Here is a 57,063-nt window from a genome sequence, read left to right on the forward strand (position 1 = left end):
AATCTACAGGATCACCTAGACCTTTTTACGATTTCGGAATGCACGGGCGACCATACCTATGACAAATATGCCAAGCCGCATTGGTCGGTGGTCGCGGGCCTGCAATACATCTTCTCCAAAAGCGGGCCCGTCGCCTCAAGCTTGTTTGAAACCGGTGGCTTTTGGTACGCGGAGGAGGGAGCGCGTTCGCCCGATATTCAATTTCACCTCGGTCTTGGGTCGGGGATTGAGGCCGGTGTTAGCAAAATGCGCAATCCGGGTGTGACGCTAAATTCGGCCTATTTGCGGCCCCGTTCGCGCGGAACCGTGCGCCTTGCGACTGCGGATCACGCAGATGCGCCGTTGATTGATCCAAACTACTGGGCCGATCCGCATGATCGTGAAATGTCCATTCGCGGGTTGAAACTTGCCCAAGAAATTATGCGGCAGGATGCCCTTAAGCCCTTCGTGCAGTCGGAAATCCTCCCGGGAAAGGATGTGCGCACGGACGAGGATTATTTCAACTTTGCCTGCCAAAACGCCAAAACCGATCATCACCCTGCTGGCACATGCCGGATGGGTGCGGACGCGGGGGCGGTTGTTGATCCACAGCTTAAATTCAACGGGATCGCTGGATTGCGGGTCGTGGATGCGTCGATCATGCCACGCCTTATTTCTTCGAATACAAATGCGCCAACGATCATGATTGCGGAAAAAGCAGCCGACATGATCTGCGCTGAACATGGACTTTGACAGATGCGCTTACCTACATATGAAAATACGCTCAAAACCTACACATTGATTGGCGATCCATTGGTGCCACAAGTGCCGTCGGTTCCTTTTACCCGCACCGCGTTTGCCGCTGCGCATGTGGTGTCTGATCCGTTGGCGGAACGCGCGCCATGGGTTGGACGCCCCGCAGTGGATTGGGAAAATACACTTAAGTTTCGCCACACGCTTTGGGATCAGGGCCTTGGGTTGGCGGAAGCGATGGACACAGCCCAACGCGGGATGGGGGTTGATTGGCTCACGGCCAAAGAATTGATTGAACGCACGATGATCGAAGCCAAAGCGCATCCGTTAAAGCCGCGCGTCGCCTGTGGTGCGGGCACCGATCAATACGACATCAGCGCGTTGACCTCCGAAGACATGCTCATTCGCGCCTATTCCGAACAAATGGAGGCGATTGAGGCGGCAGGTAGCCAAGTCATCATCATGGCAAGCCGCGCTATGGTTGCTGCGGGAACGGGTCCAGATTTCTATGCCCGTGTTTACGGTCGCTTGATTGAGCAGGCCAAGGAGCCAATCATCCTGCATTGGCTTGGCGATATGTTTGACGCGCAACTCAAAGGCTATTGGGGGGCGGATGATCTGGACGCCGCTGCGGACTCCGTTTTGGACATCATCACGGCACATGAAGATAAGATCGACGGCATTAAAATATCGCTGCTGGAACAAAGCCGCGAGGAGGCCTTTCGGGCGCGTCTTCCAGAGTCTGTACGCCTTTATACCGGCGATGATTTTAACTATGCTGCCTTGATCGAAGGGGACGGAACACGGTTTTCACACGCTTTGCTCGGGATATTTGCCGCCATCGCTCCCGCCGCCTCGCAAGCGCTTACGGCCTTGGCCAAAGGCGATTCCGCAACCTTCCATGCGCTTCTTGGCCCCACGGTTCCGCTCAGTCGGGAGATATTCAAAGCTCCGACGCAGTTCTATAAAGCAGGCATCGCTTTCCTCGCATGGCTCAATGGCGCCCAGAGCCATTTCATTATGCCGGCAGGGTTCCAATCCTCGCGTGAAATCGCGCATTACGCCGAGGTGTTTCGTTTGGCTGATCAGGCCCGCCTCCTGAGCCAGCCGGATTTGGCCGTCCACCGAATGAAGCAACTTTTATCTCTGCATGGAATCGAATAAAGGTCATTGAATGAACAAAAAGCCAACAATAATCGACGTCGCCGCCCATGCGGGCGTGTCAAAGTCGACCGTTTCGTTGGTGGTTCAAAACAGCCCATTGGTCAAAGAGGACACGCGCAAATTGGTGCAGGAGTCGATGAAAGCGCTCAATTATGTCCGCAACCGCGCCGCTGCAACCTTGCGCGGATCGGGCACGGGGCTTGTTGGGCTTGTGATCAATGACCTGCGCAACCCGTTTTTCACCGAATTTGCAGCAAGCGCACAGATGGCGTTTTCCGATCATGGGCTGGCCACGGTGATTGCAAATTCAAATGAAGACCCGAAAATTCAGCACCAAGTGATCCAATCCATGCTTGAACATGAGGTTTCCGCGCTTTTGATTTCTCCGTGTTATGGCGACACAAAAGGGACCTTTGATGCAATCGCGCAGTCGGGCATTCCAACCCTTCAGGTGTTGCGACAAGCGGATATGCGCGCGGATATTTTTCCGTTCTACTCGCTTGATTATGGTGCGGGCAGTCAGTTGGCGGTTGAGCACTTGATCGGTCAAGGCATTCGCGAGATTGCCTTTGTCGGCGGCGAAAAGGGCGTGGCCATTACTAGCGAACGAATGTCGGCCTATCAAACTGGAATAATTGATAAGGGCTTGCAGGGGCATGTTTTTCACGGGCGGGCCACGCGGGTCTTTGGTCGGGAAGTCGCTTTTAAACTGCTCAGGGAGCATCCGACAGTCAAAGCGGCAATCTGTTTCAATGATCTCGTTGCCTTGGGGATGATGTCCGCATTTGCACAGTCGAGGGTCGTTGTTGGCAAGGATTTCTTTCTGATTGGGTTCGATGACATCGAAGAATGCAGCCACGTCTATCCGCAGCTTAGCTCGGTTCATTGCGATATCGCAGAATTTGGGCGGCAAAGTTCGAGGATCGTTCTGGATTGGCTTGAAACGGGGATTCAGCCGATGTGCCCCGACCGTGCTCCGGTGCATCTGGAAATCAGACAGTCGAGCGTCGTGCCCTCATCTTTGCAATCACCAGAATAAGGAATTTCCCATGTTGAAGCACTGTGTTTTCGTCGATTTTCAACCGCAATACACCCAAGAAGAGCGCGACGCCGTTTTGGCGGGGTTCGCCGAGGTGGCCGCGGACGTGCCCGGAATGCTGGACTATTGCTTTGGCCCTAACCTCGATTTTGAGAATAAATCCCCAGCGTACCGCGATGGGTTTGTCGTGACGTTTGAAAATCGTGACGCTCTTTTGGCCTATGCAAACCACCCGCATCACGTGGCCTTGGGCGCACGAATGGTCGCGATGTGCAACGGCGGATACGATGGAATTATTGTATTTGATTTAAGTGTTTGAGTTTTAAACGGACTTATCTTCCCCCTAGTTTCGGGGGCGTTAAAGATGAAATTGGAGAAAGAAATGGCCAAATATGCCTTTGAGATGCCTTTGGCTGCTGCGCTGCCTATTGTAGGTACTGATGCGCTCTTCCCCGTAAGGCGAGTATATTGCATTGGTCGCAACTACGCCGCACATGCGCTTGAAATGGGCCACGACCCAGATCGGGAACCACCCTTTTTCTTTCAGAAAAACCCGAACAACCTTGATGCTTCGGGCGTATTTCCCTATCCGTCTCAATCCAGTGATGTGCATCACGAAATTGAAATGGCCGTGATGTTGAAGTCTGGCGGCAGTAATATTCCTGTGGCCGAGGCGATGGCCCATGTGTTTGGCTATGGCGTGGCCCTCGACATGACGTGCCGTGATTTGCAGGCGCGCATGAAGAAAATGGGTCGCCCGTGGGAAATCGGCAAAGCTTTTGAGCATTCCGCGCCGATCACTCAAGTTTACCCTGCTTCAATGGTTGGCCATCCTGACCAAGGGCGCGTTGAATTGAAGGTGAATGGCGATATTCGTCAAGAGGGCAACCTGAACCAAATGATCTGGAAGGTGCCGGAAATGATTTCCTATTTGTCGGAGTACTTCGAACTTGCACCGGGCGATGTTATTCTCACGGGAACGCCTGCTGGGGTTGGACCCGTTGAGGTCGGGGATGTTATGGAGGCCACAATCGAGGGCATGGGAAAGCTGGTCGTAACGGTCGTTTGACACGCTACTTGTGTGCGCAATCACATTTACATAGGGTTGCCAATCAGACTTTGGCGCGGACTCATCACTTTTTCGATAGTTGACGCTCGCAAGTGTGACGGTAAAACTGTTTCCAACTAAAAAGTCAAAAAATTCCACGGGAGATACTCAATGAAATCGACAAGTTTTATGCTGAGCACGGCCTTAACGGGACTGTTTGCTTTGACCGCGACACAAGGTTCCGCAGAAACATTTCGTTGGGCCTCAACGACGGATGCGCAAACGATGGACCCACATGCCGTTAATTCGACGCCGGTTCTCTCGTTTTTGAATAATATCTATGAAGGACTTGTGCGTCGTGGCCGAGACATGGCGATTGAGCCCTCGCTGGCCGTCTCTTGGGAACCACTATTTGGAGAAAATGGCTGGCGTTTCAACCTGCGCGAAGGTGTGACCTTTCAAGATGGCTCCGCGTTTAATGCGCAAGACGTTTTGTTTTCGTACCAACGCGCTTCCGATGAGGCGGCGGACACTCGGTCTTGGTTTGCACCGGTTTCTGAAGTGCGGATTGTGGATGACTACACCATTGATTTTGTTACCTCGGCGCCAAATCCATTGTTCCCAGACAGCATCGCGAATTTCATGATTTTGGATCAGGATTGGGCCGAGAGCAATGACGCAGCGCTCCCCGCCCGCGACGCCGAGAATTTCGCCACGATGAACGCCAACGGAACAGGGGCTTTTGCCTTGGCCAGTCGCGACCCAGGTGTTGAAACACGTCTGACGCCAAATGCCACATGGTGGGGCGACGTCGAGCACAATGTGACGGAGGCGATCTTTACGCCCATCGGCAATTCGTCTACCGGATTGGCGGCTTTGCTTTCAGGAGAAATTGACTTCATCCAACCCATTCCATTGCAGGATGCGGAACAAGTTGAAGGCCGCGATGGCTTTAAGGTTTTGGAAGGCGAAGAAACCCGCGTGATCATGTTTGGCTTTGGACATGAGCACGACGCGTTGCTGTATTCTTCTGATGTCACTGATGCCAACCCCTTTCAGGACTCCAAAGTCCGGCTTGCTGCGGCCCATGCGATTGACATGGATGCCATTGATCGCGTCATCTTTCGCGGGAAAATTGAGGCAGCAAATCAGTTGGTACCTGAAGGCATTTCCGGCTACTCAAACGCCCACACCAACCGGCCGGAATACAATCCCGAACGCGCAAAAGAATTGCTGGCCGAGGCAGGCTATCCCGACGGGTTTTCCTTCGGTCTGAAATGTACAAACGACCGTTACATCAACGACGAAGCCCTCTGTCGCGCTGCCGCATCCATGTTTGCCGCTGTGGGCCTGAATGCCGAGTTGAGCACAGGACCCGTGCGCGATTACTGGACACAACTTCGCGAAGACGATTTCGATATGTTCCTGTTGGGTTGGTCCCCCGGCACGTTCGACGCCGAGCACCCGATCCGCTTTTTGTTGAACTCGCAAGACGATGAGAAAAAGCTCGGATCGTGGAACTTTGGCAACTATTCCAATGCGCGTGTTGATGAATTGCTGCCACTGATCCAAGAGGAAATTGACCCAACTACACGTCAGACTATGATAGACGAAATCGTTGAAATCACCCAAAACGAGGTGGCCTATATTCCATTGTATACACAGCCGTTGATCTGGGCATCCAAAGACAATATCGACCTTACCCAACGTGCGGATAACTTCTTTATCTTGCGCTGGGTGACAGTGAACTAAGAAAAAAATCGAGATATCAAGGCGATGGCATTGTTTATATTCAAGCGGTTGATCCAATCCGTATTTGTGATGATCGCCGTCGCCTTTTTGGCTTTCTCGCTATTTCGCTTCGTTGGCGATCCGGTGAGCCAAATGACGGGGGTCGAGACTTCGGTCGCCGACCAAGACAGACTGCGCGAGGAATTGGGGCTGAATGATCCAATTGTTGCGCAGTTTTATCGCTTCACCAGTGATCTGCTGCATGGAGAGTTCGGCTATTCCTACCGAACGCGTCAGCCCGTGGCCTCCATGATTGCCACACGTATTCCTGCGACGCTCGAGCTTGGGGTTGTTGCCCTGCTGATTTCGCTGCTCGTTGGTATTCCGGCGGGCGTCTTTACCGCCCTACGGCCAAAGGGTCTCACAAGCCAAACGATCCTTCTAACGACCCTTGTTGGGGTGTCCATTCCGACCTTTGTTATTGGCATTCTCTTGATCTTTCTGTTCGGGGTTCAGCTGGGTTGGTTGCCGACATTCGGACGGGGAGGGACCGTTCAAATTGGCGGCTGGACCACGTCGCTCTTTACATTGGATGGCTGGCGGTCGCTCCTTTTGCCTGCGCTGACGTTGGGCATTTACCAACTCACATTAACAATGCGACTGGTGCGCGCCGAGATGATGGAAGTGATGCAATCGGATTATATCCGCTTTGCCACCGCGCGCGGCATTCCGTATCGTTCACTGTATTTCCGCCATGCTTTGGCCAATACGATGATCCCCGTTATCACGATCATTGGCTTGCAATTTGGCGGCGTGATCGCCTTTTCCATCGTCACCGAAAGCGTGTTCCAATGGCCGGGGATGGGGCTGTTGTTCCTTGAATCCATTCGGTTTGTCGATATTCCGGTGATGGGTGTCTATTTGGTTGTCATCGCGTTTTTCTTTGTACTCGTGAACTTGCTGGTCGATTTATTATACTTCGCCATTGATCCACGGTTGCGCGTGAAGGAAGACGTCTGATGTTGGGACGTATTTGGCACAGCGACGGGATGTGGCTTTTCTGGCGCAGTCCTGCGGCGGTTTTGGCGGCGATTGTTGCCATTGTGATTATCGGTGGCGCGCTTCTCTCGCCTTGGATTGTTGCGACCAGCCCCTATGATCTCGCGTCGTTTTCGCTGATGGATGGCCTCCTGCCTCCGCTTTGGCAGGGGGGCGATCCGCGCTTTCCGTTGGGGACGGACGATCAGGGGCGGGATATGATCTCGGCGATACTATTTGGAGCACGGCTGTCGCTCACCATCGGGTTGATGGCGATGGCGATTGCCTCAGTGCTCGGCATTGGGCTTGGCCTTGCCGCGGGGTATTTCGGCGGCCGGTTTGATGCCATTGTAATGCGTATTGCCGATGTACAACTGGCGCTTCCCGCGATCCTGACGGCACTTTTGATTGATGGAATTTCGCGCGGATTATTGCCGCCGGATGTTCAACAGAGCTTTCGCGTGGCGGTTTTGACACTGGCCATTGCGCTATCCCTTTGGGTGAATTTTGCCCGCACGGCACGGGCATCGGTTTTTGTGGAACGCAACAAAGATTACGTTCAAGCGGCGATCATGATGGGGCAGCACCCCTTGCGGGTGATGACGTATCATATCCTGCCAAATATCCTCGGCCCCTTGTTGGTCATCATGACAGTCGACCTTGCTTCGGCGATTTTGCTCGAAGCGACGTTATCTTTTCTCGGCATCGGCCTCCCCGCCGACAGCCCGTCTCTCGGCACGTTGATCCGGATTGGTATGCAGTTTTTACTGTCGGGTGAGTGGTGGATTCTCTGGGTGCCCACGCTGTTTTTGGTGGCGCTTGTGGTGTCGATCAACATCCTCGGTGATTTTCTGCGCGACGTTTTTAATCCGAAGGTGCGATGATGCTGGAAGTTTCAGGTCTTACTGTCGAATTTCCGGGGCGTCATGGGGTTTTTACCGCCATCGAGGACGTGTCCCTGACGATTGCTCCGGGGGAAATCCATGGGCTTGTCGGTGAAAGCGGGGCGGGGAAATCGACCATCGGCGCGGCCATAATCGGCTTGCTACAGCCTCCCGGTCGGATTGCTGCGGGCACATTAACGTTGGATCAAACCGACCTGCGCGGCCTCTCGCCAAATGAGGCGCATAGCGTGCGTGGCAAGCGTATTTCGATGATCTTTCAAGATCCGCAAACCAGCCTCAATCCGTTGATGACAATTGAAGATCAATTGATCGAGACCATCCTCGCGCATGAACGGATCGACGCCAGCGAGGCCCGACAACGGGCGATCGACCTGCTCGAAGAAATTGGCATTGAAAATGCAGCGCAGCGCATCCGCGCCTATCCGCACCAGTTTTCGGGCGGGATGCGGCAACGGGTTGTGATCGCTTTGGCGCTTTGTACGAACCCTGAATTGATCATTGCGGACGAACCCACAACCGCATTGGACGTTGCCGTTCAAAGCCAAGTTTTGGAACTAATACGCAGAACAGCAGACACCCGTGGCATTGGTTTTCTACTCATCACACACGACATTGGCGTCATCGCCCAAATTACCGATCAGGTGACCGTGCTGCGCGGGGGAAAGGTTGTTGAAACGGGGCCAACCGAGCAAGTTTTGGGCGCGCCGCAACATGAATATACCCAAGCCTTGATGACGGCGGTTCCTCCGCTAGATCATAAAATGCAACGCTTCCTTGTACCAGAGAGTACTCTGGCATCAACGGGGCAGGCAAGCGAGGACGCCAGCGAATGGCTGCGGCAAGGCGCGCAAACACTGGGCGAGGGGCTGGATGTTACGGATATTACGGTGCGTTTTTTCGGAACCCGCACGAGCCTTTTTAAGAAGCCGCCGCCCTTCGTCGCGTTGGATAAGGTGTCATTTTTGGTCAAGCCGGGAAGCGTTACGGGACTGGTCGGCGAAAGTGGGTCAGGGAAATCGACGCTTGCACGGGTGATCTCTGGGATGATCCAACCCGCAACAGGGCACATGCGCCTTGGCGATGAAGCGTTACCACTCGCACGAGATCGTGGCCGAAAAGATCCCTCTCGCAGGTTGATACAGATGGTCTTTCAAGACCCCTATTCTAGCTTGAACGGTCGACACCGGATTGGCGCGATCCTGTCAGAGCCGTTGTCCCTGTACGGGCTTGAGCCGGACGCGGAACGGCGGCGGGCGCTTTGTGCCGCGATGATCTCATTGGTCGGCTTGCCTGCGGACACAATCGACCGCTATCCGCATCAGTTTTCCGGCGGCCAACGTCAACGGATCGCCGTTGCGCGGTCGCTCTTAGCGCGCCCACGAGTGCTGATTTGTGACGAGCCAACTTCGGCGTTGGATGTGTCCATTCAGGCGCAAATCCTTAATCTGCTCAAAGATTTGCAGGATCGCTTTGGGCTAACTATTTTGTTCATTAGTCACAACCTCGCCGTGGTGCGGCAGATGGCCGATGATGTTGTTGTTTTGAAGGGCGGGCAAGTGATTGAGGCGAGCCCCTCAGAGCAGTTCTTTGAAAATCCTCAAAGCGACTATTCCAAAAGCCTCTTGTCCCTCACGCCGTCAATGTCGTTGCGAAAATCCTCGCATTCGGTCGGGTAATTCACGTATATTTTTGCTGTTAGAAAGCTTGCGAATGCGAATTATTAGTCGCATTATGTTGATACTTTCTCTTTAATTTATCTGCGAGTTGCCATGACCATGCCCCAAAATAATCGCCGTATTGTTTCATCCCGTCACTTGGCGGAGGGCGATGGCTGGGAAGCGTCGGAGTTTGAATACGGGCTGATCATTGCTCATAACGCCTTTAACCGGTGGATGCAGCGCTGCATGACGGCGGCGGGTATGCCCGAATTGTCACCGCTCGAAATTCTGGTGCTGCACAATACCAATCATCGGGATCGTGAAAAGCGCCTTACCGATATTGCGTTTTTACTGAATATTGAGGATTCCCATACGGTAACCTACGCCCTGCGAAAACTGTTAAAGCTTGGGCTGCTGACTTCGGAAAAGCGTGGTAAAGAGGTGTTTTACAAGGCGTCGGACACGGGCCAAGAGTTGTGCCAACGCTACCGCGATGTGCGGGCGCAATGCCTACTTGAATCCTTGCCCCATTCGGGATTGGCGGGCGAAGAGTTGCGAGAGATTGCTGCCGCGCTTCGGGCTATGTCAGGCCTTTTTGATCAAGCCAGTCGCGCGGCAGCCTCGCTTTAATTGTTCATTGCGTCGGGCAGGAAGGTGACGATTTGCGGGAAAATCGTGATTAATAAGGTGCCAAACAGCAGCAGGAAAAAGAACGGCAATGCCGCACGCGCAACCCGCAGGATGTTGATGCCCGTTAGCCCTTGGATGACAAAGAGGTTGAAGCCAACAGGCGGCGTGATTTGGCTCATCTCGACGACTAGAACGAGGTAGATCCCGAACCAAAGCGGATCAATGCCCACGGCTTCGACCATGGGTAGGATGATCGAGGTGGTCAGGACGACAACCGAAATACCATCCAGAAAACACCCCAAAACGATAAAGAAAACCGTCAGCACGGCAAGCAGAGCATAGGGCGACAGGTTGAACGTCGCGATCCATTCCGCCAGATGGCGCGGAATACCAGTGAAGCCCATGGAAATGGCCAAAAAGGCCGCGCCCAGAAGGATAAAGGCGATCATACAGGAGGTCCGCGTGGCGGACATCAGCGCTTCCTTGAATTGCTCCCAGCCAAAACCGCCAGAACTGAGCGCAAGGATAGTTGCGAGCACGACGCCAACGGCAGCCGCGTCGGTGGGTGAGGCAACGCCCGTGTAAATCGTGCCAATCACCCCGCCAATCAGGAGTAAAACGGGGATCAGACGGCGGGACGCTCTGAGTTTGGCGCGAAAGGGGAGCGTAATTTCTTCGGCCGGAAAGTCGGAGGGATTGCGCCATGCGCTAAACATCACATAGCCCGCGAACAGTGAAACCAGCATAATGCCGGGGAGGATTCCCGCAACAAAAAGGCGGGCGATGGATTGCTCGGTGGCTACGCCATAAACGATCAAGATGATCGAAGGCGGGATCAGGAGGCCTAAAGTAGCGGAGCCTGCGAGGGTGCCGAGGATCAGATGCTCGGGGTAGCCGCGTTTGGTTAATTCAGGCACGGACATTCGGCCAATCGTGGCTGCTGTGGCCGCTGAGGAGCCAGACACCGCTGCAAAGATCGCGCAACCAAGCACGTTGACGTGCAGCAATCGGCCCGGAACGCGGCCCAGCCATGGCGCGAGGCCAGAAAACATGTCTTGGCTCAAACGCGACCGAAGCAGGATTTCACCCATCAGAATAAAGAGGGGCAGGGCGGCGAGCGGCCAACTGTGGCTGTGGCCCCAAAGGGTTGTCGCCAAAACGAGGCCTTGTGGCGCGTTGGAGAAGAAAACGAGCGCGGCCAATGCCATGATCGTTAGGGAAATCGCAACCCAGACTCCCATAGCAAGAAGGGAGAGCAAAAGCCCAAGCAGGAGGAGGAAAATTGCGGGGTCGGACATGGGCTACTCCGATCCGGTGTCAGTGAGGATGGGGGATTTGGCGCGCAGGCTTTCGAGAAGCGTGTCGACAAAAGCGAGGGTCAAAAGCGCAAGGCCCACGACCATGGTGAGCTGCGGTATCCAGAGGGAAATGGCGATAATGCCAGTGGATTTATCCCCGTAATGCCAGCTCTCCTGTACCAAAGCGACGGTGAAATACGTGGCATAACTCGAGACCGCCGCACCAATAACCAGTGTTGCGACTTCCAAAAGCCATCTGGAGTGCTCCGGTAGGCGCTGAACCATCAGGTTGACGCGAATATGGGTGCCAGACCGCAACGTATATGCCATGGCCATGAAACTGGCGGTGGCAAGGAAATATCCAGCAAAATCCGCATAGGACGGGATGGTGTAAGACCAATCCGGCCCGCCGATCCGCGCGAGGATATTCAAGCTGACCTGTGCTGTTACCAGTAGGCAAATCGCCACAATGGCAAGTGCGGCGATGGCGGCGGCAAAGGTATAGAGTCGATCAAGACTGGTGCGTAACATGGTGTGCCCCTCCCAAAGCAAAAGCGCCCCGCTGTGAGCTGCGGAGCGCTTGGGGTAATGTGGGTTACTCTTGGTAGGCGTTCAGGATCGCCAAGGCGTCGGGGCTTGCGCTTGCTTTCCAATTGTCGAGCATTGTTGCGCCGATGGTTTGCAAGCCGCTGACCAAAGCTTCGGAAGGTTCAACGATGATCATGCCGTTATCGGCCATGATTTGGGTCTTGTCGGCGGCTTCTGCTTTGGACATTTCCCAACCGCGAACTTCGGCGGCTGCGGCAGCTTCTAGCACGGCAGCTTGAACTTCGGGCGCAAGCCCGTCGAAGCTGCGTTTGTTGACGACAACGATGTTTTTAGGAACCCAAGCGTCGATCGCGGTGTAATGGGACACAAAATCCCAAGCCGTGGAATTGGCACCAGTCGAGGGAGAGGTGATCATTGCTTCCACTTGGCCAGTGGCAAAGGCTTGCGCGATATCGGAGGCTTCGACTTGTACGGGGGCGGCCTTAGCGAGGGCTGCGAATTCTTCTAGGGCAGCATTATACGCGCGGAAACGCAGGCCAGACAGCCCGTCGATATCAGCGATTTCACCTTTGGTATAAAGGCCTTGGGCGGGCCATGGCACCGAGAAAAGCGGCATCAAGTCTTGTTCCGCGAGGAGGGCGGTGATGACGGGTTTTTGAGCGTCCCAAAGCTTGGCTGCATCCGCGTAACTGGTGGCCACAAAAGGTTGGCTGTCGATGCCAAAGGCCAGATCTTCGTTGGACAGGGTAGACAAGAAAAACTCGCCGATGGGGACCTGACGAGAGCGCACAGCGGTTTTGATTTCGCCGTGGGGAAACAAAGAACCCGCCGAATGGACGGTGATTTCAAGGGCGCCATCGGTGGCTTTTGCGACATCGTCGGCAAACTGTAGGATGTTGACCGTGTGGAAGGTGCTGTCGCCATATGGTGTTGGCATGTCCCAAGTTTCCGCGAATGCTGGGGCGGCTAGTCCAAGGCCCATGGCGAGCGTGGCTGCATATTTTAACATTTGTGATCTCCCGTTGATGGCGTTTTTATGATTGAAGCCATTTAATGATATAACGTTGACAAATTGTCATTGTTTTGCGATTCTGGTCAAGCAGAATCTTTTTTGAACCCAGAAAAGGCATGAAATGACCAATTCCAACGGAGATATTTCGCCTGAAGTTCTGCCTATGGGGCAAGACGGGCTGATTGTGCGCTTTGCTTTGACGAGTTCTGCGCAGGCCACAAGTGCCGTGCAGCGGTTTTTCGGCATTGCAGATGCGGCAAAGCTTAGCGGCGTGCACGAGATCGCGGCGGCTTTGACCTCGGTCCTCTTCAAATTTGACCCATTGCGCACAACGCGCGCTGAATTGGCGAAAGAGCTTGAAGTCTTGCTTGCACGGTTTGATTTGCAAGCGACTGAAATGCCCGATGCGATACGTCTTTGGCATATTCCAGTTCAGTTCGGCGGCACGGTTGGACCACAATTGCAGGAGGCCGCCGCGATGGCCGGACGTTCTGAGGCGCAGGCAATAAGCGATGTGACGGACACAGACCTACGGGTTTTGACCATCGGATTTGCACCGGGCCAACCTTATATTGGCCTGCTCCCGCCACAGTGGGATTTGCCGCGGCAAACAGAATTGACGCCTAAAGTTCCAGCGGGGGCTTTGGTTGTGGCCGTGCGCCAATTGGTACTGTTTGCCAACCCAAGTGTGACGGGCTGGCGGCAAATTGGGCTTTGCGCGTTTCGGCCGTTTTTACCCACACGCAGCGAACCTATTGCCTTGAAACAGGGGGATGCGCTGCGCTTTTCTGCGGTCTCCGAAGATGAAATGGCCCGCATTTTAGCGGATAATCCGGACGGGCTTGGCGGCGCACGTTGCGAGGTGCTCCGATGAGCGGCACCCTGACGATTGAGCGGGCAGGTCCCAGCATGAGCGTGCAAGATTTGGGGCGGCCAAACCATATCGCGCAGGGGCTTTCGGCGGGGGGCGCTGCGGACCGTCTTGCCTTGTTCGAGGCGACCGCGTTGTTAGGTTTAGCTGATGTGATCCCCGCGATCGAAATGGCGGGTATAGGTGGCGTGTTTTGCTGTGATGTGCCGATGCGCTTTGCCCTGACGGGTGCGCCAATGCGCGCGAGTATTGATGAGCGACCCGTTAGCTGGAATATGACGCATCTCCTATTGCCCGATCAACGCCTGACAATTGGCGGCGCATTGCACGGCACTTATGGGTATCTGACGCCAGCTGCGGGGTTGGTTGCGCCCGAGTGGATGGGCAGTATTTCGACCCACCTTGTGGCAGGGGTTGGCGAGGCTTTGGCGGCAGGGGATATGCTTGCGCTGAATCAGGATTCAAACATCGCCGCACCCGCGCAAAAACTTACACCTGACGCGCGCTTTTCTGGTGGAGTCATTCGGATGATTGCGGGGCCACAGACGGAATTCTTTAGCGCCGAGACATTGGACCGCTTTCAAGCGACGACATTTCTCCGAAGCGCACAGGCCAACCGCCAAGGCCTGCGATTGGAGACCTCGGAGCCGCCGTTTGCCAATATTGCACCCAAAGGCTTGGCGTCCGAATTTATCATGCCGGGGGATATCCAAATGACGGGGGATGGCGTGCCCTTTGTTTTATTGTGTGAGTGCCAAACGGTTGGGGGCTATCCGCGTATTGGCACGGTCGTTGCACAGGACTTACCCCTTGTGGCACAGGCCACAGCGGGAGACGTTTTGCGGTTCGAAATGGTCGCGTTGGAGGTTGCTGATGAAAGTGCCCCCAATGAGGCCGAGCAGTTGCGGGTGCTTCGGAACAAGGTGCAGCCAGCCCTGCGCGATCCCCATGATATCGCGGATTTGCTCGCATACCAATTGATCAGTGGCGTGACCGCTGGCGACGATCTGGAAAGGACGTAAAATGGCCAAAACAATTGATCTAAACGCGGACATGGGCGAGAGTTTTGGCCCTTGGAAAATGGGCAACGACGCGGCCCTATTGGATGTTGTTAGCTCCGCCAATATTGCTTGCGGTTTTCACGCGGGTGATGCCGATACAATGGCGCAAACGATGCAAATAGCCCTTGAGAAGGGCGTCGGTATTGGCGCGCATCCAGGCTTTGCGGATTTGCAAGGGTTCGGGCGCCGCCGCATTGCTCTGTCGGACGCCGAACTTGCCCATATGGTCACTTATCAGTTGGGCGCGGCGGCAGCGATGGCGCGCAGCGTTGGCGGGGAGGTTCGGCATTTGAAACTGCATGGCGCTCTGGCGAATATGGCTTCGGAATCTGAGGCTATGGCGCGGGTTTGTTATGAGGCCGCTTTGAAGGTTCAGCCAGATATCATTCTGATGGTCTTGAGCGCGACAGCGATGGAGGCCGTGGCAAAGGATTTGGGCTGTGCGTGGGCGGGCGAAATCTTTGCGGATCGGGCCTATAACGACGACGCGACGTTGGTCACACGTGGCACTCCGGGAGCGGTTATTACAGATCCAGAAGTGGCGGCGGTGCGGATTGTTGCGATGCTTGAAGCAGGCGGAATTATCGCCCAAAGCGGTAAAGTTATCCCATGTCAGATTGATACCATCTGCTTGCATGGTGACGGCGAAAGTGCGGTTCCTATGGCGCGTGGATTGCGCGCGAAACTGGAATTGTCTGGTTACGACATCCGCGCATTTTAGCTCTGTGAACGATAGATGAAGATATGCCGTCGAGTTGGGGATTTCGCCTTTCTTGCATTTGAGAAAGCGATGCTTAGAACTGAAGATTTTCTAGGCCCGAGAGGTTGAATTTATCAAAGTGAACTACCAAGTTTAGTTTGTAATGACGCACTTAAGATTGGCACAAATAGCGATGTTGGCATTGCGGTCGCTTTGAGCGGCGCAGATAACGATGAATAGTTCGGCCCACGTCGCGATTGAACACACAAAAGGACAAGAACAAATGACACAATCAACAACCGAAAATCGCCGTCTGGTACTTGCCGAAAGACCAAAAGGCGAGCCAGATGCCAACACTTTGCGGCTTGAAACGGTTGCCATACCCGTGCCCGAGAAAGGGCGAATGTTGCTGCGAAACAAGTATTTGTCCTTAGACCCCTACATGCGTGGCCGCATGAGCGACGCGCCGTCCTATGCGGCTCCCGTCGAATTGGATGCACCGATGGGCGGCGGTACCGTTTCACAGGTCGTTTCGTCCCAGTTGGACGGGTTTGCCGAGGGCGACTGGGTTGTCGCGTTTGGCGGATGGCAGGACTACGCGCTGTCGGACGGAACCGGCATCATTAATATGGGCAAAAATCCGGAAAACCCGTCGTGGGCGCTTGGTGTTCTAGGCATGCCCGGCCTTACGGCTTGGGCCGCGCTAAAGCATATCGGACAGCCTAAAGCGGGTGAAACGCTGGTGGTTGCGGGGGCAAGTGGGCCTGTGGGCGCCACAGTTGGTCAGATTGGTAAGATTTTGGGTCTGCGGGTCGTTGGCATCGCAGGCGGCGCTGAAAAATGTCAGCATGTTGTAGAAAATCTTGGGTTTGATGCCTGTATTGACTACAAAGCCGACGGTTTTGCCGAGACGTTGAAATCGGCTGTTCCAGAAGGCATCGACATTTATTTTGAGAACGTCGGCGGCGCTGTTTTCGATGCGGTTCTGCCACTGCTGAACTCTTTGGCGCGTATTCCGCTCTGCGGATTGATATCGCAATATAACGCCACATCCCTGCCTGATGGGCCGGATCGGATGAACTATCTGATGGGGCAAATTTTGCGCAAACGTCTTACAATGCGTGGCTTTATCGTCTTTGATGATTTTGGCCAGTATTATCCCGAATTCGCCAGTGAAATGGGCGCTTGGGTGCGCGAAGGGAAAATCAAGTATCGCGAAGAGATGATTGAAGGTTTGGAGCAAGCACCAGAGGCCTTTATCGGTCTTCTGAGGGGCGAAGCTTTCGGAAAACGGGTTATTCACCTCGGTAACTAAAACAAACGAAACAGGCCGCATTCATTATAAGAAGTGCGGCCTGTTTTACCTGAAATTCTATGCGGGTTTAGGCGACGCCCAACTATAAAAGTGGTCCAACAATCGAGAGCGCATTGTTCCAGAGACGTTGCCACCATTTCCAGTTCTGGACCTCCTCGACTGTGACCAAGCGACACTCTTTTAGGTAGTCCTCTTGGCGTGCGCGCATTGCTTTGGTCATGTCGTGGTCTTGAAGAAGGATGTTATTCTCATAGTTGAGGTCAAAGCTGCGGCGATCCATATTCGCTGATCCAATGAAGGTTATTTCATCGTCAACGGTCATTGATTTTGTGTGCAGAAGTCCCGCTTCATATTCGTAAATCGTAACACCAGCCGCCAACAGGTCTGCGTAATAGCTGCGACTCGATGCTCCAACGGCGAAATCATCGTTTCGGGCAGGAAAAATGATGGTCGTGTTGACGCCACGGTTGCCCGCGGCACAAATCGCAGCCTGTAACGCGTCGACGGGCACGTAATAGGGCGTGGTGATGAAAAGTTCGCGCGTGGCCGAATAGATCAGGGTCACAAACATTTCCGGCATCGCGGAGGCTCGCGACGTGGGGCCCGAAGTAACCACTTGAGCGGGGAAACCTTCAGCATAGTCGGGATACGGGTGGCTCAAAACGCTTGTGATATCCTCTTGGTTGCTTTCCATCCAATCGCCGACAAACACGCGTTGGTTTTGGCGGACAATCGGCCCTTCAAAGCGCATAACGGCATCCATCCACGGCGCAAATTTTGCCTTCTGAACAAATTCAGGGTCGGCGCAATTTTGGCTGCCGCAATAGGTGATTTTATTGTCGATAACGAGGATTTTCCGGTGATTTCGCAAGTCAATGCGACCGTCAAAAATACGCGCGATTGGGTTGCCCACTTTAAGGGCGACGGCGGTATTTACGCCTGCTGCGGCCATCTCTTTCCAGAGGTCGGATTTCACCATGCTGCGCGATCCGATGTCGTCGACCATTGCGCGACAGGTCACGCCTCGGGCGGCGGCGCGTTTGAGGGCCTCTGCCATTTTTGTACCGTTGCGATCGGGCACCCAGATGTAGAAAATGAGATGGACGTGGTCCTTGGCGGCGTCCACATCGGCAACCATCGCGTCGATCGCCGCATTGGAGTTGTTCATAAGGCGCGCGGAGTTTCCACCAACGGGCGAAAACCCACTGATCGATGTCCCGACATTAAAGAGCGGCAGATGCACGTCCTTAATTTTGGGTTGGGACATGGCAAGGCTGCCGCCCTCAGGGTCGGGGGCGCTTTCCAAGGTCGCTTTTACGTCCTTCATGCGCTTGAGGCGTTTGCGCCCGATGCTGGTTTCGCCCAGCATAATATAGGCCACCACGCCGACAAACGGTATCGCAAGGACAGTCGCAATCCACGCAGCCCGCGCCGCAGGATCGCGGTTTGGGCGCAGAAGAATTCGAACGACACATAGCGCGACAATGAGGAAACCAGAGAGAGCAATGAGCAAAAGGGCCACCTGTTGAGCTGGAAAAGGAAATATATAAAAGAGGTCTTTGGATTAACATAGGGCAGGAACAGGCGAAGAAGAAAGGGCATTTTGGCGTTGATCCCAAATGAGAATATGCGCGAGGGGTGTCGCCGCTACACAGCAAGATTACCAGGCCCCTCAAGGCGGAGATCTAGAGCATAGAACCAAAGTTGGCAGCAGTGAACCTCTGGGGCGTGAAGTCTCCGACGGTGTTGAACCTTGACAAGGTCACTGTCGATAGACGAGCAATGAGCACAAATTGTACATTTCACGCCGCGGGAGGAGACGGAGTGTTTTTAGACTATTCACATAACTATCTGTTTGTCTTTGCCGCCGTCGCTGTGTCCCTTATGGCGAGTTTTACGGGGTTGGCGTTGACGCGTGGCGTCTCTCTTTTGCCTGAAAATCAGCGTAAACAGCGGATCGCGATGGCCTCGGTGGCCTTGGGCGGCGGTATTTGGGCCATGCATTTTGTGGCCATGCTTGGGCTGCAATTGCCGATCCTGTTTTACTACGATGCCCTGACAACCTTGATTTCAGCCCTCACGGCGATTCTTGTGGTCGGTATCGCTTTGTTAGTTATGCATTTTCGCAAACGAACACGTTTGAGCATTATCTTGGCGGGAACGATTGCCGGATTGGGGATTTCGGCGATGCATTACATCGGCATGTCGGGAATGCAGCTGTGTACGGCGGTTTATACCCCATTTGGTATCTTGGTCGCGGTCGCGTCGTCGGTTGTACTCGGCATTGGAACCTTTGCAATCGCTTACGGCGAACGAACGCACCGCAGTATCATTTTGGGAACGCTCACCTTTGGGACCGCCGTTTGCGCGGTGCATTTTTTGGCGATGGCTGGAACGAACTACTTGGAGGTGGATGATGTGGGGCCGTTGGCGGCCCTCATCGACAACGAAACGCTGGCCTTGATCGTCACGCTTATTGCGTTTTTTATCTGCGGTGGTTTTTTGTTGCTCGGGGTGACCTTTATTCCCGCTCCTGCGGCGACGGAGCCGTTGGTTGAGCAAGGAAAACCGGCCTCTCCCACAACCTCAGTGCCCTATCAAAAAGATGGGCATGTTCAATTCATTCGTCCCTCTGAAATCGCGGCCCTGCGCGCGGAGGGCCATTATAGTATTATCTATACAGGGAGCGACAAACTGTTCTGCCCATGGTCGATCACCGAAGCGGAGAGCCGACTGCTTGAGGGAAGCTTTATTCGTTGCCATCGCAGCTACCTGATTAACCCTGAACACGTCACGAGTTTCGAGCGTAAAAAGGACTCAGGCGTTTGTTTGTTCGCGGGCTGCCCCGCCTTGGGGGCCGTCCCCGTGAGCCGCTCGCGGATGGCCGAAGTCCGAACGGCGTTTGGCCTCATCTAGATCGCAACTCGCGCAGCTTATTCGCATTTCGTGAGTTTTTCGACCCAAGCGGTGCGTCAAATGCGTGGACCGCGCCGCTTTAGGTACAGACTTTCCCCAATCAATTTAGACAATTAGGGAGGTCGACAATGATACCATCAGCATTTGAGTATCACCGCCCCGCCGATGTAAAATCAGCGGTCGGAATTTTACACGAACAAGGGGATGAGGCGCGGGTTCTTGCAGGGGGGCACAGTTTGATCCCGATGATGAAGCTGCGGATGGCGGCCGTGACTCACCTTGTTGACCTGCAAGATATCGCCGAATTGAAGGCGATCAACATTGACGGCGGCAAAATTTCCATTGGGGCAATGGTCACGCAGCACTCCCTAATCGCCGACGCCGCGCTAGCTAAAGCTGCGCCCATTTTGCGCGAGGCTGCGCTGCAAATCGCCGACCCACAAGTGCGCTATTGCGGCACGATTGGCGGTAATGTGGCCAACGGCGATCCAGCGAATGACATGCCGGGCATCATGCAATGCTTGGACGCGACATTTACGTTGGCGGGGCCAGACGGGACGCGCGAGGTGAAGGCCCGTGATTTTTACGAGGCCGCCTATGTGACAGCCTGCGAAGACGACGAAATCCTTGTTTTGGTCAGCTTTGATCCAACAAGCGGCGGGTATGCCTACGAAAAGCAAAAGCGCAAAATCGGCGATTATGCGACGGCGGCCTGTGCGGTGCTTGTTTCAATGGATGGCGGAACCTGTACTGCGGCATCAATTGCGATGACCAATCTTTCCGACACTCCGATCTGGTCCGAGGCGGCGAGTGCCTCACTTGTTGGCACCAAATGCAGCACGGACGATATCAAAAACGCTGTCGCCAATGCGCTGGCCGATATTGACCCCACCGAAGATAATCGTGGCCCAGTTGCGTTTAAAATGCACGTGGCCTCCATCGTCATCACGCGCGCGATCACCCGCGCCATCGCGGCTGCGTAGGAGAAAAACATGAGCAAAATGCACTTAAAACTCACAGTCAACGGCAAGGCAGAAGAGCTGCTGGTTGAGCCACGCGAACTCCTCATCCATGTGTTGCGGGAAAAACTGAACGTCACTGGCCCCCATATCGGATGCGAAACTTCGCATTGCGGGGCCTGTACCGTTGAAATGGATGGTAAATCCGTCAAGTCCTGCACGGTTTTTGCGGCCCAAGCCAATGGTGCCGAGGTTACAACAATCGAGGGCCTTTCGCCGCTTGGTGAAATGAACGTGCTGCAAAATGCATTTCGGGAGCACCACGGGCTTCAGTGCGGCTTTTGCACTCCTGGTATGATTACTCGAGCGCACCGCCTGCTTCAGGAAAACCCGACGCCGACCGAAGAGGACGTACGTTTCGGAATGGCGGGCAACCTGTGCCGCTGTACCGGATATCAAAATATCGTCAAATCAATCATGGCCGCAGCCTCAGAAATGAACGCAGCCAAGGAGGCGGCAGAATGAATGATCAAACCCCCACAAGCGTAGAGCGCGCCACGAAACTCAAAGGTCTTGGCCATTCCCGCAAACGCGTCGAAGACGTGCGATTTACCCAAGGCAAAGGCAATTATGTCGACGACATCAAGATGCCCGGAATGCTGTTTGGCGATTTTGTGCGCTCGCCCTATGCGCATGCGAAGATCAAGTCGATCAACATCGAAGCCGCAATGGCGCTTCCAGGTGTGATTGCTGTTTTGACGGCCAAAGATTTGGAGCCGTTAGGTTTACATTGGATGCCGACACTGGCCGGTGACAAGCAGATGGTTCTGGCCGATGGCAAGGTTCTGTTTCAGGGGCAAGAAGTTGCTTTTGTGGTCGCAGAAGACCGCTACATCAACGCCGACGCCATCGATTTGGTTGAGGTCGAGTATGAAGAGCTGCCTGTTGTCACGGACCCATTTAAGGCGCTCTTGCCTGATGCGCCTGTGCTGCGCGAAGATCTTGCCGGCCAGACAAGTGGGGCGCATGGTGCGCGTAAACACCACAACCATATCTTCCTGTGGGAAGTTGGTGACGAGGCGGCGACAGACGAGGTTATGGCCGATGCTGACGTCGTCGCCGAAGAAACCGTGTATTATCATCGCACGCATCCCTGCCCATTGGAAACATGCGGTTGTGTCGCGTCGATGGACAAGGTTAACGGCAAACTCACCCTGTGGGGCACCTTCCAAGCGCCTCATGTGGTGCGGACGGTAGCGTCGCTTCTGTCTGGGATCGAAGAGCACAACATCCGCGTAGTTTCCCCCGATATTGGCGGTGGTTTTGGCAATAAAGTTGGGGTTTACCCTGGGTATATTTGCTCCATCGTGGCCTCGATTGTTACAGGGCGACCTGTGAAATGGATCGAAGACCGGATGGACAATCTGATGGCCACCGCCTTCGCGCGTGACTATTGGATGAAAGGCAAAATTAGCGCCACCAAAGACGGCAAAATCACAGGCCTTCATTGCCAAGTAACCGCCGATCACGGTGCTTTTGACGCCTGCGCCGATCCGACCAAATTCCCAGCGGGCTTCATGAGTATTTGCACGGGATCCTATGATATTCCTGTGGCTTACCTCGGCGTTGATGGTGTTTATACCAACAAAGCACCGGGCGGCGTTTCGTATCGTTGTTCCTTCCGCGTTACGGAGGCGGCCTATTTTATTGAGAGGATGATCGAAGTCCTCGCGATTAAGTTGGGCATGGATGCCGCCGAATTGCGTGCCAAGAATTTCATCAAGAAAGATCAGTTCCCGTATCAATCCGCCCTTGGGTGGGAATACGACTCGGGCGACTATCACACGGCTTGGGAAAAGGCGCTCAAAGCTGTCGATTATGACGCTTTGCGCGTTGAGCAAGCCGAGCGTGTCGAAGCGTTTAAGCGCGGCGAAACGCGGAAACTTCTGGGCATTGGCCTGAGCCACTTTACCGAGATTGTGGGAGCGGGACCGGTGAAAAACTGTGACATCCTTGGAATGGGTATGTTTGACAGTTGCGAAATTCGCATTCACCCAACAGGGTCCGCAATTGCGCGTTTGGGAACGATTTCCCAAGGGCAGGGCCATGCCACAACCTTCGCTCAAATTCTAGCGAGCGAGATTGGCATTTCTGCCGACAGCATCACGATTGAGGAAGGCGATACAGATACGGCTCCTTACGGACTTGGAACCTATGGATCGCGTTCAACTCCTGTTGCGGGCGCTGCGGCGGCCATGGCGGGTCGCAAAATTCGAGCCAAAGCACAGATGATCGCGGCTTATCTGTTGGAGGTTCACGACGGCGATTTGGAATGGGACGTTGATCGTTTCATCGTCAAAGGCGCTCCTGAGCAGTTCAAAACCATGACGGAAATCGCCTATGCTTCTTATAATCAGGCGATCCCAGGGCTTGAGCCAGGATTGGAGGCGGTCAGCTATTATGACCCGCCCAACATGACCTATCCGTTTGGGGCGTATATCTGTGTTATGGAAATCGACGTCGACACGGGCACGCATGAAGTGCGCAGATTCTATGCGTTGGATGATTGCGGAACCCGTATCAACCCGATGATTATCGAAGGCCAAGTGCATGGCGGAGCAACCGAAGCCTATGCCATCGCGATGGGCCAAGAGCTTGCTTATGACGAAATCGGCAATGTCAAAACTGGCACGCTGATGGACTTCTTCTTGCCGACCTCATGGGAAACACCAACCTATGAAACCGACTTCACCGAAACCCCAAGCCCGCATCACCCGATCGGTGCAAAAGGTGTAGGAGAAAGCCCCAATGTGGGTGGCGTTCCAGCGTTTTCAAACGCAGTACACGATGCCTTCCGGCCCTTTGGCTTGAAACAGTCGCACATGCCGCACGATCAATGGCGTATTTGGAAAATCGCCAATGATCTTGGCTTGCACAGCTAGAAAAGGAGTTGTCGGGCGGCCGAGTGTCGCCCGACAGACCCATTATGACTGATTGGACAACACTCAAATCGCAGCTTGCAGAGCAGGGGTACATTGCGTCCTCTGATCTCGCTATGGCGTTGCATATATCGCTAAAACTTGGCCGCCCTTTGTTGCTTGAAGGCGCTGCGGGCGTTGGGAAAACCGAAGTCGCGCGCACATTGGCTGCGGCCTTGGACACAAAGCTAATTCGGTTGCAATGTTATGAGGGGCTGGATGCGGGCCACGCAATTTATGAATGGAATTACCAGCGGCAATTGCTCGCAATCCGTGCGGCAGCCGAGGACGGAAAAACAGGAGCGATCGTCGAAGAGAGGATCTTCTCGGAGGAATTCCTTCTGGAGCGTCCATTGTTGCAAGCCATTCGTCAGGAAACGTCGCCCGTTTTACTGATCGACGAAATCGACCGTGCCGACCAAGAATTCGAAGCGTATTTGATGGAAGTTCTGTCTGATTTTCAAATAACTGTGCCGGAGCTTGGCACGCTGACCGCTAAATCGCGGCCTCACGTAATCCTGACATCCAATGGCACACGCGATCTGTCTGATGCGCTGCGGCGGCGCTGTATTTACGCCTATGTTGAGTATCCAGATCGCGCAACCGAACTGGCAATTCTGGCGGCGAGGTGCCCCGATATTGATGGTAAGCTTGCGGCGCAAATTGTTGGATTTGTGCAAGCTTTACGAAAAGAAGAGCTGGAAAAGACCCCCGGCGTCGCGGAAATGTTGGATTTTGCTGCTGCACTGACCGGATTGGGGATCAATGATCTCAATGAGAATCCGCAGATTTTACGTGCGACATTGGTGACATTGCTCAAAACGCAAAGTGACCGCGCGAATATTCCCATCGAAGTGGCCCAACGTCTCGCGGGGAAAGCGGCATGACCAAAGTCACGCGTTTTTCAGGCCGCGATCCAGGTGCAACCGCCCGCGTTCTCGGGTTTGTAGCCCATTTGCGAGAACATGGATTTGCCTTGGGCGTTTCGGAAACGCAAACGGCCATCGAGGCGCTTACGCATATCAAAGCGGTTGATATGACGGAGGTGTTTCTGGCGCTCAAATCGGTCTGCGCGGCTTGCGAAGATGACGCAAAACGCTTTCAGATGCTGTTTGACGCCTACTGGCGCAACGAAGGGCGAATCCGCAGCAAAGTGGTGAAAAGTCCGAATGAAAATGTCGCCAAACACACGCGGACCAATCAGGAAGATACTGGCCAACAAAGCGCCGGAGCGGGCCAAATCGACAGTCCAGACACGGGGCAGGGCGAGGGCGATGCCGCATCCGATGGCGAAGGCCGCCTTGTTGCGAGTGGCGTTCAGAACATGATGAAAAAAGACATGCGCGAGTTGGTTTCGCCCCAAGATATACAGGACGCGGCATTAGTGGCCCGGCGGATGGCGGACGCGATGCGCGACCGCCGGTCTCGGCGTCGCGTGGCCGCGTGCAAAGGCGCTCAGCTCGACTTTCGCAAAGTGGTCCGGCAAAGCCTGTCAACTGGTGGCGAGCCTATCCGCTTGCCGCGCCGCCGCCGCCCCGAACGCCCCGTTCAAATCACTGCTCTTTGTGATGTTTCGGGTTCAATGACGGTTTATTCTCGTGTTTTCCTGTCCTTTTTGGCCGGCTTGATCCGCACCGATGCGACGGCTGATGCCTATCTGTTTCACACGCGTCTTGCGCGGATCACGGGGGCATTGCGCGACGATGATCCGTTGCGCGCGCTTAACCGATTGACGCTGCTGGCCGATGGGTTTGGCGGCGGGTCCAAGATTGGGACGAACCTTGATTTGTTCGCGCGCACCTATGCGCGGCGGTTCGTTTCGGGCCGCAGCGTGGTGATCATTCTTTCGGATGGATACGACACCGACCCGCCCGCCGCCCTTGCGCAGGCCCTGAAGGATATCAAGAAACGCGGATGCAAGATTATTTGGCTTAACCCCCTGAAGGGGTGGAAAGATTACGCGCCTGTTGCCGCAGGAATGGCGGCCGCCTTACCGTATTTGGATATGTTTGCGGCGGCCAACACGCTTGAGAGTTTGGCGAAATTAGAGGGGGAACTGGCATGGGTATAAGCAGTCATTCATTTGAAAACCGCGCGTCAGATTTGCGCGCGCAGGGGCAGCCTTTTGCCATTGCCACGGTCGTGCGCACCGTCAACGCAACATCGGCCAAACCCGGATCCAAGGCGATTATCTTGGCTGACGGCACCATCACCGATGGCTGGGTTGGCGGCGGCTGTATTCGTTCCGCAGTAAGGAATGCAGCGAAGGCCGCGTTGTCGAAGGGCTGCACGCAGTTTATCTCGTTGCGACCAGAAGAAATCCTTGCGGCAGAAGGTTTGAGCGCGGGCGAAACGCGCGAAGGCGTTCAATTTGCCCGCAATGGCTGCCCGTCCAAAGGGTCGATGGACATTTTTGTGGAACCCGTTTTGCCGCAACCCGAGTTGATTGTTTTTGGTGAAGGTCCGGTGGCAAAAGAGCTCGTTGCCCTTGCGGAGCGGTTCGATTTTTCGGTGTCGCATTCTGTGGACGGAAAACATGATTTTGCCGCGCCCACTTCGGGGCTGCTATATGTTGTCATCGCAACTCAGGGCAATGGTGACGAGGCCGCGCTGCGTGCCACAATCAAAGCTGCGCCAAAATTTGCGGCCTTTGTTGGGAGCCGCCGCAAATTTGAAACCCTTGTTACCCGCCTTATCGCGTCGGGCGTGTCACAGCTGGCTTTGGATCAAATTAAGTCGCCTGCGGGTCTCAATATTGGAGCGATCACGCCTGATGAAATCGCCCTTTCGATCCTGTCTGAAGTTGTGCTCAAACGCCGCGAATTGCAGCGTGCAAAAGGGGACCCCGATGACGTCAATTGTTAAACCACTGATTTTGGAAATAGAGCCCAAAATCGTCGAAACGCGCCTCGTTACACCGCTCTTTAGGCGCATTTTTCCCAAACTAACACCCTCACAGACCGAGCTTCTTGCCGGTATCAAATTTCCCTGCTGCTAAAGGAATACTCCCTTGGAATTAAACGACGAAATCCTTATCAACGCTCCTGTATCCGTTGTCTATGCTGCCCTGAACGATCCTAAAATCCTTGAAGAGTGCATCCCAGGATGCGAGGAACTCATCAAGCATTCGGACACCGAGCTTGAAGCCAAAGTTGTGTTGAAAGTAGGGCCCGTCAAAGCGCGATTTTTAGGCAATGTAGTTTTGGACACTTCGGGCGCACCGCATCAGTTTTCGCTTACGGGCAACGGCAACGGCGGGGTCGCGGGCTTTGCCAAGGGCGGTGCCGATGTCATCCTTGAGGCAGACGGAGAGAATACCCTTCTGAAATATACGGCCAAAGCGGATATCGGTGGAAAAATCGCTCAATTGGGCAGCCGTCTTATGACCAGTACAGCCAAGAAACTGGCGGGAAAATTCTTTACGCGCTTTGCGGAGATTGTGGACGAGAAACAAGCGGTTTAAGCAACCCATCACCAAATACCCTGCCGGATGTGTTTAGTTCGCCGATAAACCCGCGTTGGTGTTGAGGAGGAAAAGATTGAAAATCGGGGTGCTGGCGGCCCCGATACTACGTGCTTTTTCTCCGACATGACCTTGCACAATTTGCGGGGGGATCAAGCCACGCGTGTCTTGGTTCACGAGATAGCGTTGTACACGTTCAACGAGTTCGGTGCGGACATCTTCGGGGAAGGAGCCGTCAATCAAAATGGCTTCAAAATCGATAACCGAACACACCGAAAGGGCGGCCTTGGCGAGTTCTTGGGCGGTTTCCCCAATCCATGGGTCGACGTAACGTGTGAGGGTAGACCAATCTTGGGGATGGCGCCACAAAACCTCTGGGTTGAGACCGGCTTCAATGAGGCGCCCTTCGAGTAAATGCAGAGACGCGACGTCGACAAGTTGGCGGCTTTCGCCGAGGGGACCTGTACTGCGAAGAGATCCCAGCGCACCTGCGTTCCCCTGATTTCCTTCAAAAACCGTGTTGTTCAATACAATGCCGCCACCGGCAAACGACCCGATGAAAAAATGCGCGTAATCGCGAAATTCATTTCCGCGGCCAAAAAGGTGCTCCGCACGACAGGCGGCTGTAGCGTCGTTAACAATCGACACGGGGAGGTCACTAAATCGGGTAACTTCTTGGGCGATATTGATGTGCTGCCAGGCCTGAAATTCCTCCGAGGGCGCCCCCACCAAATCATGCCATTTCCACAGCTCAAATGGTGCCGCAATTCCAATTCCACAGAGGCGACGGCGGTCTCCCTCGGACATTCTGGATGCGATCGTATCAAGCCCCTCTTGGAGGAACTCAAAGACCGTGTCGGGTATCGGGTAGGAGTATGTTTTATTGAGCTCATGGCGGATAACACCCATAAAATCAATCAACACCAAATCCGCGCTGCGACGGCCTATTTTGAGGCCAAACGAGAACACGCCATCTGGATTTAAGGCCATAGGCATGGAGGGTTTGCCCACCTTGCCGCGAATAGGGTCACCACGTCGCAAGAGACCGTCTTTTTCGAGCTTTCGCAGGATCACGGATACCGTTTGCGGGGAAAGACCGGAGTGGCGCGCAAGATCAATGCCCGGCATCGCGCCGTGACGTTGAAGCATGGAGAGCAATAGGCGTTCGTTATGATTACGAACCCCGCTCTGATTCACGCCGCCACTTAAGCCTCTGATTTTGCTCCCGTCCATACCGTTGACCATAGCGCGCTCCTTTCTAGGAAGGAAGATGGCATTCTTTCATTAATAAATAAAGTTTATTTATTTATTGACAGCTTTGGGGGAATCAGGCTTCCTTAAGGGGAACTTGCGAATTCAAACGGCGCAGTTTTGGAGAGGGAGGAGCCCACTTCATTGATAAATCCGTTGATCTTTTTGGGAGGAAGACCATGAAAAAACTATTGATGTGTACAGCACTTACCGTCGCTGCAACCGCTGGCGGCGCTTATGCGCAAGACGTAAGCGCTTGCTTGATTACCAAAACCGACACGAACCCGTTTTTCGTGAAAATGCGTGAAGGTGCCGAAGCAAAAGCTGCCGAATTGGGCATGACTCTTAAGTCGTACGCAGGTCGTGTTGATGGCGATCACGAGAGCCAAGTTGCGGCGATCGAAACATGTATTGCAGACGGTGCCAAAGGTATCCTCATTACGGCTTCCGACACGTCTTCTATTGTAACTGCAGTGACGCAAGCGCGGGACGCGGGCCTTGTTGTGATTGCTCTGGATACACCGCTTGAGCCGATTGATGCGGCGGACGCTACTTTTGCGACCGACAATTTTCTGGCCGGTGAGTTGATTGGCAAATGGGCCGCCGCCAAGCTTGGCGCAGAAGCGGCAAACGCTAAAATCGGAATGTTGGACCTCGCTGTAAGCCAGCCTTCAGTTGGCGTGTTGCGCGACCAAGGTTTCCTTCAAGGCTTTGGTATTGATTTGGGCGACCCAAACAAATGGGGCGATGAAACCGACCCACGCATTATTGGCAATGACGTCACTGCGGGCAACGAAGAGGGTGGCCGGAAAGCCATGGAAAACCTTCTCGCAAAAGACCCAATGATCAATGTGGTTTACACAATCAACGAACCCGCTGCCGCAGGTGCCTATGAGGCGCTCAAGGCCTTTGGTCGCGAAAATGATGTCTTGATCGTTTCTGTCGATGGCGGCTGCCCTGGTGTGGCCAATGTAGCAGATGGCGTGATCGGTGCGACGTCGCAACAGTATCCATTGCGCATGGCGGCTTTGGGTGTTGAAGCCATCAACAACTGGGCCAAAGACGGAACAAAGCCAGCTATGACACCAGGTAAGGACTTCTATGACACGGGTGTTGCTTTGGTAACGGATCAGGCCGTCGAGGGTGTTGAGTCAATCGATACGGTTGCAGGCAAAGACCTCTGCTGGGGTTGATCTTTAGACCATAAAACCTTCAGTCTGTGAAAGGGGCGTGCCAAGGCCCGCCCCTTTTTGTGCTACATTTGGCAGAGAGGCTTCCCATGCCCCCCCTATCCAACGAACCGAAAACCACTGTCGCCGGTCCTGATACTGTTGCGTCGTTTTCTCAAGACCACACGTCCCCGATGCGCCGCATTCAACATGCGCTGCATGAAACGCCGTCTTTGGTTCCCATGGTGGTCTTGGTGGCCTCCCTTGCGATTTTCGGCATTTTACTGGGATCAAAGTTCTTTTCACCCTTCGCACTGACGTTGATTTTACAACAGGTCACAATCGTTGGTATTGTGGGCGCGGCCCAATCTCTGGTCATTTTGACGGCGGGCATCGACCTTTCCGTCGGGGCGATCATGGTGCTCAGCTCGGTCGTGATGGGCCAATTTACCTTCCGCTATGGGATGCCTGTTGAACTCGCGATTGTGCTAGGCCTTGCGGTGGGAACGGCTGTCGGATTCATTAATGGCTGGCTTGTGGCGTATATTAAACTGCCGCCGTTCATCGTGACTTTGGGCATGTGGCAAATCGCTTTGGCGACGAATTTCCTTTATTCGGCCAATGAAACTATTCGCAGCCAAGACATCTCCGAGAACGCACCATTGCTGCATTTGTTCGGGGAAAAGCTGGAAATTGGCGGCGCGGTCTTTACCTTCGGGACCATGTTCATGGTTCTGCTGGTTCTTTTCCTCTCCTATGTCCTGCGCCAAACCGCGTGGGGGCGGCATGTTTATGCTGTCGGGGATGATCCGGACGCGGCTGAGCTTTCAGGCGTGAATGTTAAGCGCACATTGATCTCGGTTTATATGTTGTCTGGGCTAATTTGCGCCTTCGCCGGATGGGCGATGATCGGGCGGATCGGGTCTGTGTCTCCGACCTCAGGGCAATTGGCAAATATCGAAAGTATCACAGCGGTTGTGATTGGCGGCATCTCGCTCTTTGGCGGGCGCGGCTCGGTTGTGGGTATGTTGTTTGGCGCGTTGATCGTGGGGGTCTTTAGTATGGGGCTGCGCCTGTTGGGAGCCGACGCACAATGGACATATCTGCTGATTGGCGTCCTCATCATTAGTGCTGTGGCCGTCGACCAGTGGATTAGAAAGGTATCAGTCTGATGGAACCCATTTTATACGCCCGCAATCTGGTGAAACGCTACGGCCGCGTCACGGCGCTTGATAACTGTGACTTTGATCTTATGCCGGGCGAAATTCTGGCGGTAATTGGCGACAATGGCGCTGGAAAATCCACCCTTATCAAGGCCATATCTGGCGCGGTGCAACCCGACGGAGGCGAGATTTTTCTCGAAGGCAAAAAGATCGGTTTTGCCTCCCCGATTGAAGCCCGTAAGGAAGGGATTGAGACGGTATATCAAACCCTTGCCATGTCACCCGCTTTGTCGATTGCGGATAATATGTTTATGGGGCGCGAACTCCTCAAGAAGGGGTTTCGCGGCAAATTCCTGCGCCAATTGGATCGCCCTGCCATGGAAAAAGCGGCGCGCGAAAAACTCACGGAACTTGGCCTTATGACCATCCAAAACATCAACCAAGCCGTGGAAACCCTTTCTGGCGGGCAACGCCAAGGGGTGGCCGTGGCGCGGGCGGCGGCGTTTGGCTCCAAGGTTATTATTCTGGACGAGCCAACAGCGGCCCTTGGGGTCAAGGAAAGTCGAAAAGTTCTTGAGATGATCCAAGACGTGAAATCGCGCGGGATACCGATTATCCTCATCAGTCACAACATGCCGCATGTGTTTGAAGTCGCGGATCGCATCCACGTGCATCGGTTGGGCAAACGTCTGTGTGTTATTGATCCCAAAGACTATACAATGTCGGATGCCGTGGCCTTTATGACCGGCGCAAAAGACGCACCGGAAGGTTCTGAATGAGGGACCTTGACGCGATTTGCACCACACTCCTCGCCGCTCCACGCAAGGGGCGGCGGCGCCTTGTGGCGCTCGCGGGGGCACCCGCCAGCGGGAAATCCACCCTTGCACAGGATTTGGCCGATCGGATGACGGCGGCGGGGTGTGACACGCGGGTTTTACCAATGGACGGGTTTCATCTGGGCAACACGCAATTACACGCGCAGGGAAATTTTGCCCAAAAGGGCGCTCCGCAAACCTTTGATGTCAGGGGGTTTCTGATGTTAGTCGCGCGGATTCAGACTGAGGATGAGGTTTTCTACCCAATTTTTGATCGCACATTGGATGCCGCGATTGCCGCAGAAGGGCGCGTCGATAAGGCTTGTGACACAGTGATCGTCGAGGGGAATTATCTTTTGTTTGATGCTCAAGACTGGCGGGATTTGGTGGCCTTTTGGGATATCTCTCTTCGGCTGAAGGTGTCACGGGATATCTTGCAGCAACGCCTCCTAGAGCGCTGGTTAGGGCAGGGCCTGTCGCCCGCGGCGGCCCTCATACGGGCACAGGGCAATGATCTGGTGAACGCGGACCTCATCGCCAAACTCCCGTTGAAAGCGGACATCCTTTTGGACTAGACGAAAGCGAAATCGCCCTCGTCGAGTTGCCCCGGTAAAACATCATCCAGTCGAATGGCCACGTTCGAGAAGGATATGATCGTGTCCGCTCCTGCGGTGGTGAATGTCAGATCGGAATAGTTGTTTGCGCCCGAGCAAATCTCAATCCTGTCCACATTCACCACAAAATCGTCTACAAAGTCGCTTCCCGATCCTGTGCCAAAAATAAATGTATCCGCGCCAACACCGCCATTTAGGAAATCGTTTCCTGTGCCACCAGCGAGGCGATCTTGGCCGTATTGACCATAGAGCCTGTCAACACCCTCTCGGCCATAGAGCGTGTCACTGCCGTTGCGCCCAAGAAGCAAATTCGCACCCGCATCTCCGATCAGAAGGTCGTTGTGGTTGGAGCCGCCAATGTTTTCGATGGAGAAGTAAGTGTCGCCTGCGGCCTCCCCTGTATTGGACCACGTAATTTGCAAATCGACGCGTAGGCCACTCGCCGCATTAATGTAGTTTGCGCGATCAATTCCCAATCCGCCGTAGAGCCTGTCGGAACCCGTACCTCCGTCGAGGTAGTCGTTCCCGTTGCCCCCAATGAGCGTGTCATTGCCGCCACGTCCCAAGAGCGAGTCATTTCCATTCACGCCCCAAAGCGTGTTGGTAGTCCCATCGCCAGCCAACACATCGTTGAACCCAGAGCCGACCATATTTTCGATAGAATGATACGTGTCGCCAGCTGCAGCCCCCGTATTGGTGCCCGTTAAAACGAGATCGGCGCGCACACCGCTTGTGGCGTAGTAATACTGCGCTTGATCCATGCCGGTGCCGCCATAAAGGACGTCCGCCCCATTTCCCCCCTCAAGCCGATCATCGCCTTGGTTTCCAACAAGAGCGTCGTCGCCGTCGCGTCCGAAAATGACGTCGTTTCCGAAGCGACCTACAAGCGTGTTTGCACCAGTATCGCCAATGAGGCGGTCGTCGAAGTTGGATCCCGAGAGGTTTTCAATCGAAAAATATGTGTCCCCTGCAGCATCCCCAAGGGTCCCCCCCGTTTCGAGAAAGGCCCACACAGCGCTTGTGGCATAGGTGTATTGTGCGACATCCGTTCCGGCCCCGCCATATAATGCGTCGTTTCCTTCGCCGCCCTCCAGATGGTCGTTACCCGCTTGGCCATAGAGTGTGTCGGTACCGCCTCGGCCATAAAGACCATCGTTTCCCGCGCGCCCAAGGAGGGAATTTCCGCCCGCATCTCCGAGTAAGATGTCATTGTGGATAGATCCGCCAAGGCCCTCAACGGAGATATATGTATCTCCTGCGGCCTCACCCGTATTTGCGCTGGAATATTGCAAGTCTGCGCGAATGCCAGTTGTCGCGTCCAAGTATTCTGCACGGTCAAATCCGTTCCCGCCATTGAGGTAATCCGCCCCAAGCCCGCCAATGAGATAGTCGTTGCCGCCCCCCGCGTTGATGAAGTCATTTCCGCCGCGCCCGTCGATTGTATTGCCGAAATTCCCTTGAGCGTAAAACACGTTCTGAGCGGAAGTGCCGATACTTCCAGCAGCACCGGATACGTTGACATTCTCAAAACGCGCAACCGAAGCTTGGGCCACGCCGTCATGGGTTATGACGCCATCTTCCAAGTTGATAACATGCCCCGACGACTGTGAAACAACGTGGAAATAGAACGTGTCGTTCCCCTGTCCGCCGTCATAAGTGTTCCAGAGGCAGTCGATGGTCTCGGCTGTCACCTCCACGGAATCATTTCCGCGCCCAAGGTGAATTTGATGGGCCGTTGTCGCGGTATCCCCTAACTCGACATGGTCATTGCCATCGCCCGTATAGGCATTCTCAACGCCCGAAACGGTTATGGCGACGCCGTCAATCACCCCTGTGCCTGTGGCGAAATTGAGGGTTACCCCCGTTGTGACCGCAGCGGCATTGATCCAGTCGGCGCCGCCATTTGTGTCGTCAAAGGCGACACGGTGGTTGCTTATGCCTGCATAATCGGAAAACGCATCGGTAAAGATATAGCGGTCATCGGCGGAAATCTCTGATCCGGTGGTGGTCAGCACAATGTCCGAAACAGTTAGAATGTCGCCTGGCCCAACGTCTGCAATCCGCACAGTCCAAGTGCCGTCGCTCCGTTCGCCGCGAAAAGCTTGGCTTTCGAACGTATAAGCGCCGTCAAAAACGGCACCTCCCGCTTGGTTCGCGATTAACAGGTGCTCTTCTCCCTCCGGCGAGGTTAGATAAATCACCATGTCACCCAGAAACGTTGTCGAGAACGTCAGCGTGACGGCGACCCGTTCCACCAAAATAGCTTCCCCGCCTTGGAGTTCGAAACTGGTGCCGGTGGCATTCTCGTCAGGGATCGTGGCCGCGACAGCAACGCTTGCCAAACTCCCCCGCGCATTGAGGCTTGTTTGTGCGGCTCCCATAGTGAGCCATGATTCAGCCAACCGTACCGCCGCATGCGCATCGACAAGGCCGTATCCGTAGTCATTGCTGTAGTGCAGACCGCCGCCATTCCAATTCTCGGCGGCGTTAAAGTGCCACGGTGTGCGTTCGGAACCTGCAAACGTGGCGTTGTCGACAACACTGCCGACGTGCCGCCCCGTATAGGCCAAAATCGTCTGGACATCGCGCCAGCCAAGACCTTCCTCGGCATCATACATGAGGGTAACAACGCCCGCGACCATTGGTGCCGCAGCCGAAGTGCCGTTAAACGTGCTCATGTAGTTTGTGGTGGTATAGCCTTCGTTATCGGTGCGATCCGTGGTGACAACTTCGCCCGAGCTGCCAAAACCGGAAATCAGATTGGCAGCACCATAAGACGAATAACTGGAGATAAAACCGTCCTGATCAACGGCGGCGACAACGACTTGCTGGGTGTTGTTGGTCCAAGGGTCAGAATTGACATCATAATGGGCCCCACGCGAATTGCCCGCAGATTTAACAATGGTTGTTCCAAGCCCGCCGCGTCCCGTTGAAACGGCAAGGCTGATCGACGCGTCAATCTCGGTGAATCGCGTCGCATCGTATCCTATGCCGAATTCAGAGCTGGTGTCGTTTGCGATGCCTTGGCTGATATTCACCACATCAGCGCCACCCGTCGCGGCACTCGCGATTGAGTCGCGGACATTTTGCAACCAAGCGTCGCCAATGAAGTTTTCAATCCGATACCCAACCAGCGTAGCTTCATAGGCGATACCTGTTGTGCCGATATCGTTATTTCCAACCGCGCCAATGATACCCATGACCGCAGTGCCATGCGAATTGCTTGCGATGCCAAAGGGGTTGTCATCATCATCGGTGAAATTATAGTCGAGAAGGGTGGCGTAATTGGCCGCCAAATCCTCGTGAGTATAGTCAAATCCGTTGTCGATGACGAATACGTTGATACCTGCGCCCGTATAGTCGTCCCAAAGGGACTCAATCCCATTGGCGCCAACGATATTAAGATCAAACAGCCCAGACCCCGAATTGCGAAGATGCCATTGTTGGCTCAGCATTGGGTCATTTACAATTGGATGGGGCATTCGGAAATCCTTGTTTGGTAAAATTTAAAACTCAAACGGCGACCGGCAGGGGGGCATCGACGTTTGGGTTTTCCGTCCTCGTTAAAATACAGTGGTTTTTTGTGCCACGACGACAGGTCCGAGGCAGTCGGTTACGATGGCGTAAAATCCGCTTACAACGACGTGCGTTCCAATCGGAATTTCTGGCGAAATATACGAAATAGCGATGAGCGTTCCGTCTTTGGTTTTGATTTGCGGGCAGTCAACGCCATTGGCCCGCGTAACAAGGGAGCCGGAAACCGTCACCTGTTCACGGCCATTATTCTGTGCGGTTATATTCTCACCCGATGCATGGCGGACAAAGAGGCTTGCACTCAATACCGCCAAAACAAGGCAGAGAATGGATGATGTTTTCCTAATCATCTGATAGTTCCGCCCATTTCATTTATTAACAATGTGTTAACATGTAGGCTGAGAGGGCGGTTTAATCCATATTGTTTTGACCAACGCGCTTTCTAAGTAATTAAAATTTTTTGTTCTTGCTCAGACGGCAGTTGGTATTGGGAATTTTTCTTCCGCTTGAAATAGCAATTTTTTGCTGAAGGTTAGGGCTGATATCCAATTTCTTCGGGCTGATATCCGATAACAATGGCACGTGATGTTGGGAAAGCATCTGCTCTAATAGTTTGAAAGGTAAGGGTAATTTGCCGTTTTTGCGACCGCTACGGCAGGCGCTCCATTTCGAGAAATTGAGTGGATTGCTCCTAGTGGTTAGGCTAGACTGGTTTCAGTCAACGTATGCTGAGGAAACCCCTCAGTGAACAAGATACCAAGGTCATCAAAATTCTGAAGGGAATTAACATGCTCAAACTTACGAAAATTTCAGTCGTGCCACTTCTATTCTTGGCCACCGCATGTACGAATACAGGGGCGGGTTATACGCCGATCATCGACGGGCCAGTGAGTGCAAACTACAACTACGATCTCTCGCAATGTCAAAACCTCGCGGCCTCCCAGCCACTTGTTGACGAAGGTACTATCGGTACGGTCGCAACAGCTGCTGCCGTTGGTGGCGCCGCATCCGCGATTTCAAAAGGGAGCACGTACCAATCTGGCCGTGGTGTCGCAATCGGAGCGCTCGTCGGCGCTACTGGGAGCGCACTCCAGAACAACTCTAACCGCGAAGTCTTGGTTAGAAACTGTATGCGCGGCCGCGGCTATAACGTCGTAGGTTGATCGATCTAAGCTGTGCGTCGCATGGCTTAAACACGAAGCGTTTCTAAAGACGTCCTTATCGCCGCTGCCTAGGAATAGGTGGCGGCGAACTAGTGTGAGGGACCGTTGAAAACCCAGCGCCTGCTCAACAGATATGTGAAACCCGCGACCAAAAGAGTGGCCAAAGCGAGGGCGCTCGACGGGGACATAAGATTGAGCCCGACAAAACTCGCCAAGATCAATTCATTCAGCAAAAACCCGAGCGCCGACGTTGTTAAGAAACGAGGTGCCGTCTTGCCCAAGGGGAGGTTGTGATTGTTAAAGGTGAAGCTGTGGTGGCCCCAAAAACTCACAATAAGCGCGGTAATATAGGCGAGGAAATTTGCGACCAAAGGGTTCAATCCAAACCGAATCCACAGGATGCCAACCGTGATATGAACCAAGGTTGCCAAGCCGCCAACGAGTCCGAATTTCAGAACACTTTTGAGCATCAATCGTCCTGATTTTCTGGTCGTGAAATCTCGGCGACAATGAAGCCGGGGCGGCCTTTGACCTCGGTGAAAACGCGCGCAAGGTATTCGCCAATCACCCCAATTGAGATCAACTGAATCCCCCCCAAAAAGAAGATCGCGACGGTAATCGTAGCGAAACCGGGGGTATCAACGCCCCAAATGATGGTTTTGGCGAAGATCCAAAGGCCATATAGAATTGAGAGAATAGCCAAAACACTCCCGACACCCGTCCAAACCCGCAGCGGGAAATTGGTGAAGGAGGTAATACCCGTGAGGGCCAGTTTGAAAAGGGCGCTGAAACCAAAACTTGAGCGCCCAGAGGTGCGTTGTTTCATTTCAATAGGGACAGCCTTGGTCTTGAAACCAATCCATCCATATAGCCCTTTCATGAAGCGGTTACGTTCGGGTAGGGCACATAAAGCATCGACAACATTACGGTTCATCACGCGAAAATCACGGGCGTCTTGCGGGATGACAACATCGCTTCCCATTGATAGCAGCTTGTAAAACGCCGAAGTAAATAAACGTTTTGGAACGGATTCATCGTCGCGATTTCCGCGCACAGCATAGACCATTTCATAGCCATTTTTAAGCTCGCCCAGCATTTCTTCTAAATAGGAAATGGGTTCTTGCAGGTCTGCGTCGATGATCGCCACGATATTGCCGGTGGACGCGCTCAACCCCGCCGAAATCGCGTGCTCCTTACCAAAATTGCGCGACAACCGCAGGACCGAAACGGGGAAATGCTGGCCCATGTTGCTTGCGGTTTTGAAGGTGGCGTCGGCACTTCCGTCATCGACAACGATAATTTCAGTGGAAATATTGAGGCGCACCACTTCCGACATGATCGCATTGATGGTCTGCTCAATATTGCCTTCCTCATTATGCGCAGGCACCACAATGGAGAGGTCGGGTAGGTGGGGATTCACCGTCAATTCTGACGTGTCGATTGCGGGGGCCTTATGTGTTTTCGTGGCATTCATCTAATTACCCTCAATTTTTTCGATCAGAACGGCTTTGCGCCCGAATTCACCAAGGTATGTGAACCTGTCACCGAAGGCCTGTTCAACCTCCGCTTTCTGCCGCGGTTCGACAAGAAGGACATCGGCCTTACCATTGTCAGCTAGGCCGGAAATCGCATCGAAATCCGCCAAAACCTGAACCTTGCCTTTGGTGTAAAACTCAAGAGAATAACTTCTGCCACCCAAAAGGTTAAAGACGGGGGCCTCAACGCGTTGGGATGCGATTTTGACAGTCAATTTGTGGGAGCGAAGGTCCAGACTGTCGGGAGAAATCGCAAGGACGGCACAGAGCAGCACAAAGACGCCGATCATGAGTGCCATCCCAGAGCCAAACAGAATGCGCACTGTTTTCGTCGGTGTGGCGCCAAAAATATCGATGGTTAGTATCGTTAACAACAACGCCGCGGCGGGCAGGCCGGGGAGGACGTAGGACGCCAAAATGTTGGCCGCAGGCGTAAAGAGGATCATCGGCGCGATGGTCCACAGAAGCAAGTAGGAGCGAAGACCCGCGCTATCCAGCCTGAACGCCGCGCGCAATTTACGCGGGAAAAACAACACGTATCCGCCAATAAGCGACCACGGCAAAGCCGCCAAAATCCAACCCAGCCAAATGCTGCCCTTGGCGCGCGAATGTCCCGACCCGTATAAATCGCCTTGCCACCCTGAGACAACAAACCGTTCATAATGCTCGCCGATAATGAAATACCGCAGGAAGCCGGGTGTTTTCTGCTCGGCGAGATAGTACCACGGCGCAGTGAGGACGACGGCAAGCAACATCCCCGTAATCCACGGCAGGTTTTTCAAAACACGCCAGCGCCAGCCGATCAGCAGCCAAAGGAAAATTGGGATGCCCGTGAGGACAACCGCAACAGGACCCTTAGCCAGCATGCCAATTGCGAGCCCGACAAAGAAGAGATGCCCTGCGATACGCGCCGCTTTGCCCTGTGTCGTAATCGACCAAAACGCCATCATCGAGAGAGTCGTTCCAAAAGCCATCGCTAAATCGGTCATAACAAATGCCGACGCCCCGAAAAACAATCCCGTAGACGACAAAACGCAAACAGAGATCAAGGCGGCATTGGTGCCAACAATGGTTTTGGCCCACTTATAGAAGAAAAGGAGCAGCAAGAGCGCGGCTAAAAATATAAAAATTCGCGCGCCAAATTCGTTTTCGCCAAAGAGGTTTATACCCGCAGCGGAGAGCCATGTATGTAGCGGCGGTTTGCCCCAAAACGGAATGCCGTAATCAAACTGTGGGGTGATGAAATCGCGGGTTTCAATCATCTTGCGGGCGATCTCACCATAGCGCGACTCGGTGGTATCCGTCAGCGGCAATAGAAAGATCGCGACGATTCGTGTGATGAAAAGCAGGAACAGGCTACCGTAGATATACGGCAAATAGGTCACTTTGAGGTGGAGTGCGGCCGGTCCAGGCTCGTTTTGCACGGTGTTTGCGTCGCCGAAAGAAGCCATGATGTTCCCCAAGTCTAAGGGAAGCTTCCTGCATTCCCAGTTTTTTGGAAAGTCTAAGCGAAGGGGCGTGTCGCAACAATCAACAATTTTCCCCTAGAAAATAAATGGTTACGGTTTTGAACAATGTAAATGTGTTGGACAGGATAGATCAATACAAGGGACGCGGGGCTTATGATCCCCGAAGGTACCGATAGTAAAACAAGGGTATGTGTTAGAAATACCCATCTGGAAAACTCTACATAAGGGGTGGATTTCTATAAGTTACTTGTTCGTGCTTTGTGATAGGATTGAGGCTGGTTATTCCGGCTTTCTTCTCAAATTCAACAGGGGTTTCATTTGGCTCGCTTCAAAATTTCCGACACGCGCATCTGGATTACGCTGGGTGCCTCGTTGCTCGCTTTGCCGGCTGTGGCGCAAGAAACCCTCAGTGTTTTCGACGAGAATGGGTATTTGGATTCTGCGGACCCAGATATGGTTATTGGGATACGACTTGGCGCTCAAAGAGAGTCGGCGTATTTCGGGTCTTCAGATTTGGAAAACGGACCGGGAGGTTCGGTTCGATTTGACTATGTTCGGTTCCCGAATGGGTTTGAGTACGGATCAGGACAGACCGTTGGATATCGGACTGGCTGGGGCTTACGCGGCTCGGCACGGTTTATCGGCGAACGGAATTCGGCGGATTACCCTGAGTTGGCCGGCTTATCGGATGTGGATTGGACACAGGAATTTGGCTTTGGGGTTGGCTACGAGGAAAAACATTTTCGCGGCTTTGCCGATGTTAGATATGGCTTCTTTGGGCACCAATCCTTTGTCGGCGAGGCTGGTTTTGACGTTATAGCAACTCCCGCCGAAGGGTGGACACTGACGCTCGGCCCCCGATTGCTGATTGGGAGCGACAAATATACCCAGACATATTTTGGGGTCACAGCGGACGAGGCCGCCGCGAGCCAATATTCTGAATACGACCCGAATGGCGGACTCGTTTCGGCTGGCGTGGTGTTGGGCGCGCGGTACGATTTCAACGAACGTTGGGGGATTGAAGCTGTTGCTGGTTATAGTCGTTTCATGGGCGACGCTGGGAATTCGCCAATCGTCCTTGGCGGGTCGGACGAAAGCCTGAAAATCGAAGTCGGCATTACACGTCGCATCAGCGTCGATTTCTAAAGGTTTCGATTAAAACATTGCCACAAAATCTCATAGGCACCGGCATTTACGCAGATGCCTATGATGAGCTTAATTTAGGTATTTTTCGAAATGGGCGAGGGTGCGATCCCATGCCAGTGTTGCTGCGGCCTCGTCGTAGCGCGGCGTTGTGTCGTTATGGAACCCGTGATTTACGCCTTCATAAATGAACGCCTCGTAGGTTTTCCCTTCCGCAGTCAGAGCGGCCTCATAGGCGGGCCAACCTGCATTCACGCGCTCGTCCAATTCACCGTAGTGGATGAGGAGGGGGGCCTCAATCGCGGCCACCTCTTCGGCCGTGGGTTGGCGTCCATAGAAAGGCACAGCCGCCGCCAGATTTGGATAGGCCACCGCCAATGCATTAGACACACCGCCGCCATAACAGAAACCCACAACCCCAACTTTGCCCGTACTTTGTTCGTAATCCACAAGGAATTCGAAGGCGGCAAAGAAGTCTTCCATCAGTTTGGTGCTGTCGAGTTCTTTTTGCATGTCGCGCCCGTCGTCATCATTTCCGGGATAGCCGCCAAGCGGTGTCAATCCGTCGGGGCCAAACGCAAGAAACCCCGCCTTGGCCAGTCGACGCACGACGTCTTCGATATAGGGGTTTAAACCGCGATTTTCATGCACAACCAAAACGGCGGGGAGCATTCCAGTAGCACCGGCCGGCTTTGCCATAAGACCTTTGATTGTACCATGACCTTCGGGGCTTTCATACTCCACCGTCATCGTTTCAATGTCGGGGTCATCGGGGGCAACTTGTTGTGCAAGTGCATAATTTGGTTGCAAACTTTCAAGGACTGCCGTGGCAGCGACACCCGCCGCAGCATAACGGGTCGCATTGGACAGGAACTCTCGTTTTGTCATTTTCCCATGAACGTATCCGTCGTATAATTCGAGTAATTTCGGGTTGAAATCAGATGCTTTTTTCCGGTTCATTTTAGGAACTCCCAATGTTGTTGAATGTCAAAATACAGCGTTCAAAACACAAAAATAGGCCATTGTTGAGGATTTGGCCAAGCCCAGATTATGGTCGAATTCTCACCGGAGTCCACTTATTTTCTGGCTCCAATAGGGGGTCTCAGGGTGCATTGGGTGTCGGATATAGCCTTTACAGAGTGTGCGTTGCGTTGCAATTATCGTTTCAAAACGGTCCTATGGGGCAATAGTTGACCGCCAATGCGTGGGCTCTCAAAGGGGGGCGAAAGGTGCAGGTGTAGATAATTGGAATCTAGTTTTACAAAATTCAAAGACCGTATCTGGTTTTCCGTTGATCGCGGGACAAAACGCCTCGCAACGGCACCCAAGCCTTTTCAAGATGTTGGGTATTCCATCGTTCGGAGCGTGTTGTGGGCTGCATATTACCTACCGGGCAGTCCGCTCAAGGAAACAGCTTTGAGGTTGTCAAAGGTTGTGTCGCAAGGCCCGCCACGACGGATATATCGAGGTTTCGTAGAGCGATTTATTCTGGCGTTACGTCGGATGGAGCGCTTGCGGTTAGGGAAAACGGATGAAATTGATCAACTGCTCGTGATCCCAGAAGAGGCGCGGCTTAAAGCGTCACTACAGGAAGGCAAGGGCGTGTTGCTGGTCATGCCGCATTGTCATGGTTCGGTGCTGATGGTGCGCGCCTTGGCCGCGCGCTACCCAACGTTGATGCTCGTGCGCGAACCCGCAAAAGAGTCGCGCGCGATCACACAGCGGCCATATTACACTCATATCGGCTGTGAGTTATTTGACGTGCGGCGCAACAGTGATGCGCTTGTGGCGCGCGCGGTGCTCAAGGCACTTCGGCAAGGCAAGATCGTGGTCGGTGTGGTGGATCGGATCAAAACGGCGCCCCCTGTCGATGCTCCTGTCAACAAGAACACCGATACTGTCCGCGCTATCGTTTTTGGGGAGGCAGCGGGGGTTGTGGGGTGGCCTGCTCGGTTTGCTGCAAAATGTGATGCCGCAATCCTTCCGGTGATGGTTGAGCAAACGGCCGAATATTTGACGCTGCATTTGGGCGACGTTATCACACCGACGGATCCCCTTGAAACCACTCAAAACTGGATCGCCGCGCTTGAACCGCTCCTCCGCAGATTTCCTTGCGACTGGGGGTTTGTATACGACAAACATTGGGCTCGGTTGCTGCGTAAGGCAACTAAATCGTCACATTCCTAGATTTTGGGTCGGTTACAAATATTTACAAAAAATAGATTTTTTATCTTTTCCCCCACGTCTTGAGTGGAATTTGCGACCTTTTCGAAGCCCGATAGTGCGGCGTTGGTCGGGGAACCATTTGACAGCGGATGGTTTGGCCAATTTCTGGTGCGGCCGTTGCAGTTCTGAATGCAGGTCCGCTATGTCCCTTTATTTTATGTGCCTAGTCGTGATGGCCAACAGGGCGTGGAAATTGTCACGGCTTCCTATGACGTCTGGGAAGTGAGCCCTTTAATCAATGGGACCATTTTGAAAGGGTTGGCTAGAAATGGTGCTTGCCCAAAATATGTGGATCGACATGTTTATTTTCCAAAATTTAACAAATTTTGTTGACGATTTACAAATATGACGCTTATAGATGTTGGCGACGCCGCTCAACATTGAGGGAGTCACATATAGTTTCTAGGGAGGAATACATGTCTTTTTACAAATCTTTTAAGTGCATCGCAGTTTGCGCTGTGTCGGCGTCAGCGCTTTTCGCTTCTGCCGCCGTTGCCGATACGATCACGTTGCGCGGCGCGAGCATGTTTGATGAAAATCATGCCTATACAAAAACACTGAGACAGTTTGAAGAACTCGTGGCTGAATCATATGATGGTGATGTTGAGTTTGATCTGCGCTTGAATGGCGAGCTTGGGGACGAAAGCGACTTCGTGACGTTCTTGCAGCAGGGTGTTGCGATCGATTATGCCGTTATGGCGCCGTCCAATATGGCTGTTTTTGCCCCATCGATCCCCCTCATGGATATGCCGTTCCTTTTCCGCGATTTGGACCATTGGAATGCAGCCCTCTCAAGCGGTGTTATGGCACCCCTCGAGGATGAGTTGCTTGAAAAAGCTGACATCAAAATTATCGGTTATACGGGGGGCGGTGTCCGCAATTTGGCGTCCGCAGAGCCGGTCAAGGATATGGCCGATTTGATGGGTCACAAGATGCGCGTCATGGGCGCTCCGATCCAAGCGCAAATCTTCTCTGCGATCCAAGCAGCACCTTCGGCAATTGCCTATAACGAGGTTTATAACGCGATTCAGACAGGCGTGATTGCTGGATTTGAAAACGAAGCGGCGTCGATCCAGAACCTCAAGTTCTACGAAGTCGCACCAAACATCACGTTGACCCGCCATGCCATCACGGTGCGGCCCATCGTTATGAGTGGCAAAACTTTCCGTAAACTTCCAGAAGAGCTTCAAGCCGCGGTTCTTCAAGCGGGTGCCGAAGCTGGCGCATTTGGTCGCAACTTGGAAAGCACCGAAGATGGTCTCAAAATGCAAGAGATGATCGATGCGGGCCAAATTACCGTTTTAGAGTTTGCTGATCGCAACAAATTGTTGGAAATGGTGATCCCCGTACAGGACGCATATGCGACCGAATTGGGCGCGACCGACCTTCTTAAAGCAATCCGCGAGCAATAATCGCTCTCTTTGCCCCCAACGTTTTCAAGCGTTGGGGGTTCATCCATTGATCGGTAGGGCCCTATGTTCGGACGCTTTCTAGATACCTTCTGCAACGGTCTTCGTTTCTTACTCGGTTTCCTTGTTGCCGCTTTGGCAATTCCGGTCGGGATGCAAGTCATAGCGCGCTATACTGGCATTATCCCTGTCTATCTTTGGACCGAAGAACTGGCGACATTCCTGTTTGTCTGGGTGGTTATGATCGGAGCTATGGTCGCCGTTTGGGACGGAACTCATTTTGATGTGCGCGTTATTCCTGACGCCAGAATTCCACTGCTCAAGCTCATTCAAAACGGATTTGTCCTTGTTATGGTCGGAGCATTTGCCGTTATTTTCGCGTGGTACGGGATCGAATACGCCAAGTTTGGCTACATTCAAAATTCGGTCATGATGCGTGCGAATATGATGATTACCTATATTTCAGTCCCAATTACCGGTGTAGTTTGGATGTTTTTCACGGGCTATCGCCTGTATGAAGCTGTCGCGGAATACCGCGCTTCTACTCAGAAAGTTTAAGCATGATTGTTTCAACCGGTCTCGCCTGTGCCATTCTTGTGGGCGGGTTCATTTTCCTCGTTGCGATGCGCATTCCCGTCGCTTTTGCGCTTGGGATCGCGACAATCCCAATCGTCTTGCTGGATTTGCGGTTGACCCCGTTCATCGTTTTGGACCGGATGTTTCAATCTTATAACTCGTTTATTTTGCTGGCTGTGCCTTTCTTCTTACTTGCGGCCAACTTGATGAATTCGGGGAAAATAACCGATAAGCTGATCGACCTTGCGCGCGTTTTGACGGGCTGGATGCCTGGCGGCCTTGGGCATGTGAATGTCGCCGTGTCGATGCTTTTTGCCGGAATTTCAGGCTCCTCAACGGCCGATGCGGCGGGTTGTGGAAAAATCCTAATCCCCGCCATGGTCAAAGAGGGCTATGACACACGGTTCGCGATTGCGCTCACGGCATGCTCATCGGTGATGGGCGTTATTATTCCGCCGAGCATCTTGATGATCGTCTGGGGCGGAGTGATGCAAACCTCTGTCGGCGCCTTGTTTTTGGCGGGTGCGACACCGGGGTTAATGATCGGCGTCGCCTTGATGGCCACGGTCTATGGCTATGCCAAAGTTTATGATTACCCCATCATCGGTAAGCCCAGCCTGTGCGATATTTGGCATGCATTTAAGGGCTCGTTCCTTGCTTTAATGACTCCCGTTTTGGTCATTGGCGGCATTGTTGGCGGTATCGTTACCCCAACAGAAAGCGCCATTATTGCGGCCGGTTACTCCTTGATCCTTGGCATGTTTGTGTATCGGACCGTTTCGGTGCGCGACCTTGGTCATATCTTCTATGACACGGGGCGGTTCGCGTCGATTTCGCTGTTTGCGATTGGGACGGCTTCTGCGTTCGGGTGGCTTTTGGCCTTCTTTAACGTGCCGCGCCTGATCGTGGATTTCATGACGAGCCTTGAGTTCGGATCGTTCGGAACCGCCCTCGTGATCGCTGGCCTGTTCCTTTTCTTTGGTTTGTTTATTGATGCGATCCCAACGATTATCATTCTGGGCACGGTTCTGTTGCCGGTTGCAACTGCCGCCGATATCCATCCAATCGTCTTTGCGATTATCGGCATCGTCTCTCTCGCATTTGGCCTCGTGACGCCGCCCTATGGATTGTGTTTGCTGATATCTGCGTCGATTGGCGGCATGAATGTGGTGCAGGTGATGCGCGATGTTGTGATTATTCTACTGCCAATGCTCGCGATCCTGCTTCTCATCATCGTGTTCCCAGAGATCGCGCTGTGGCTGCCAAAAATGGTCATGCCCGAAACCTTTAACTAGGGGCCCGAATTGCGCATCTAGGCGTCCACATCAGCCAATTTGAATGTGAGGCCCGCGCGCGCAATGTAGCCAGCAAGTGGACTTTCTAGGCTGCATTCGGATATCAATGTGTGTTTGGCATCAAGCCGCGCGACGGCATGTGTTGCGCGGTGTCCAAACTTGCTCCTATCGGCTAAAACCGTCACATTCGCGCTGCGTTTAATCATTTGCGCGTTCATTGCGGCCTCTTCGGATTCTAGGCTGGTGAGGCGGCCCTCGTCGTCTATTGCGGTAGCGCCGAGGAACAAACGATCAAACCAAAGCCCCTCCATCATCGCAATCGCGGACGCGCCGACCATCGAAAGGTTTTCGGCACGCACGCGCCCGCCAATGAGGGTGAGGTCGACATGGGAAATATGCGCAAGCTCTTGGGCGGCAACCAGACCGTTGGTAAAAATTTTAACGGGTGAATTCATATTGCGAATATGCGGCACCAATTGCAGGACGGTTGTACTCGCGTCTAAAAACAGCGTTTCGTCGGGCTGGATTTCCTGCGCGGCAACATAGGCGATGGCGCGTTTCGCCTCGATCTGCGCCTGTTCCCGTGCCGAAAATGCCAGTTCCTTGTGCGCCCCTGTCGCGATGCGCGCGGACCCGTGCCGCCGCTCTATTTTGCCCATTTGCTCTAATTCGATCAAGTCTCGCCGCACAGTCGCGAGCGAGGCTCCAAGGGATGTCGCGATGTCTTGAACGGATGTTTGCCCCTTAGCCAAAAGGAGCAGGAGCAGGTCAGAATGGCGGTCAGTTGTCATAAAGTCCCCGTTTCTTTTAGTTTTGACACAGGAATGCGTCAATTTCAATCATAAATATGATTGACTGTGATCTTTATTTGCGTATTTTGGAGAAAACCTGATGCCACGGGGTGACGCCTGTGACGCAGTCGAAGGCAAGCGCGCCAAAGTTTAACATAAGGAAACCAATATGAACCCGACGCTTGAAGGCATCTTTGGACAATTCCAATACTGGCGCGCAGCTCAAATGCCCGCGCCGCTTTCGCCCATGAACGGTACGCGCGTGATTGTTGGATGCGGCACGTCCTACAATCTTGCGCTGGCGGTCTCCGCCGCGATGAATGCCAACGGTCTTCGTGCCATTGCCGTACCCGCTGGCGAATGGATCGTGCGCCCACAGGCCTACCTCGCGAAGGGGTCGGGGGACGTCGAAGTTATCGCCCTTTCTCGCAGCGGTGAGACCACGGAAACGGTTCAGGCCGTGCGGGCTAGCCATGCGCGCGGGCAAAAAACGATTGGCGTTACCTGTGCTCCGAAGTCCGCGTTAAGTGGGGTCGCATCCATCGCGGTGGAGTTTGAAACGCATCCCAGCGAGGGGATTGTTATGACCTCATCTGCGAGTTTGATGCTGTTGGCGGGCTACGCGATGGCGGGCCTAAAGGTCGACGATACTTTGGCAGGTCGCGCTGAGGAAACCATGCGGGCCTTGGATGCGGTTCCCGTGGACGCCTACGCCAAGCGCACACATTTTGTTTTTCTCGGGGGCGGTGCAAATTACGGTGTTGCGCTCGAAGGTGCGCTCAAGCTTCAAGAAATGGCGATCTGTTACACACAGGCTTTTCATCCGGGCGAATACCGGCACGGCCCGATCAGCCTCGTTGACGAACGCACCGCTGTTGTGATGCTGTACCATGAAGATACCCGCGCTGATGAAACGGCGTTGGTTCAGGAACTACAGGCAAAAGGCGCTTGGGTTCTAGGGCTTGGCGGCGCTGGGGATGTTTCGCTTGATGTTACCAGTGCAGGGGATTTATCGGGTGTTGAGTGCCTTCCCGCGCTGCAATTGTTAGGCGAACGCTATGCCGCCGCGCAAGGAATCGACACAACGACGCCGCGCCACCTCACCAAAGTTGTCATGTTGGAGACACAATGAAACACGCCCTAGATCACTTGCTCGCCCTTCCAGAACAGCACAACCAAGAAGACTTTGCTGGCATTACGTCCGTTTGCAGCGCCAATGCGATGGTCATTGAGGCGAGCCTTTTGGAGGCGGCCGATAATGGCGGATTTGTTTTGATTGAGGCAACCTGTAATCAGGTCAATCAGGACGGCGGATACACAGGCATGACGCCACAAGACTTCCGCCAATTTGTGGCGGGTATTGCGGCCAGCGTTGATTTTCCCCTCGATAGCATCCTGTTTGGGGGTGATCATTTGGGGCCGAATCCATGGCGCAAACTTCCCGCATCCGAGGCCATGGCAAAAGCCTGTGAAATGACGGCAGCCTATGCCCGCGCGGGGTTTTCCAAAATCCACTTGGACGCGAGCATGGCCTGTGCGGATGATGTAAATCCGTTGCCGCCAAAAACCGTCGCAACACGCGCAGCAGAACTGGCGAAGGTGGCCGATGATGCGGCCCGCGCCGAAGGACATTTGCCGCCCGCCTATATCATCGGAACCGAAGTGCCGGTACCCGGAGGCGCATCAGAAGAACTCGACACACTCGAGGTTACGACCTGCGAGGATGTAAGCGAAACCATGGTTTTGCATCAGAATGCCTTTGCAGCGCTTGGTCTTGAGGAGGCTTTTGCCCGCTCCATTGGCGTTGTCGTGCAGCCGGGTGTGGAATTTGGCCATGCCAACGTTATCCACTTTGTTCCAGAAAAAGCGGGCGCACTCAGCACGTGGCGCAAGGAATACGCGCGTGTGGTTTTTGAAGCGCATTCAACCGATTATCAAACGCCGCAAGCCCTGCGCACGCTTGTAACGGGCGGTTTTGCCATCCTCAAAGTGGGGCCGGGGCTGACGTTTGCATTGCGCGAAGCTTACTACGCGCTTGATCAAATCGCCGGGGAAATTTGCGAGGGGTATGACGCAGGAACCTTGCCCGCAAAATTAGAGCAGATCATGCTGGCGCAACCCGAATACTGGCAGGATTATTACACGGGCACCAAGGCCGCCCAGAAAATCCAGCGGCACTATAGTTATAGTGATCGCATCCGCTATTATTGGACGAATCCAGAAGCCGTCAAAGCGGTGGATGCGCTATTTGGTGCACTCGAAGGTCTGCAAATTCCAGAGACGTTGATCAGCCAGTTTATGCCATGTCAGTATCAATCGGTTGCCCTTGGTGAGACTCCCGCACTTGCCAAAGATTTGGCCCTCGCAAGTGTGAGGCGCGCGCTTGCCCCTTATACTAACGCCTGTCGGAATAGTCTTGGATAGTCATTAGAGATATAAGGGCCGAAGCGATTTGGCCCTTAATCTTGGTTAAGTCTTCTCGGAAATCAACGTTTGGAGAAGATCAAAGCCCTTGCCCCAACCGTTGTCCATGTTGCTCATCATTTTGGTGAAACAGGCAATTTCTGCCTCCGTTGCGTCCACGGGAATTTGCTCCAACTGCACTTTGGTTTTGTCACCTTTGTCGGAAAAGGAAACCGTTGTCAGAAGCGTTTTGGGCCAGTCAGGCATCATTTGGCTGGGCTGAATGTTCCAGTCCTTATCCGTGGAGGAGTGGTTCCACACCATCCGTTTGGCCGTTTCTACTTCGATAAAATCCATTCGGCTGAAATCAGATTTTTCACCCCATTTCATCTCATTAAGCCAGCGCCCGCCCGCCTTGGGATCAAACTCATGGATGATCGTTTCAACACCCGGACCGTACCAAACAGCCAAAAGTGTTGGATCCGTCCACGCTTTCCAAATCTTGGCAAGGGGGGCCTCAAATTCGCGATTATACTGGTATACTGGGAGGTTACTCATGGTCGTGGGTGTCCTTTCCGTCGTCATTTAGTGTTTCTAATAGGTGGTCGAGTTGGTCAAAACTCACCCCCCAAAACCGACGAAATTCTGTTAGCCAGTTCATGGCCTCTTTCATTGGTTCCGCTCGCAGGTACGCAGGCCGACTTTGTCGGATTTGGCCGCGCGCAATTAGCCCGGTGTTTTCCAATATTTTTAGATGTTTTGAAATCGCCGGTTGGCTGACATTAAACGGCGCAGCCAGTTCTTTGACCGTCGCTTCCCCATGGGCCAGACGGGCAAGAATGGCGCGGCGCGTGGGGTCCGCAAGAGCCGAAAATACTGCATCTAGGGTTGTTGCTTCATAGCTAATTGGTTTCATAACCAAAAAGTTATATTGCAGGAAAGGCTGTGTCAACTCCCAGCATGCGTTGTTTATTCCCGTTCTAGGAGCTTATTATTGGCGCCCAAAAGCGGCGCGGCACCTAGCGCTTTGGGACGCACCCCATCAATGCGCAGCGGCGCGGAAAGTGTTTTGAAATGTTTGCCACCACGTTCCAAATCGGCAATCATATCAAGCTCCTGTAGCACGCCAGACCCCATCAATCCGTTCCAATCCATCACGGGGGCGGCCCAAATATCGGCTGCGATCATGGCCGTCATCCAATGATCGGTGGTGTTCAAAAGCAAATGATTTGCCAGCTCCGCTTTGATTGAATCGCGATGCTTGAAGGGGTCAAGATCGTGGAACGCTGCGTCAAGATCGAGGCAGTCGCACAGGTGTTTGAGGTCGTTCATCGCCACCGCGATATGCCCATCCTCGGTGCGATACACGCCGTAGGGGGCGGATAGATAAGCGTGGGCGGGGTTGTTGTTGGGGCGTTGGGGCAGCATGCCGCCATCATTGAGGAAGGTGGTCAAAAGCTCGAACTGAAGGTCGGTGACCGCTTCAATCAAGCTGGTTTCCACAAGGCCGCCTTTGCCAGTGCGTTCGCGACGGAACAAAAGCGCTAGGAGGCCTTGTGCAAGGGCAGCCCCTGCGAGAATGTCGGCAATCGGCAGGCCCATTGCCACGGGTCCGTCGGTGCCGCCACCTGACAGCCACATGATGCCGCTGCGGGCCTGCGCCAGTAAATCCTGACCGGGCAGTTTTTGCCAGTCATGTCCAGTTCCGTAGCCCGAGATCGAGCCGTAAACGATATCGGGTTTGCGGGCTTTAACGTTTTCATAGCCAAGGCCAAGGCGCTCAATCACACCCGGTCGGAAGTTTTGGATCACCACATCCGCGCTGTCGACAAGCGCCATGATTTTCTCGCGATCGGCGTCTTGTTTTAGGTCCAGCTCGACCGAGGATTTGCCGCGATTGATCGCATGGAAAATCGTGCTTTCGCCGTCGATCATCACATTGGAAACATAGAGATAACGCGACAAGTCGCCTTTGCCTTTGCGCTCCACTTTGATAACTTCGGCCCCCATGTCGGCCAGCCGCAACGAAGCATAAGGCCCCGCGAGGAACTGGCTGAAATCAAGGATGCGGATACCTTTGAGGGGGGCGTCGTAGGTCATGAAACGGTCTTTCTAAGCGAAGCTGGCGGCATAGCGCGCGTTGAGCGCCTGCATCGCGTTTGCGGGTGTGGTTTTATGTTGCAGAACATCGTTGACGATGGTGGAGCCGTCTTCCTGAAATCCCATATAGCCATCATGACGAGGGCGTAACCACGCGGATTCGTGGGTTTGGCGGGTGTTGAAATAGGCGTCCATGACGGGCGCGTTGACGGCCTCGTTGCCCCACGCCACCGCGTTTCCCGGTTGGCCATTCGATTGGGTATAGAGCGTGCTTTGACAGTCCGCCCCCGCAACCCAAAGCGCGAAGTCGATACAGATTTCGGGGTGTTTTGTCTTGGCGGAAACCGCGAGACCTGTGCCGCCAAGAGCGGAGCCAATGGGGCCCGATTTTCCGAGGGTCGGGATGTCGGTGAAGGCAATGCGATGGGGGCGATAGGCCGCGTCGCTGTATCCTTTATAGAGGTAAATAAAGGGCGATGTGTGGAAACGATCTTCGGTGGCCATGACGTCAAGTATCGCGATCGGGTCCATATCAAAACACATGGGATCGACATGGTCGGAGACCGCCAAGAGGGCCTCAAACACTTTTTCCCCGACTTGCGCGTTCACGATCTCGTCGGGGGAGGAGCCGCAGGGATGGCCGATATTGGCCGCAAGTGTATAGAAATTCATCAAGGTATGAGGCGAACGAAGCGCCCAAAGCAGGGTGCCCTCGCGGGCACGATCAACGATTTGCGCCCATGTTGTGGCGCGCTCGGTAAGGTCAGGGCGGCAAGCTTGCACCTGTGTTGCGGCGTCGACGGGCAGGGCCCATTGGTGGCCGTGCAGGTTATAACTGATGTAGCTTTTGCCGAGGGTTTCGTTTGCCAGCGCTGCGAGGCTGGCCTCAGATGCGTGTTGGTCAAATGCCAGCAAGTGACCTTTGCCTGCGACTGAACCAACATGCGGGTGGTCAATAATCATCAGATCATAGGCGGCGGCGAGTTCGTCAACGGGGGTGATTTCAAACCCCTGAAGCGAGCGTTTATCCCATGTAATCGAGACATGCGGATGTTTTTGCGAAAAGGCATGTGCGGCGGCGACCACGGGATCGTATCCGCGCGGGTCGGACCAAGTCATGCCTTTTAGGTGGATAGTTGTGCTCATTTTACTCTCCGGTTTTAGGGAGGTTACGGCACATAGTTTCAGAAGTAAAACATATTTTTATATATGATTTATGAAGTCTCCTCAAAGTCAGAAGCCCCAGCACCAATCAAATGCGACATTTGTTTTCCTGCTTGAATGAGGGCAAGGCGGGTCTCTTCCATAGTGGCGTCATTTGAAGCGACTAGCCGTTTAATAAAGGGAACCGTGATGGCTGCGATTACGTCGCCAGAGTATGAAAATACGGGAACCGAGATATTGTAGACCCCCTGAATAACCGCCGAGGGGCTCTCGCAATAGCCGTTTGCTTTGGTGGCGAGAATGTTGCGCTCAAACTGGTCCATCGCGTCGGCGGGCATGTCTTTGAGGTTTGCGCAAAGTGCGTTTCGGGCTTTTTGGGTTTTCTGATACGTCAAAACCGCGCCCGAAGCCGTAAGGATAAGTGGCACCCGCGCCCCAAGGCGCACCGAGGTGACGTTGTTGCCAGGAGGGTCGGTTTGGGCAATGACGAGGATGTCGGAATTATGCAAAATCGCGAGGTGCACAGATTGGTTAAGCGTTCTGGCCAAATCCTCCATGACCTCGCCCGCGATCGCGTTCAGGCGGCGGATCGGGGGGTGACGATGGGCGATTTCAAATAGGCGCGGCGTGAGAGAGTAACACTCGCTTTTTTGATCAAGCGCCACATAGCCACGTTCCGATAGAACGGCAAGCATGCGGAAAATCTCGCTGATGGAGCGATCCAGTGCTTTGGCGATCTCGGACTTTTTCATACCTTTGCTTTGGCTGGCTAAAAGTTCGAGGATATCGAGGCCTTTGGACAGGGCAGGAGCGTTGTACTTCGCCGTTTGATTGTCGCTATCAGATTTGGGCATATGCGCTCCTTCAGTTTGAAATTTCATACCTGTTTCCCTGCAAAAGCGAAACCGTGTTTAATGGGGGTGCTAAAGGTTCCATATCCGTTTTGCGTTGTCGCGATACAGGGCTGCGCGTTCTTCGGCGCTCCAGTCCATTGTGAGGGCATGGGTCGTGGCCACCCAAGTTTCGAGACCGCCGCCCAAATTGCAAACCGGACTATCGGAGCCCCAAATGAGGCGGTCGGGACCAAAGGCCTTTGCGATGTGTTCCACATAGGGGCGGATGGTTTCGAGGGACCAAGATTGCGCATCAGCATAGGCGATAACGCCCGAGATTTTTGCCACAACGTTGGGGCGTTTGGCGAAGTCGTCGATGCCTTTCGCCCAATTCTCGATATCTCCGCCGGCGATGTCGGGCACGCCACAGTGGTCGAGAATGAACTTAACGTCGGGGCAATGATCCACCAACGCGTTGGCGAGATGCATTTGCGCGGGGAGCACGCAGAGATCAAAAGTGAAGCGAGTATTTGAGAGCTTTTTAATGTTGTCGCGGAACAGTTTTGATTGGGAGGTTGCATCGGGCATCGTGTGCAAAACACGACGAAAGCCAAAGATAGTCGGGTTTGATTCGGCACGTTCAAGCTGTGCGGCAAAGGTAGACTCTTCAGGGCGGCAGGAGGAAATCGCCCCTTTCAGGAGGCTATCGGGCGTCGCCATTAACTCCGACATGAGGTCAGTTTCGCGCTCAATTTGGTCAGGCGTGACGTCGACCTCCATGTTGAAACACCCCGAAATTCCAAGCCTGCGCGCGATACGTGTATAGGATTCAAGCTCGTTTTGCTGGTCGAGGGCGGGCACATCTTTGAGCCACGGGTAGGTCAATCGGTCGAGATAAATCAGGTGTAGATGGGTGTCGAACAGCATGTGGTTCCCTTTCAAACTTCTCCAAGAGAATGATTGACTAAATATAAAAGTCAAGTTTATATGTAAAACAAGAGCGGACGAAATAACCGTCTCGAATGTAGATCCATGGGAGGATAGAATGAATAAACGAACACTTAAAGCGCTGCTGTCGGCAACGGCTTGTGCCGCAGCCATAAGCGCTGTGCCTGCGAATGCGGGCGAGTTTGACGGCGTTACGCTGCAAGCGAAATTGATTGGTGGCCAGCAATATGAGGCGCTTTATGCCCGTATCGCCGAGTGGGAGGCCGAGACAGGCGCCACCGTTGATATCATTTCCAAAAAGAACCACTTCGAGTTGGACAAAGAATTTAAATCCGACATGGCGGCTGGCACTTTGGGATGGTGCGTTGGCTCCAACCACTCGTCTTTTGCGTCGCAATACCCAAGCCTTTACACAGATTTGACGCCTTATTTGACACCAGAATTCATTGCTGAATACGTGCCGTCTAACATTGCTGCGTCCAAAATTGGCGATGCTTTGGTGATGCTGCCGCGTGCACAATTTGACGTATCCGCCCTATATTATCTCAAATCCGTTTACGCGGATGAGGCTAATCAGGCAGCTTATAAAGAAAAAACAGGCCGTGATCTGACGCCACCTGACACATGGGACGAATACAAAGAACAGGCGATCTTCTTTACCGACGCGCCAAACTTCTATGGCACGCAATACGCGGGTAAAGACGAAGCAATCGTTGGCCGTTTCTATGAAATGGTCGTCGCAGAAGGTGGTCAACTGTTTAACGACGACTGGACGCCTGCGTTCAATAGCGATGCTGGCAAACGGGCCCTCGCATGGTTTGTTGATCTATATGAAGCAGGCGCGGTTCCTCCCGGAACGACCTCCTATCTTTGGGATGACCTCGGTGCAGGATTTGCTTCTGGCTCCATTGCTCTCAATCTGGATTGGCCAGGCTGGGCGGGCTACTTTAACGATCCAGAAAGCTCGAAAGCTGCAGGCGATGTTGGCGTGATCGTACAGCCACAAGGCTCTGCGGGTATCCGGACCGGTTGGTCGGGCCACCATGGTTTTTCTGTGACGGAAACATGTGACAACAAAGAAGCAGGCGCGTCGCTTGTTGCTTTCCTCACAAACGAAGAGAGCCAAACTCTTGAAAGCTCTGCAGGTCCTTTGCCAACACGGACAGCCGTTTGGGAAACTGTTGTTGCCGCAGCTAAGGATGATCCCTACCAAGCAGAAGTCTTGACGGCCTTCCAAGCAGCAGCGTCTCATGCGTTCCCAGCGCCACAGACTCCTTACTGGATTGAAGCGACAAACTTGATCTACCCAGAGCTGCAAGCGGCAATTCTTGGCGACAAGACCGTCGACGAGGCACTTGAAACAGCTTCTGAAGCTGTCGATGAGATGATGCAAGAAAACGGCGTCTACTAAACTCTCGGTCCTCCGAAGCGGGGGCGGCCTTCGGGCTGCCTCCGCAATTTCCCTCCAAAGAAAAGTCTTCAGCCATGCCCCGCATTAAGCTGCCCACGTGGTTCGTGTTGCTGCTGCCGGCAATCATAATCCTTGCCTCAGTGGTTCTCGTTCCGCTTCTTCTCTCCCTGTATTCCAGCTTCACGCCGTACCGGCTGACGCGTCCCGAAACGCTCTGGAAGTGGATCGGCACCTATAATTATCAAAAAGCCATGGGAGACTGGAATTTCTGGGTCGCCTTTGGCCGCACAATTCTGCTGCTCACGGTTGCCTTGAACCTTGAAATGATCCTCGGGCTTGGTCTCGCGCTGCTCGTGAACAGGGTTACTTATGGCCAACGGGCGTTGCGCACTTTGATGATGTTCCCGATGATGTTCTCGCCCATTCTTGTTGGCTTTCAGTTCAAGTTCATCTTCAACGACAACGTTGGTCTCGTGAACAGTGCGCTGCAATCCTTGGGGCTTTCCGATACCGCGATCCCGTGGCTTGTGGATGGAAAACTGGCGTTCTTTGCCATCGTTTTTGCCGAAACTTGGATGTCGACGAGCGTGTTCGCGATCCTGATCCTTGCGGGGCTATATGCGATCCCGAGTGATCCGATGGAAGCGGCTAAAGTGGACGGCTGTACGCCGTGGCAAACCTTCCGACACATTACGTTGCCCTTCATTATGCCCTTTATTTACATCGCTTTGGCAATCCGAAGCCTCGATGTAGCGCGGGCATATGACATCGTTCAAATCATGACCAACGGTGGCCCCGCGCGGCGCACCGAGTTGTTATGGACGTTGATTGGGCGCACCGGATATGTGGACGCGAAAATGGGGTATGCCAACGCGATGGGCTATATCTCGATCATTCTCGCCGTCTTCTTCACCGTGTATTTCTTCAATAAGCTCAACGCGGCTCGTAGCGAGCTGGGCATGGCAGGATAGACCGATGGACATT

The 57,063-nt window shown here is 53.8% G+C and carries 55 protein-coding genes (2 of these 55 cut by a window edge); 37 read left to right on the forward strand and 18 right to left on the reverse strand.

What is annotated here, in order from left to right; genetic code table 11:
- From AB9F26_RS04285 to AB9F26_RS04330, 10 genes are all read left to right on the forward strand, one after another.
- Positions 1-732, forward strand: partial view of a GMC family oxidoreductase N-terminal domain-containing protein gene (locus tag AB9F26_RS04285; protein ID WP_335583454.1) — the 3' portion only. The gene continues 864 nt to the left of window position 1, outside the view; the window shows 732 of its 1,596 coding nt (coding positions 865-1,596); its start codon lies beyond the left edge, outside the window; the stop codon is at positions 730-732.
- Positions 733-735: 3 nt separating this feature from the next.
- A complete protein-coding gene (locus tag AB9F26_RS04290) occupies positions 736-1,896 on the forward strand; it encodes a dihydrodipicolinate synthase family protein (protein ID WP_335583453.1) in 1,161 nt (386 codons plus the stop codon).
- Between the two features lie 10 nt (positions 1,897-1,906).
- Entirely contained in the window at positions 1,907-2,935 is a 1,029-nt protein-coding gene (locus AB9F26_RS04295) for a LacI family DNA-binding transcriptional regulator (RefSeq protein WP_335583452.1), read from the forward strand.
- Positions 2,936-2,945: 10 nt separating this feature from the next.
- Positions 2,946-3,254: a Dabb family protein gene (locus AB9F26_RS04300; protein ID WP_335583451.1), complete on the forward strand. Its 309-nt coding sequence runs from the start codon at positions 2,946-2,948 to the stop codon at positions 3,252-3,254.
- Between the two features lie 63 nt (positions 3,255-3,317).
- Positions 3,318-4,004, forward strand: coding sequence for a fumarylacetoacetate hydrolase family protein (locus AB9F26_RS04305; protein ID WP_369767369.1), 687 nt, complete (start codon positions 3,318-3,320; stop codon positions 4,002-4,004).
- A 150-nt stretch (positions 4,005-4,154) separates the two neighbouring features.
- Positions 4,155-5,735 carry an ABC transporter substrate-binding protein gene (locus AB9F26_RS04310; protein ID WP_369757471.1) on the forward strand — a complete coding sequence of 527 codons (1,581 nt, stop codon included), beginning with the start codon at positions 4,155-4,157 and terminating at the stop codon, positions 5,733-5,735.
- A gap of 24 nt (positions 5,736-5,759) precedes the next feature.
- Positions 5,760-6,734 (forward strand): ABC transporter permease, encoded by a 975-nt coding sequence (locus AB9F26_RS04315; RefSeq protein ID WP_335583450.1) that lies wholly within the window; start codon positions 5,760-5,762, stop codon positions 6,732-6,734.
- Complete coding sequence (locus AB9F26_RS04320) at positions 6,734-7,636, forward strand: ABC transporter permease (RefSeq protein WP_335583449.1); 903 nt, start codon at positions 6,734-6,736, stop codon at positions 7,634-7,636. The genes AB9F26_RS04315 and AB9F26_RS04320 overlap by 1 nt, the downstream gene beginning before the upstream one ends.
- Positions 7,636-9,333: a dipeptide ABC transporter ATP-binding protein gene (locus AB9F26_RS04325; protein WP_369767370.1), complete on the forward strand. Its 1,698-nt coding sequence runs from the start codon at positions 7,636-7,638 to the stop codon at positions 9,331-9,333. The genes AB9F26_RS04320 and AB9F26_RS04325 overlap by 1 nt, the downstream gene beginning before the upstream one ends.
- 93 nt (positions 9,334-9,426) lie before the next feature.
- Positions 9,427-9,945 carry a winged helix DNA-binding protein gene (locus tag AB9F26_RS04330; RefSeq protein ID WP_335583447.1) on the forward strand — a complete coding sequence of 173 codons (519 nt, stop codon included), beginning with the start codon at positions 9,427-9,429 and terminating at the stop codon, positions 9,943-9,945.
- Here the strand turns inward: AB9F26_RS04330 and AB9F26_RS04335 are convergent.
- The 3 genes from AB9F26_RS04335 to AB9F26_RS04345 all read right to left on the reverse strand — a co-directional run bounded on the left by AB9F26_RS04335 (position 9,942) and on the right by AB9F26_RS04345 (position 12,801).
- Entirely contained in the window at positions 9,942-11,243 is a 1,302-nt protein-coding gene (locus AB9F26_RS04335) for a TRAP transporter large permease subunit (RefSeq protein WP_335583446.1), read from the reverse strand. The genes AB9F26_RS04330 and AB9F26_RS04335 overlap by 4 nt on opposite strands.
- Positions 11,244-11,246: 3 nt before the next feature.
- Positions 11,247-11,774 carry a TRAP transporter small permease gene (locus AB9F26_RS04340; RefSeq protein WP_369767371.1) on the reverse strand — a complete coding sequence of 176 codons (528 nt, stop codon included), beginning with the start codon at positions 11,772-11,774 and terminating at the stop codon, positions 11,247-11,249.
- Positions 11,775-11,838: 64 nt separating this feature from the next.
- Positions 11,839-12,801 carry a TRAP transporter substrate-binding protein gene (locus AB9F26_RS04345; RefSeq protein ID WP_335586882.1) on the reverse strand — a complete coding sequence of 321 codons (963 nt, stop codon included), beginning with the start codon at positions 12,799-12,801 and terminating at the stop codon, positions 11,839-11,841.
- A 124-nt stretch (positions 12,802-12,925) separates the two neighbouring features.
- On the opposite strand from AB9F26_RS04345, the gene AB9F26_RS04350 reads away from it, so the two are divergent.
- From AB9F26_RS04350 to AB9F26_RS04365, 4 genes are all read left to right on the forward strand, one after another.
- Complete coding sequence (locus tag AB9F26_RS04350; RefSeq protein WP_335586881.1) at positions 12,926-13,678, forward strand: carboxyltransferase domain-containing protein; 753 nt, start codon at positions 12,926-12,928, stop codon at positions 13,676-13,678.
- Positions 13,675-14,697: a biotin-dependent carboxyltransferase family protein gene (locus AB9F26_RS04355; RefSeq protein ID WP_335586880.1), complete on the forward strand. Its 1,023-nt coding sequence runs from the start codon at positions 13,675-13,677 to the stop codon at positions 14,695-14,697. Before AB9F26_RS04350 ends, AB9F26_RS04355 begins: the two co-directional genes overlap by 4 nt.
- 1 nt (position 14,698) lies before the next feature.
- Positions 14,699-15,457 carry a 5-oxoprolinase subunit PxpA gene (locus AB9F26_RS04360; RefSeq protein ID WP_335586879.1) on the forward strand — a complete coding sequence of 253 codons (759 nt, stop codon included), beginning with the start codon at positions 14,699-14,701 and terminating at the stop codon, positions 15,455-15,457.
- A gap of 262 nt (positions 15,458-15,719) precedes the next feature.
- Positions 15,720-16,751 (forward strand): NADP-dependent oxidoreductase, encoded by a 1,032-nt coding sequence (locus AB9F26_RS04365; RefSeq protein ID WP_335586878.1) that lies wholly within the window; start codon positions 15,720-15,722, stop codon positions 16,749-16,751.
- 82 nt (positions 16,752-16,833) lie between these two features.
- On the opposite strand, the gene cls is transcribed toward AB9F26_RS04365, so the two are convergent.
- Positions 16,834-18,264 (reverse strand): cardiolipin synthase, encoded by a 1,431-nt coding sequence (gene cls, locus AB9F26_RS04370; protein ID WP_369767372.1) that lies wholly within the window; start codon positions 18,262-18,264, stop codon positions 16,834-16,836.
- Between the two features lie 311 nt (positions 18,265-18,575).
- Here cls and AB9F26_RS04375 point away from each other — a divergent pair, with 311 nt between their 5' ends.
- The 8 genes from AB9F26_RS04375 to AB9F26_RS04410 all read left to right on the forward strand — a co-directional run bounded on the left by AB9F26_RS04375 (position 18,576) and on the right by AB9F26_RS04410 (position 27,067).
- Positions 18,576-19,667, forward strand: a complete 1,092-nt coding sequence (locus AB9F26_RS04375) for an MHYT domain-containing protein (protein WP_335586876.1) — start codon at positions 18,576-18,578, stop codon at positions 19,665-19,667.
- A 128-nt stretch (positions 19,668-19,795) separates the two neighbouring features.
- Positions 19,796-20,650, forward strand: coding sequence for a xanthine dehydrogenase family protein subunit M (locus AB9F26_RS04380; protein ID WP_335586875.1), 855 nt, complete (start codon positions 19,796-19,798; stop codon positions 20,648-20,650).
- Positions 20,651-20,659: 9 nt separating this feature from the next.
- Positions 20,660-21,151: a (2Fe-2S)-binding protein gene (locus tag AB9F26_RS04385; protein ID WP_039000424.1), complete on the forward strand. Its 492-nt coding sequence runs from the start codon at positions 20,660-20,662 to the stop codon at positions 21,149-21,151.
- On the forward strand, positions 21,148-23,568 hold the full coding sequence (locus AB9F26_RS04390) for an aerobic carbon-monoxide dehydrogenase large subunit (RefSeq protein ID WP_335586874.1): 2,421 nt from the start codon (positions 21,148-21,150) through the stop codon (positions 23,566-23,568). The genes AB9F26_RS04385 and AB9F26_RS04390 overlap by 4 nt, the downstream gene beginning before the upstream one ends.
- 44 nt (positions 23,569-23,612) lie before the next feature.
- Positions 23,613-24,491 (forward strand): MoxR family ATPase, encoded by an 879-nt coding sequence (locus AB9F26_RS04395; protein WP_335586873.1) that lies wholly within the window; start codon positions 23,613-23,615, stop codon positions 24,489-24,491.
- The gene (locus AB9F26_RS04400; RefSeq protein ID WP_369767373.1) at positions 24,488-25,675 is read left to right on the forward strand and encodes a VWA domain-containing protein; all 1,188 of its coding nucleotides are present in this window, start codon (positions 24,488-24,490) and stop codon (positions 25,673-25,675) included. The genes AB9F26_RS04395 and AB9F26_RS04400 overlap by 4 nt, the downstream gene beginning before the upstream one ends.
- On the forward strand, positions 25,666-26,469 hold the full coding sequence (locus AB9F26_RS04405; protein ID WP_369767374.1) for an XdhC family protein: 804 nt from the start codon (positions 25,666-25,668) through the stop codon (positions 26,467-26,469). Before AB9F26_RS04400 ends, AB9F26_RS04405 begins: the two co-directional genes overlap by 10 nt.
- A gap of 145 nt (positions 26,470-26,614) precedes the next feature.
- Positions 26,615-27,067: a CoxG family protein gene (locus tag AB9F26_RS04410; protein ID WP_369755542.1), complete on the forward strand. Its 453-nt coding sequence runs from the start codon at positions 26,615-26,617 to the stop codon at positions 27,065-27,067.
- Positions 27,068-27,100: 33 nt separating this feature from the next.
- Here the strand turns inward: AB9F26_RS04410 and AB9F26_RS04415 are convergent, their stop codons facing one another.
- A complete protein-coding gene (locus AB9F26_RS04415; protein ID WP_039000449.1) occupies positions 27,101-28,300 on the reverse strand; it encodes an ROK family transcriptional regulator in 1,200 nt (399 codons plus the stop codon).
- Positions 28,301-28,497: 197 nt separating this feature from the next.
- Between AB9F26_RS04415 and AB9F26_RS04420 the strand changes: the two genes are divergently transcribed.
- The 4 genes from AB9F26_RS04420 (at position 28,498) to AB9F26_RS04435 (ending at position 32,040) form a co-directional block, all read left to right on the forward strand.
- On the forward strand, positions 28,498-29,511 hold the full coding sequence (locus AB9F26_RS04420) for a sugar ABC transporter substrate-binding protein (protein WP_335586963.1): 1,014 nt from the start codon (positions 28,498-28,500) through the stop codon (positions 29,509-29,511).
- An 86-nt stretch (positions 29,512-29,597) separates the two neighbouring features.
- Entirely contained in the window at positions 29,598-30,659 is a 1,062-nt protein-coding gene (locus AB9F26_RS04425; protein ID WP_335586962.1) for an ABC transporter permease, read from the forward strand.
- Positions 30,659-31,429, forward strand: coding sequence for an ATP-binding cassette domain-containing protein (locus AB9F26_RS04430; protein ID WP_039000432.1), 771 nt, complete (start codon positions 30,659-30,661; stop codon positions 31,427-31,429). The genes AB9F26_RS04425 and AB9F26_RS04430 overlap by 1 nt, the downstream gene beginning before the upstream one ends.
- Positions 31,426-32,040, forward strand: coding sequence for a nucleoside/nucleotide kinase family protein (locus AB9F26_RS04435; protein ID WP_369757474.1), 615 nt, complete (start codon positions 31,426-31,428; stop codon positions 32,038-32,040). The genes AB9F26_RS04430 and AB9F26_RS04435 overlap by 4 nt, the downstream gene beginning before the upstream one ends.
- On the opposite strand, the gene AB9F26_RS04440 is transcribed toward AB9F26_RS04435, so the two are convergent.
- On the reverse strand, positions 32,037-35,561 hold the full coding sequence (locus AB9F26_RS04440) for a S8 family serine peptidase (protein WP_369767375.1): 3,525 nt from the start codon (positions 35,559-35,561) through the stop codon (positions 32,037-32,039). The genes AB9F26_RS04435 and AB9F26_RS04440 overlap by 4 nt on opposite strands.
- 81 nt (positions 35,562-35,642) lie before the next feature.
- A complete protein-coding gene (locus tag AB9F26_RS04445; protein ID WP_335584740.1) occupies positions 35,643-35,963 on the reverse strand; it encodes a hypothetical protein in 321 nt (106 codons plus the stop codon).
- Between the two features lie 438 nt (positions 35,964-36,401).
- On the opposite strand from AB9F26_RS04445, the gene AB9F26_RS04450 reads away from it, so the two are divergent.
- A complete protein-coding gene (locus AB9F26_RS04450) occupies positions 36,402-36,776 on the forward strand; it encodes a glycine zipper family protein (protein ID WP_039001195.1) in 375 nt (124 codons plus the stop codon).
- 89 nt (positions 36,777-36,865) lie between these two features.
- Here AB9F26_RS04450 and AB9F26_RS04455 read toward each other — a convergent pair whose 3' ends face one another.
- From AB9F26_RS04455 to AB9F26_RS04465, 3 genes are read right to left on the reverse strand one after another with little or no spacing between them, the layout of a single operon-like run.
- Positions 36,866-37,246 carry a GtrA family protein gene (locus AB9F26_RS04455; protein WP_369767376.1) on the reverse strand — a complete coding sequence of 127 codons (381 nt, stop codon included), beginning with the start codon at positions 37,244-37,246 and terminating at the stop codon, positions 36,866-36,868.
- Positions 37,246-38,250, reverse strand: a complete 1,005-nt coding sequence (locus AB9F26_RS04460; protein ID WP_335584742.1) for a glycosyltransferase family 2 protein — start codon at positions 38,248-38,250, stop codon at positions 37,246-37,248. Before AB9F26_RS04460 ends, AB9F26_RS04455 begins: the two co-directional genes overlap by 1 nt.
- Complete coding sequence (locus AB9F26_RS04465; protein ID WP_369767377.1) at positions 38,251-39,762, reverse strand: ArnT family glycosyltransferase; 1,512 nt, start codon at positions 39,760-39,762, stop codon at positions 38,251-38,253.
- Positions 39,763-40,098: 336 nt separating this feature from the next.
- On the opposite strand from AB9F26_RS04465, the gene AB9F26_RS04470 reads away from it, so the two are divergent.
- Positions 40,099-40,926, forward strand: coding sequence for a MipA/OmpV family protein (locus AB9F26_RS04470; protein ID WP_369767378.1), 828 nt, complete (start codon positions 40,099-40,101; stop codon positions 40,924-40,926).
- 69 nt (positions 40,927-40,995) lie between these two features.
- Here AB9F26_RS04470 and yghX read toward each other — a convergent pair whose 3' ends face one another.
- Positions 40,996-41,883 carry a YghX family hydrolase gene (yghX, locus tag AB9F26_RS04475; RefSeq protein WP_335584745.1) on the reverse strand — a complete coding sequence of 296 codons (888 nt, stop codon included), beginning with the start codon at positions 41,881-41,883 and terminating at the stop codon, positions 40,996-40,998.
- Positions 41,884-42,168: 285 nt separating this feature from the next.
- On the opposite strand from yghX, the gene AB9F26_RS04480 reads away from it, so the two are divergent.
- The 4 genes from AB9F26_RS04480 to AB9F26_RS04495 all read left to right on the forward strand — a co-directional run bounded on the left by AB9F26_RS04480 (position 42,169) and on the right by AB9F26_RS04495 (position 46,429).
- Positions 42,169-43,110, forward strand: coding sequence for a hypothetical protein (locus AB9F26_RS04480; protein WP_335584746.1), 942 nt, complete (start codon positions 42,169-42,171; stop codon positions 43,108-43,110).
- Between the two features lie 455 nt (positions 43,111-43,565).
- On the forward strand, positions 43,566-44,561 hold the full coding sequence (locus AB9F26_RS04485) for a TRAP transporter substrate-binding protein (RefSeq protein WP_369767379.1): 996 nt from the start codon (positions 43,566-43,568) through the stop codon (positions 44,559-44,561).
- A gap of 63 nt (positions 44,562-44,624) precedes the next feature.
- Positions 44,625-45,116, forward strand: coding sequence for a TRAP transporter small permease (locus AB9F26_RS04490; RefSeq protein WP_369767380.1), 492 nt, complete (start codon positions 44,625-44,627; stop codon positions 45,114-45,116).
- 2 nt (positions 45,117-45,118) lie between these two features.
- Positions 45,119-46,429: a TRAP transporter large permease gene (locus tag AB9F26_RS04495; protein ID WP_039001201.1), complete on the forward strand. Its 1,311-nt coding sequence runs from the start codon at positions 45,119-45,121 to the stop codon at positions 46,427-46,429.
- Positions 46,430-46,446: 17 nt separating this feature from the next.
- On the opposite strand, the gene AB9F26_RS04500 is transcribed toward AB9F26_RS04495, so the two are convergent.
- Complete coding sequence (locus AB9F26_RS04500) at positions 46,447-47,220, reverse strand: DeoR/GlpR family DNA-binding transcription regulator (protein ID WP_369767381.1); 774 nt, start codon at positions 47,218-47,220, stop codon at positions 46,447-46,449.
- Between the two features lie 169 nt (positions 47,221-47,389).
- Between AB9F26_RS04500 and AB9F26_RS04505 the strand changes: the two genes are divergently transcribed.
- Positions 47,390-48,352 carry an SIS domain-containing protein gene (locus AB9F26_RS04505; RefSeq protein WP_369767382.1) on the forward strand — a complete coding sequence of 321 codons (963 nt, stop codon included), beginning with the start codon at positions 47,390-47,392 and terminating at the stop codon, positions 48,350-48,352.
- Positions 48,349-49,644, forward strand: a complete 1,296-nt coding sequence (locus tag AB9F26_RS04510; RefSeq protein WP_369767383.1) for a D-tagatose-bisphosphate aldolase, class II, non-catalytic subunit — start codon at positions 48,349-48,351, stop codon at positions 49,642-49,644. The genes AB9F26_RS04505 and AB9F26_RS04510 overlap by 4 nt, the downstream gene beginning before the upstream one ends.
- A gap of 45 nt (positions 49,645-49,689) precedes the next feature.
- Here the strand turns inward: AB9F26_RS04510 and AB9F26_RS04515 are convergent, their stop codons facing one another.
- The 6 genes from AB9F26_RS04515 to AB9F26_RS04540 all read right to left on the reverse strand — a co-directional run bounded on the left by AB9F26_RS04515 (position 49,690) and on the right by AB9F26_RS04540 (position 54,647).
- Entirely contained in the window at positions 49,690-50,181 is a 492-nt protein-coding gene (locus AB9F26_RS04515; protein WP_335584752.1) for an SRPBCC domain-containing protein, read from the reverse strand.
- Entirely contained in the window at positions 50,174-50,539 is a 366-nt protein-coding gene (locus tag AB9F26_RS04520) for a helix-turn-helix transcriptional regulator (RefSeq protein WP_039001205.1), read from the reverse strand. Before AB9F26_RS04520 ends, AB9F26_RS04515 begins: the two co-directional genes overlap by 8 nt.
- A 53-nt stretch (positions 50,540-50,592) precedes the next feature.
- Positions 50,593-51,723, reverse strand: coding sequence for a CaiB/BaiF CoA transferase family protein (locus tag AB9F26_RS04525; protein WP_369767384.1), 1,131 nt, complete (start codon positions 51,721-51,723; stop codon positions 50,593-50,595).
- Between the two features lie 12 nt (positions 51,724-51,735).
- Positions 51,736-52,869 (reverse strand): extracellular solute-binding protein, encoded by a 1,134-nt coding sequence (locus AB9F26_RS04530; RefSeq protein ID WP_369767385.1) that lies wholly within the window; start codon positions 52,867-52,869, stop codon positions 51,736-51,738.
- 68 nt (positions 52,870-52,937) lie between these two features.
- On the reverse strand, positions 52,938-53,768 hold the full coding sequence (locus AB9F26_RS04535; protein WP_335584755.1) for an IclR family transcriptional regulator: 831 nt from the start codon (positions 53,766-53,768) through the stop codon (positions 52,938-52,940).
- A gap of 42 nt (positions 53,769-53,810) precedes the next feature.
- Positions 53,811-54,647 (reverse strand): amidohydrolase, encoded by an 837-nt coding sequence (locus AB9F26_RS04540; RefSeq protein ID WP_369767386.1) that lies wholly within the window; start codon positions 54,645-54,647, stop codon positions 53,811-53,813.
- A gap of 118 nt (positions 54,648-54,765) precedes the next feature.
- Here AB9F26_RS04540 and AB9F26_RS04545 point away from each other — a divergent pair, with 118 nt between their 5' ends.
- The 3 genes from AB9F26_RS04545 to AB9F26_RS04555 all read left to right on the forward strand — a co-directional run.
- The gene (locus AB9F26_RS04545; protein ID WP_335584757.1) at positions 54,766-56,079 is read left to right on the forward strand and encodes a sugar ABC transporter substrate-binding protein; all 1,314 of its coding nucleotides are present in this window, start codon (positions 54,766-54,768) and stop codon (positions 56,077-56,079) included.
- Between the two features lie 74 nt (positions 56,080-56,153).
- Positions 56,154-57,050, forward strand: coding sequence for a sugar ABC transporter permease (locus tag AB9F26_RS04550; protein WP_335584758.1), 897 nt, complete (start codon positions 56,154-56,156; stop codon positions 57,048-57,050).
- A 4-nt stretch (positions 57,051-57,054) separates the two neighbouring features.
- Positions 57,055-57,063, forward strand: partial view of a carbohydrate ABC transporter permease gene (locus tag AB9F26_RS04555; RefSeq protein WP_039001211.1) — the beginning only. 858 nt of this gene lie beyond the right edge of the window; the window shows 9 of its 867 coding nt (coding positions 1-9); it begins with the start codon at positions 57,055-57,057; its stop codon lies off the right edge, out of view.

It is taken from the genome of Falsihalocynthiibacter sp. BN13B15, assembly GCF_041205415.1.
Lineage (GTDB): Bacteria > Pseudomonadota > Alphaproteobacteria > Rhodobacterales > Rhodobacteraceae > Falsihalocynthiibacter > Falsihalocynthiibacter arcticus.

Coding starts and splice junctions, on each gene's coding strand:
- AB9F26_RS04430 (WP_039000432.1), top strand. CDS start 30,659: ATGGAACCCATTTTATACGCCCGCAATCTGGTGAAACGCTACGGCCGC.
- AB9F26_RS04530 (WP_369767385.1), bottom strand. CDS start 52,869: ATGAGCACAACTATCCACCTAAAAGGCATGACTTGGTCCGACCCGCGC.
- AB9F26_RS04325 (WP_369767370.1), top strand. CDS start 7,636: ATGCTGGAAGTTTCAGGTCTTACTGTCGAATTTCCGGGGCGTCATGGG.
- AB9F26_RS04355 (WP_335586880.1), top strand. CDS start 13,675: ATGAGCGGCACCCTGACGATTGAGCGGGCAGGTCCCAGCATGAGCGTG.
- AB9F26_RS04380 (WP_335586875.1), top strand. CDS start 19,796: ATGATACCATCAGCATTTGAGTATCACCGCCCCGCCGATGTAAAATCA.
- AB9F26_RS04535 (WP_335584755.1), bottom strand. CDS start 53,768: ATGAAATTTCAAACTGAAGGAGCGCATATGCCCAAATCTGATAGCGAC.
- AB9F26_RS04400 (WP_369767373.1), top strand. CDS start 24,488: ATGACCAAAGTCACGCGTTTTTCAGGCCGCGATCCAGGTGCAACCGCC.
- AB9F26_RS04350 (WP_335586881.1), top strand. CDS start 12,926: ATGACCAATTCCAACGGAGATATTTCGCCTGAAGTTCTGCCTATGGGG.
- AB9F26_RS04540 (WP_369767386.1), bottom strand. CDS start 54,647: ATGCTGTTCGACACCCATCTACACCTGATTTATCTCGACCGATTGACC.
- AB9F26_RS04330 (WP_335583447.1), top strand. CDS start 9,427: ATGACCATGCCCCAAAATAATCGCCGTATTGTTTCATCCCGTCACTTG.
- AB9F26_RS04340 (WP_369767371.1), bottom strand. CDS start 11,774: ATGTTACGCACCAGTCTTGATCGACTCTATACCTTTGCCGCCGCCATC.
- AB9F26_RS04320 (WP_335583449.1), top strand. CDS start 6,734: ATGTTGGGACGTATTTGGCACAGCGACGGGATGTGGCTTTTCTGGCGC.
- AB9F26_RS04305 (WP_369767369.1), top strand. CDS start 3,318: ATGGCCAAATATGCCTTTGAGATGCCTTTGGCTGCTGCGCTGCCTATT.
- AB9F26_RS04420 (WP_335586963.1), top strand. CDS start 28,498: ATGAAAAAACTATTGATGTGTACAGCACTTACCGTCGCTGCAACCGCT.
- AB9F26_RS04335 (WP_335583446.1), bottom strand. CDS start 11,243: ATGTCCGACCCCGCAATTTTCCTCCTCCTGCTTGGGCTTTTGCTCTCC.
- AB9F26_RS04495 (WP_039001201.1), top strand. CDS start 45,119: ATGATTGTTTCAACCGGTCTCGCCTGTGCCATTCTTGTGGGCGGGTTC.
- AB9F26_RS04405 (WP_369767374.1), top strand. CDS start 25,666: ATGGGTATAAGCAGTCATTCATTTGAAAACCGCGCGTCAGATTTGCGC.
- AB9F26_RS04295 (WP_335583452.1), top strand. CDS start 1,907: ATGAACAAAAAGCCAACAATAATCGACGTCGCCGCCCATGCGGGCGTG.
- AB9F26_RS04360 (WP_335586879.1), top strand. CDS start 14,699: ATGGCCAAAACAATTGATCTAAACGCGGACATGGGCGAGAGTTTTGGC.
- AB9F26_RS04435 (WP_369757474.1), top strand. CDS start 31,426: ATGAGGGACCTTGACGCGATTTGCACCACACTCCTCGCCGCTCCACGC.
- yghX (WP_335584745.1), bottom strand. CDS start 41,883: ATGAACCGGAAAAAAGCATCTGATTTCAACCCGAAATTACTCGAATTA.
- AB9F26_RS04445 (WP_335584740.1), bottom strand. CDS start 35,963: ATGATTAGGAAAACATCATCCATTCTCTGCCTTGTTTTGGCGGTATTG.
- AB9F26_RS04450 (WP_039001195.1), top strand. CDS start 36,402: ATGCTCAAACTTACGAAAATTTCAGTCGTGCCACTTCTATTCTTGGCC.
- AB9F26_RS04550 (WP_335584758.1), top strand. CDS start 56,154: ATGCCCCGCATTAAGCTGCCCACGTGGTTCGTGTTGCTGCTGCCGGCA.
- AB9F26_RS04425 (WP_335586962.1), top strand. CDS start 29,598: ATGCCCCCCCTATCCAACGAACCGAAAACCACTGTCGCCGGTCCTGAT.
- AB9F26_RS04440 (WP_369767375.1), bottom strand. CDS start 35,561: ATGCCCCATCCAATTGTAAATGACCCAATGCTGAGCCAACAATGGCAT.
- AB9F26_RS04395 (WP_335586873.1), top strand. CDS start 23,613: ATGACTGATTGGACAACACTCAAATCGCAGCTTGCAGAGCAGGGGTAC.
- AB9F26_RS04415 (WP_039000449.1), bottom strand. CDS start 28,300: ATGGACGGGAGCAAAATCAGAGGCTTAAGTGGCGGCGTGAATCAGAGC.
- AB9F26_RS04315 (WP_335583450.1), top strand. CDS start 5,760: ATGGCATTGTTTATATTCAAGCGGTTGATCCAATCCGTATTTGTGATG.
- AB9F26_RS04515 (WP_335584752.1), bottom strand. CDS start 50,181: ATGAGTAACCTCCCAGTATACCAGTATAATCGCGAATTTGAGGCCCCC.
- AB9F26_RS04545 (WP_335584757.1), top strand. CDS start 54,766: ATGAATAAACGAACACTTAAAGCGCTGCTGTCGGCAACGGCTTGTGCC.
- AB9F26_RS04385 (WP_039000424.1), top strand. CDS start 20,660: ATGAGCAAAATGCACTTAAAACTCACAGTCAACGGCAAGGCAGAAGAG.
- AB9F26_RS04390 (WP_335586874.1), top strand. CDS start 21,148: ATGAATGATCAAACCCCCACAAGCGTAGAGCGCGCCACGAAACTCAAA.
- AB9F26_RS04300 (WP_335583451.1), top strand. CDS start 2,946: ATGTTGAAGCACTGTGTTTTCGTCGATTTTCAACCGCAATACACCCAA.
- AB9F26_RS04525 (WP_369767384.1), bottom strand. CDS start 51,723: ATGACCTACGACGCCCCCCTCAAAGGTATCCGCATCCTTGATTTCAGC.
- AB9F26_RS04455 (WP_369767376.1), bottom strand. CDS start 37,246: ATGCTCAAAAGTGTTCTGAAATTCGGACTCGTTGGCGGCTTGGCAACC.
- AB9F26_RS04465 (WP_369767377.1), bottom strand. CDS start 39,762: ATGGCTTCTTTCGGCGACGCAAACACCGTGCAAAACGAGCCTGGACCG.
- AB9F26_RS04500 (WP_369767381.1), bottom strand. CDS start 47,220: ATGACAACTGACCGCCATTCTGACCTGCTCCTGCTCCTTTTGGCTAAG.
- AB9F26_RS04485 (WP_369767379.1), top strand. CDS start 43,566: ATGTCTTTTTACAAATCTTTTAAGTGCATCGCAGTTTGCGCTGTGTCG.
- AB9F26_RS04365 (WP_335586878.1), top strand. CDS start 15,720: ATGACACAATCAACAACCGAAAATCGCCGTCTGGTACTTGCCGAAAGA.
- AB9F26_RS04510 (WP_369767383.1), top strand. CDS start 48,349: ATGAAACACGCCCTAGATCACTTGCTCGCCCTTCCAGAACAGCACAAC.
- AB9F26_RS04490 (WP_369767380.1), top strand. CDS start 44,625: ATGTTCGGACGCTTTCTAGATACCTTCTGCAACGGTCTTCGTTTCTTA.
- AB9F26_RS04345 (WP_335586882.1), bottom strand. CDS start 12,801: ATGTTAAAATATGCAGCCACGCTCGCCATGGGCCTTGGACTAGCCGCC.
- AB9F26_RS04310 (WP_369757471.1), top strand. CDS start 4,155: ATGAAATCGACAAGTTTTATGCTGAGCACGGCCTTAACGGGACTGTTT.
- AB9F26_RS04520 (WP_039001205.1), bottom strand. CDS start 50,539: ATGAAACCAATTAGCTATGAAGCAACAACCCTAGATGCAGTATTTTCG.
- AB9F26_RS04460 (WP_335584742.1), bottom strand. CDS start 38,250: ATGAATGCCACGAAAACACATAAGGCCCCCGCAATCGACACGTCAGAA.
- AB9F26_RS04505 (WP_369767382.1), top strand. CDS start 47,390: ATGAACCCGACGCTTGAAGGCATCTTTGGACAATTCCAATACTGGCGC.
- AB9F26_RS04290 (WP_335583453.1), top strand. CDS start 736: ATGCGCTTACCTACATATGAAAATACGCTCAAAACCTACACATTGATT.